The sequence below is a fragment of the Pseudomonas abietaniphila genome, assembly GCF_039697315.1.
Taxonomy (GTDB): Bacteria; Pseudomonadota; Gammaproteobacteria; order Pseudomonadales; family Pseudomonadaceae; genus Aquipseudomonas; species Aquipseudomonas abietaniphila_B.
On sequence record NZ_CP155619.1, the window covers coordinates 2,071,072 to 2,128,742 of the forward strand.

Below are 57,671 nucleotides of genomic sequence, written 5' to 3' on the forward strand. Positions count from 1 at the left end.
ATCAAGCGCGCTTTCTCGGAGAACAGGGACGTTGGGTAATGATGAAGAATCAGTTCTGACATGCTTCGGTCCATCCGCAGGGATAAACCAGCAGCTTAGCTGCCTGGGCGCGCGTGGCCTACCCGCTCAGGCTGATGGCGCCGCATCACCGCTGTGGATAAAGCTCGCCGCCAGCGCTTCTTTGGCCTGTTTGCGCAGTTTCTTGATCAGGCGTTCCTGGCGCAGCGCTTCGCCTTTGTCACGGCACGCTTCGACATACACCAGTGCCACGGCGGGGCTTGAAAAGAAAAAGCGTGCGCCCTTGCCGCTCTGATGTTTCTGGAATCGGCGATGAGGGTCGTCACTGATGCCGCAGTACAGAGACCCGTTGGCGGCGCGCACCAGGTAGACGAACCATGGCTTCGGTGTAGAAGACTCCGGTAGTGAATCGACGGCGGCGGCAGTGTCAGGCATTTGAGATTGAGCGGCAAAGACGAAGTGGGCCGATTCTAACAGAGCCTCAGCGCCCTGCCTGAAACGCCTTCAGGCCTTTTTGCGCTTGCGCACGGATGGCGTTCTGCACGAATGGCGTCCAGCCCAGCAAGGCCCCTTTGGCCCCGAGTGCCTGACGCGACCAGCGCCACAGATCGAAATGGTCGTGATGCTCACAGATTTTGCCGTCGCGAAAGACGAACCTCGCCTGGATGTCGTTGATCACCGTACGACCGGTCTGGCTGAACAGGTAGGTCGCGACCCAGTGCGCGCCGCCGGAGCGTTCGTCAGCTCGGACCTGATCGAAACGGACAGAAAAATCCCTCGCCCTTGACGTCAGCATGCGCCACATATCACCGGCCTCGCGACCGCGTAGCTCGCCGAAGACGGGGTCGCTGAACAACACATCCTCCGTGTAGCAGGACGCCATGGCTTCGGCATCCAGGCGATTGAAGGCATCGTAGAACCGGTAGATCAGGTCGGTGTTGGATTGACTCTGATTGAGGTCGCTCATGCGTGGGGCATCCATGGGAAGAGATGACTGCACGATAAGCGCCAATCGACTCTTTTGCCATGGACATTCGTGGCCCGAATAGCGGCTTCAGACTTTCTCGCTGGTGACGTCCACGTACAGCGCGCGCCCGGCGCCCATGCCCGCCAGGATCGCGGCCACGCCGATGATGCCGAAAATCCAGCCCACGGCGCTCCAGTTGCCGGTCCAGTCATGCACCACGCCAACGGCGAACGGGCCCAGCGACGCCAGCGTATAACCCACGCCTTGCGCCATGCTCGACAGGTTGGCAGCGACATGAGAATCACGCGAGCGCAGCACGATCAGGGTCAGTGCCAGACTGAACGTGCCGCCCTGCCCCAGCCCAAGAACCACGCCCCAGACCCACAACTGATTCAGCGGCGCATAGAGGCAGCCGTAGAGGCCAGCCAAGGTCAGCAGCATCACCAGCAGAATCGCCAGTCGCTGATCCTTGCCCCGCGTCGCCAACCATGGCGCGGTCAGCGAGCTGAGCAATTGAACCATGATCGAGCCCGATAACAGCAGCCCGGCTTCGGTCGGGGTCAGCCCTCGACCGATGAGAATCGACGGCAACCAGCCAAACACGATGTACGCCAGCGACGATTGCAGGCCCATGTACAGCGTCACCTGACGAGCCAGGCGATCACGGAACAAGCCACGTACGCGATAGGCCGCTTGATGCTGGCCGTGGCGCTGGCGCGTCTGCGGCCACCAGAAGAGTGCTGCGAGAACGGCCGGTACGATCCAGAACCCCAGGCCGACGTTCCAGCTGCCTCCAAAATAATGGCTGAGCGGCACGGTAGAGCCGGCGGCCACTGCGGCGCCCAGGCACAACGCCATGGTGTAGACACCGGTCATGGTCCCTGCCTGTTTGGCGAAATCGCGTTTGACGATCCCTGGCAACAGCACGCCGATAATGCCGATGCTCGCGCCAGACAGAATGCTGCCGGCGAACAGCCCCACTTCACCGAAAGAACTGCGCAGCAGAATTCCGCACGTCAGGGTCAGCAGGATGCCCAGGACGACGCGCTCACTGCCAAAACGCCGCGCCAGAACCGGCGCCAGCGGCGCGAACAACCCCAGGCACAGCACGGGCAACGTCGTGAGCAAACCGGCCTTTGCCGCCGACAGCCCCAAGCTTTTTGAGACCTCGCTTAACAAGGGCGCCATGCTCGATAACGCCGGACGCAGGTTCAGCGCAACCAACACTAGCCCCAACAGCAGAAACCATGGACGCTTCAATACGGGGTGATGCTGCTGAACCTGTTCGTCATCAGCTTCGGCATCGATCAGCAGCTCGTCGATTTCATGATGTTTTCGGGAACGGGATAGCGTGTCGCTCGCCAAAGGCGCCTTGGTCGTCATGGGATTCTCGTGGGGGCAGGATGTGTAACAGCGCATTGCGCAAAGACGTAATCCTGTTGGAGTTCGGCAAAGAACACAAGTTTTGCGGGGATTGGGTACAGTTTGCTCGGCCCGATTTCAGGCAATGAATCTGCGTCGAGCATTAGAACTGCGGGGCGGGCCTGCTTGAGAATGCGGTGGGTCAGCGGCATCCATGATAAATGACACACCGCGTTCGCCACCGTCGTAACCTCCGGCAGCTCCCACAGGATCTGTGCCGGATGCCTCCACAAGTTGCCGGGCAGGACCGATGGCACCACGCGGTCTCTGTAGGAGCAATCCGAGGTTACGAGGGTCGCGAAGAGGCCGGTACAGTCATGAACTGGCCTAATGATCTCGGACACTTCTTAAGGGCGATATGATTCGCCTATTCAGGAGGTTCCATGCAAGAACGAAAGACCTATACCCGCGAGTTCAAGCAACGTGCTGCAAGCATGGTTCTTGACGATAACTGTTCGGTTCCCGATGTCTGCGCATCAATGGACGTCGGTCCTACGGCTCTGCGCCGCTGGGTTGATCAGGTTCGTAAAGAACGCCAAAAAGGACAGCCCGTTGCAGGCACCAAGGCGATCAGCGATGAGCAGCGAGAACTCCAGCAGTTACGCGCCAAGATCAAACGCCTTGAGACCGAGGCCGAAATCCTAAAAAAGGCTACCGCTCTCTTAATGTCGGATCCCGATCGTTTTTCCTGATCGAGGAGCTGAGAGAGTCAGGCTCGTATCCGACCTGCCAGCTTTGTGACGCGCTGGGCGTTTCTCGCAGCGCGTTCTATGACTGGCTTCATCGTCGTTCAGCGCCGGATGCCAAGCGTGACGTGCTCCGGGCAAAGGTCGTGCAATTGCATGCTGAAAGCAGAGAAAGTGCGGGGGCGAGAATGATTTCTCAGTGTTTGAAGGCCCAGCAGCTCAGGGTTGGAAGGTATCTGGCTGGAAAACTCATGGCAGAGGCAAACCTGACCAGCAGGCAGCGCCGTCGCCACCCGTATCGCTCCAGAGGGGTTGAGGCATTTGTGGCCAAGAATCTGCTTGAACGTAATTTTCAGCCAGCAGCCATCAATCAGGTCTGGTGCGGCGACGTTACCAGTCTGATGGTCGGGAAACGTTGGTACCACTTGGCCGTGGTCATCGACCTGTTCGCCCGACGAGTCGTTGGGTGGGCATTTTCTCTGATCAATGACGCCAACCTGGTCACCAAAGCGCTCAGGATGGCGGTAGAAGTACGAGGCAGGCATGCAGGTCTGATGTTTCATTCGGATCAAGGCTGCCAGTACCAGCCAACGCTTCCAGGCTGGACTGCTTGAGCATGGCATCACCCAAAGCATGAGCCGCAGAGGCCAGTGCTGGGACAATGCGCCGACGGAGCGATTCTTTGGCACGCTCAAATCAGAATGGGTACCCGCCAAGGGCTATACAGAGATCGAAGAAGCCAGACGGGACATGACCAGCTTCTTCATGCGATACAACCGAACCAGGCTCCACAGCTACAACAACTACCTGTCGCCAATAACCATGGAGCAGCAGGCAGCTTGATTACCGTAACCGGTGTCCGGGATTACTTGACCAGAACATCAACGCACCTCTGCCGGCCGAAAACCGCATTCGCCACCGTCGTAACCTCCGGCAGCTCCCACAAGGTCTGCGCCGGATGCGACCACAGAGCTTGTGCCGGATGCTTCCACAGGTTCTGTGCCGGGCAGCCACAACAGGCTGGGTGTCGATGGCGAATACGCGGTCTCTGTGGGAGCAATCCGAGGTTACGAGGGTCGCGAAGAGGCCCTTACAGTCAACAAACCTCTGGCGGCCGAAAAACCGCGTTCGCCACCGTCGTAACCTCCAGCAGCTCCTACAAGGTCTGTGCCGGATGCGCCCACAGGTTCTGTGCCGGGCAGCCCCAACAGGCTGGGTGTCGATGGCGAACACGCGGTCTCTGTAGGAGCAATCCGAGGTTACGAGGGTCGCGAAGAGGCCGGTACAGTCAACGCACCTCTGCCGGCCGAAAACCGCATTCGCCACCGTCGTAACCTCCGGCAGCTCCCACAAGGTCTGCGCCGGATGCGACCACAGAGCTTGTGCCGGATGCTTCCACAGGTTCTGTGCCGGGCGGCCCCAACAGGCTAAGTGTCGATGGCGAACACGCGGTCTCTGTGGGCGCAATCCGAGGTTACGAGGGTCGCGAAGAGGCCGGGGTAGTCAACACACCTCTGCCGGCCGAAAAACCGCGTTCGCCACCGTCGTAACCTCCGGCAGCTCCCACAGGGCTTGTGCCGGATGCCTCCACAGGTTCTGTGCCGGGCAGCCACAACAGGCTGGGTGTCGATGGCGAATACGCGGTCTCTGTGGGAGCAATCCGAGGTTACGAGGGTCGCGAAGAGGCCCTTACAGTCAACAAACCTCTGGCGGCCGAAAAACCGCGTTCGCCACCGTCGTAACCTCCAGCAGCTCCTACAAGGTCTGTGCCGGATGCGCCCACAGGTTCTGTGCCGGGCAGCCCCAACAGGCTGGGTGTCGATGGCGAACACGCGGTCTCTGTAGGAGCAATCCGAGGTTACGAGGGTCGCGAAGAGGCCGGTACAGTCAACGCACCTCTGCCGGCCGAAAACCGCATTCGCCACCGTCGTAACCTCCGGCAGCTCCCACAAGGTCTGCGCCGGATGCGACCACAGAGCTTGTGCCGGATGCTTCCACAGGTTCTGTGCCGGGCGGCCCCAACAGGCTAAGTGTCGATGGCGAACACGCGGTCTCTGTGGGCGCAATCCGAGGTTACGAGGGTCGCGAAGAGGCCGGGGCAGTCAACACACCTCTGCCGGCCGAAAAACCGCGTTCGCCACCGTCGTAACCTCCGGCAGCTCCCACAGGGCTTGTGCCGGATGCCTCCACAGGTTCTGTGCCGGGCGGCCCCAACAGGCTGGGTGTCGATGGCGAACACGCGGTCTCTGTGGGAGCAATCCGAGGTTACGAGGGTCGCGAAGAGGCCGGTAAAGTCAACACACCTCTGCCGGCTGAAAGACCGCATTCGCCACCGTCATAACCTCCAGCAGCTCCTACAAGGTCTGTGCCGGATGCGCCCACAGGGTTGTGCCGGGCGGCCCCAACAGGCTAAGTGTCGATGGCGAACACCCGGTCTCTGTAGGAGCAATCTGAGGTTACGAGGGTCGCGAAGAGGCCGGGGCAGTCAACACACCTCTGCCGGCCGAAAAACCGCGTTCGCCACCGTCGTAACCTCCGGCAGCTCCCACAGAGAACGCCTTCGATGCACAAACCTGTGTCCGAATCCGGATCCGTGTCGAGCGGCAACCTGCAGGCGCTCACTCCGAAACAAAAAACCCGGACACAAGGTCCGGGTTCTGAGGGTGTTACTGCTGTCGACTCAGTGCAGGATCTGGCTGAGGAACAGTTTGGTGCGGTCGCTTTGCGGGTTGTCAAAGAAGTCGTTCGGGGCGGCTTGTTCGACGATTTCGCCTTTGTCCATGAAGATCACGCGGTTGGCCACGGTGCGGGCGAAGCCCATTTCGTGGGTCACGCAGAGCATGGTCATGCCTTCTTCAGCCAGACCGACCATGGTGTCCAGAACCTCTTTCACCATTTCCGGGTCGAGGGCCGAGGTTGGCTCGTCGAACAGCATGATTTTCGGCTTCATGCACAGGGCGCGGGCGATGGCTACACGCTGTTGCTGACCACCGGACAGCTGACCCGGGTACTTGTGCGCCTGCTCCGGAATGCGTACGCGTTCCAGGTAGTGCATGGCGATTTCTTCCGCCTTTTTCTTCGGCATCTTGCGCACCCACATCGGCGCCAGCGTGCAGTTCTGCAGGATGGTCAGGTGCGGGAACAGGTTGAAATGCTGGAACACCATGCCGACTTCCCGGCGAATGGTTTCGATCTGCTTCAGGTCAGACGTCAGTTCGGTGCCATCAACAATGATGCGACCTTGCTGGTGTTCTTCCAGACGGTTCAGGCAGCGAATGGTGGTCGATTTGCCCGAGCCCGACGGGCCGCACAATACGATACGTTCGCCCTGACGCACATTCAGGTTGATGTCTTTCAATACATGGAACTGGCCGTACCATTTGTGTACGCCTTCCATCCGGATCATGCCTTCGGCGCCCAGAGGCTTGCTGATAGCTTCACTCATCACATAACTCCTAACGCTTGTGGCCTGTGTCCAACTTACGCTCCAAATGCATGGAGTAGCGGGACATACCGAAACAGAAGATCCAGAACACCAGGGCCGCGAATACGTAGCCCTCGGTCGCCATGCCGAGCCAGTTCGGGTCGGCGGCAGCTTGCTTGACGCTGTTGAGCAGGTCGAACAGGCCGATGATGATGACAAGGCTGGTGTCCTTGAACAGCGCAATAACCGTGTTCACCAGACCCGGAATCACCAGCTTCAGAGCTTGCGGCAGAATCACCAGGCCCATCCGGCGCCAGTAACCCAGGCCCATGGCCGCAGCCGCTTCGTACTGCCCTTTGGGAATCGCCTGCATGCCACCACGCACCACTTCAGCCACATAGGCCGACTGGAACATGATCACGCCGATCAGGGCGCGCAGCAGTTTGTCGAAGTTCATGCCTTCCGGCAGGAACAGCGGCAGCATTACCGAGGACATGAACAGCACGGTGATCAACGGAACGCCACGCCAGAACTCGATGAACGTCACGCACAGCACGCGGATGGCCGGCATGTCCGAGCGACGACCCAACGCCAGCACCACGCCCAATGGCAAAGCACCGGCGATACCCACAGTGGCGATGACCAGTGTCAGCATCAGGCCGCCCCATTGGCTGGTCGCTACGTTAACCATGCCGAAGATGCCGCCATGCAGCAGGAAGTAGGCAACGATCGGATAAATGACCAGGAACGACAGACCGTAGATGGCCTTGCGCGGCATCATCTTGATGAACAGCGGTGCAGCACCGATGATCGCCAGCCAGACGGTCAGGTCGACCCTCCAGCGCAGTGCCTGCGGGTAATACCCGTACATGAACTGGCCGAAACGCTGCTCGATGAACACCCAGCAGGCGCCAGCCTTGGTGCAGTCGGCGCGTGTGGTGCCGACCCAGTTGGCGTCGAAAATTGACCAGCTCAGCAGGGGCGGAACGATCAGCCAGATCAGGTAGATCGCGAACAGGGTCAACAGGGAGTTGATCCAGCTCGAGAACAGGTTCTGGCGCATCCATGCCACCGGGCCGAAGACTTTGCTCGGCGGCGGCATGTCAGGTTTGAAAGTATGGGATGTCATGCGCGTTTCCTCACCGCTCGATCAGCGCAATGCGCTTGTTGTACCAGTTCATCAGCAGGGAAATGCTGATACTGATCGCCAGGTACACGCTCATGGTGATGGCAATGACTTCGATGGCCTGGCCGGTCTGGTTGAGAACGGTGCCGGCGAACAGCGAAACCATTTCCGGGTAACCGATACCCGCTGCCAGCGAGGAGTTTTTCGCCAGGTTCAGGTATTGGCTGGTCAATGGCGGAATGATCACCCGCAGTGCTTGCGGGATGATGACCTTGCGCAGCGTAGGACCTGGGCGCAGGCCCAACGAACGTGCGGCTTCGGTCTGGCCGTGGCTGACCGACTTGATGCCCGAGCGCACGATTTCAGCAATAAATGCCGCCGTGTAAACCGTCAGGGCCAAGGTCAGCGCCAGCAACTCCGGGATCAATACCCAGCCGCCTACGAAGTTGAAGCCTTTGAGTTCAGGGACTTCCCAATGCACAGGCGCACCGAAGATCAGCGTACACAACGCAGGGATGACGATGAACAGGGCCAGGCCCGCCCAGAATTTGTGAAACGGAACGCCTGTCGCGTCGAACCGCTTATTGGCCCATTTGGCCATAAAGACGATAGCGACGATTGCCAGAATCACACTGATCACGAACGGCCATGCAGCGTCGGTGGCGATCGCTCCAGGCATGTTCAAGCCACGACTGCTGACGAAGAACGAGCCGAAGAAGCCGTGAGCGGCGCGAGGTCCCGGCAGCGTCAGGAACACCGCGAAATACCAGAAGAGGATCTGCAGCAGCGGCGGAATGTTGCGGAAGACTTCGACGTAGATCGTCGCCAGTTTGTTGATGATCCAGTTGTTGGACAGCCGCGCCACACCGACGATGAAGCCGAGCAAGGTCGCGAGAATCACGCCAATGAATGTGACCAGCAGCGTGTTGAGCAAACCGATAAGGAAAACCCTCGCGTAACTATCCGATTCCGTGAACGGAATCAGGTGTTGCGCGATGCCGAAACCGGCGCTGTTTTCGAGGAAACCGAAACCTGAGTTGATACCCCGGTGTTGCAGGTTGGTTTGGGTGTTATCGAACAGATACCAACCCATCGCGACTACTGCGATAACCGTGATTATCTGAAATAGCCACGCACGCACTTTGGGATCGCTGAGGGATAGCCTCTGCTTTGGTGCGCTGATTTGATTTTGCATGAAGTGCCCCAGAAAAAATGGAACGAAGTACCCGGCTGCGCCTTACGCAGCCGGGTACAGGTCAATCAACGCACAGGTGGTGCGTATTGAATGCCGCCAGCGTTCCACAGAGCGTTCTGACCACGGTCAATAGCCAGAGGCGTGCTTTTGCCCAGGTTTTTCTCGAAGATCTCGCCGTAGTTACCTACTTGCTTGACGATCTGAACGACCCAGTCTTTCTTCAGTTTCAGCTGCGGACCGTAGTCGCCGTCAGCACCCAGCAGACGTGCAACGTCAGGGTTTTTGGTGGATTTGGCTTCGGCTTCGACGTTCTTGGAAGTGATGCCTGCTTCTTCAGTGTTCAACAAGGCGAAGCCTACCCAGCGAACCAGGGTGGTCCACTCTTCGTCACCGCGAGCGACGACTGGGCCCAGTGGTTCTTTGGAAATGGTTTCAGGCAGAACGACGTAGTCGGTCGGTTTAGCCAGCTTCGAACGCTGTGCGTACAGCTGCGACTTGTCGGAAGTCAGCACGTCGCAACGGCCGGATTCCAGCGACTTGGCGCTTTCGTCGGAGGTGTCGAAGGTGATCGGGGTGTATTTCAGGTTGTTGGCGCGGAAGTAGTCGGAGACGTTCAGCTCGGTGGTGGTACCGGCTTGAATACAGATGGTCGCACCGTCCAGTTCCTTGGCACTCTTCACGCCCAGCTTGCTGTTGGCCAGGAAGCCAACGCCGTCGTAGTACGTCACGAAACCCGGGAACATCAGGCCCATGCTCGCGTCGCGAGAACTGGTCCAGGTGGTGTTACGCGACAGGATGTCGATTTCGCCCGATTGCAGCGCGGTGAAACGCTCCTTGGCGTTCAGCTGGCTGAACTTGACCTTGGTGGCATCACCGAAAACAGCGGCAGCAACAGCGCGGCAGAAGTCGGCGTCGATCCCCTTGATAGTACCGCTTGCGTCTGGGACCGAGAAACCTGGCAGACCGTCACTCACACCGCACTGGATGAAGCCTTTTTTCTGAATCGCATCCAGCTTAGCGCCCGCTTGAGCGAAACCAGTGATGCCCAGTGCTGCTGCGGCGGCCACTACAGCCAGGGTGGATTTCAACATCTTCATTCAAACCTCCAGTTTGCTCTTTGTTGTGTAGGAGCTTTAGCCCCGCCGCACCCTTGTGAGGCATTAATGACCCGTGCTGGCTTGTTTTTGGGTCATGCGACGTAAGACCCGAACCCGAAACCGGTATCTTGCGTTTCGTCCACCGCATTTGCGGGTTCGATTGGTCAAGCGGACTGAAGCCCCATGATGTCCTTGAACCCCGAGGTTCAAAGCGAATCGTGCCTGGAATCCCGATCGATGGACTCCGTGCTGCCCCGACGTAACAATAGACCGAATGATTAATGGCCCATTAGTGTTACCGCCTGAGGTGAGCGCCTTCACTCCGGGGGATGTGTAGCAAAGCCCGTACCACCATGCTGGCAAAGTCGAATTAGCGACAGGTCAAGATCAAAACTTGTAACCTTGCGACATCTTCTTTCATATCTGAATACGGCCACGCACCGCGTTAAAGCGCCGCGCCAGAGCCATCGCACACAAATGGAGCACACATGAGCGAACCCCTGATCATCGAGCCGGAAAAAACCGCCGATGCCTGCGTCATCTGGCTACATGGCCTGGGTGCCGACCGTTACGACTTCATGCCCGTTGCAGAGGCGCTGCAGCAGACCTTGCTGACCACCCGTTTCGTCTTGCCGCAAGCCCCGACCCGCGCAGTCACGGTGAACGGCGGTTATGAAATGCCGAGCTGGTATGACATCAAGGCCATGAGCCCGGCGCGCGCGATCGATCGCGATCAGCTGGAGGGCTCGGCGCAGCGCGTCCTGACCCTGATCGAAGCCCAGCGAGACAGCGGAATCGACCCTGCACGCATCTTCCTCGCCGGATTCTCTCAAGGCGGCGCCGTCGTGCTGCACACCGCGTTCTTGCGCTGGGAAGGCCCGCTGGGCGGGGTTCTGGCGCTCTCCACCTATGCGCCAACGTTCAGCGATGAAATGGTCCTGTCGGCCAGCCAGCAGCGCATTCCGGTGTATTGCTTGCATGGCATCTACGATGAAGTCGTTCAAAACGCCATGGGCCGAACCGCCTATGAGCAATTGAAAGCCAAAGACGTCACCGCGACATGGCAGGAATACCCAATGGGCCATGAAGTGTTACCGCAGGAAATTTCCGACATAGGCGTCTGGCTCGGGGATCGGCTGCGTTAAAACGCCAATTGTTCCTTTCATTTGTCTTGCGGATTTGGTATGGCACTACGCCGCGCCGGGTTCTTGCTTTACACTGCCCGGCGTATATTCCTTAATCAATCGACGAGATGACCGTGCTCAAAGCACTTAAAAAAATGTTCGGTAAAAGCGAGGCTGAGCAGCTCGCACCCGCTGCTCCCCTCCCCGTTTCCAAAAGCCCGACCGAAGGCTCGTACCGGGAAACAGCCTCGCCCGTCGCGCCCACCGCGCAAACAGAGGCTTCGAGTCAACCTGCCGCTCCACGTCCCAAGGCTGAACGCCCGCGTCGTGAGCGCGCGCCCAAACCTGTCGTCGCACCGTGGAAAGTCGAAGACTTCGTGGTCGAACCGCAGGAAGGCAAAACCCGCTTTCATGATTTCCCGCTAGCCCCCGAGCTCATGCACGCCATTCAGGATCTGGGATTCCCCTACTGCACGCCGATTCAGGCCGGTGTCCTGGGCTACACGCTCAAGGGCAAGGATGCGATCGGTCGCGCGCAGACCGGCACGGGCAAGACGGCCGCATTCCTGATCTCGATCATCACGCAACTGACCCAGACCCCGCCGCCGAAAGAACGCTACATGGGTGAACCCCGTGCGCTGATCATCGCGCCGACCCGCGAGCTCGTGGTGCAGATTGCCAAGGACGCTGAGGCACTGACCAAGTACACCAATCTCAACGTCATGACGTTCGTTGGCGGCATGGACTTCGACAAACAGCTCAAGCAACTCGAAGCGCGTCACTGCGACATCCTCGTGGCGACCCCGGGCCGCTTGCTGGACTTCAACCAGCGCGGTGAAGTGCATCTGGACATGGTCGAAGTGATGGTGCTGGACGAAGCCGACCGCATGCTCGACATGGGCTTCATCCCTCAGGTGCGCTCGATCATCCGCCAGACCCCGCACAAAGGTGAGCGCCAGACGCTGCTGTTCTCGGCGACGTTCACCGAAGACGTCATGAACCTGGCCAAGCAATGGACCACTGACCCGGCGATCGTCGAAATCGAATCGCTGAACGTCGCCAGCGACACCGTCGAACAACACATCTATGCCGTCGCTGCAGCGGACAAATACAAGCTGCTGTTCAACCTGATCAACGACAACGGTTGGGAACGCGTGATGGTCTTCGCCAACCGCAAGGACGAAGTGCGTCGCATCGAAGAACGTCTGGTGCGGGACGGCGTCAACGCCGCGCAGCTGTCGGGCGACGTCCCGCAACACAAGCGGATCAAGACGCTGGAAGGGTTCCGTGAAGGCAAGATTCGCGTCCTGGTGGCCACCGACGTGGCAGGTCGCGGGATTCACATCGACGGCATCAGCCACGTGATCAACTTCACGCTGCCGGAAGTGCCGGACGACTATGTACACCGCATCGGCCGGACCGGCCGCGCGGGCGCCGACGGCGTCTCTATCAGCTTCGCCGGTGAAGACGATTCGTACCAGTTGCCGTCAATCGAAGAGAAGCTGGGCCGCAAGATCAGTTGCGAGATGCCGCCGACCGAGTTGCTGCGGGCGGTGGTGCGCAAACCTCGGGCACAGCCTGCGGCGGAATCCGAATAAGGCCTCTGCCCTTGTAGGAGCGCGCTTGCCCGCGATGAGATCGTGCCAGCGATATTTATTTGGCTGACACACCGCAATCGCGGGCAAGCGCGCTCCTACAAATACGAGCTAAAGCTCGGCTTTTTTCCAGCGCTGCGCGGCGGCATGATCACTGTCGCGGCCTTCTACCCAGCGCGGGCCTTCTGAGGTGTTCTCTTTCTTCCAGAACGGCGCGCGGGTTTTCAGATAATCCATGACGAAATCGCAGGCCTCGAACGCGGCCTGCCGATGAGCACTGGCGACCCCGACAAAGACAATCGGCTCACCCGGCTCAAGCGCGCCGATGCGATGCAGCACCTCGATCTTGAGCAACGGCCAGCGCTGCTGCGCTTGCTCGACTATCTTGCCCAGCGCCTTTTCGGTCATGCCCGGATAGTGTTCGAGCAACATCCCGGCCACTTCTCGCCCGTCGTTGAAATCCCGCACGTAACCGACAAAGCTCACCACCGCGCCAACACCGACGTTGGCATCGTGCATCGCGTTGACTTCTGCGCCCGGATCGAACGCGGTTGCCTGCACTCGAACGGCCATGATCAGCCTCCGGTCACGGTGGGAAAGAACGCCACTTCGTCGCCCGCTTCGACGGGTTCATTCAGCGAGCACAGTTCCTGATTGCGGGCGCACATGATGTTCTGCTCCGCCAGCACGTCCCAAACGCCTCCGCGAGCGAGTAGATGCTCACGAATCGCGCCGACCGTCGCGAAGCCGCCCTCCAGATTCTCGCTTTCGGTTCCCAGCGTCTCGCGGAACCGGGCGAAGAACTGAACCTGAACGTGAATAGTCATTGCGCCTCCACCTTTTCATCGGCCACGAAGTGCCCGCTTTTGCCGCCGAGCTTTTCCAGCAGGCGAACATGCTCGATAACCATGCCGCGATCAACGGCCTTGCACATGTCATAGATCGTCAGCGCCGCAACACTGGCAGCGGTCAGCGCTTCCATTTCCACACCGGTCTGCCCGGACAGTTTGCAGCGGGCGACGATGTGGACGGTGTCGTCGCCTTCGGCACTGAGCTCGACCTTGACGCTGGTCAGCATCAACGGATGGCACAAAGGAATCAGGTCGCTGGTTTTCTTCGCTGCCTGAATCCCGGCGATGCGCGCCACGGCGAACACATCCCCTTTCGGATGACCACCGGCGACAATCATTTGCAGGGTTTCAGGCAGCATGCGCACGCGGGCTTCGGCCACGGCTTCACGGGACGTCACCGCTTTTTCAGTGACGTCGACCATATTGGCGCGACCTTGGGAATCGAGATGAGTAAGCACGGGATGACTCCTGGACAGGAGCGAGGATTGTAAACCCTGAGACGCGGAAACTGTAGGAGCGTGGCTTGTCCCGCGATTGCGGTGGGTCAGCCAACGATGATGCAGATGATCCAACGCAATCGCGGGACAAGCCACGCGCCTACAAGGAATCTCCATCCAGGTGCTCGTAATGGGGGTGGTCCGCGAAATAAAGGGGCGCCGAAACGTCGGCGCCCACTGATTCAAGCAGCAGTTTAAAGATGACTCTCCGCGTACTCAGCCAGGATCGAGCGTGGAACCCCTTGCAGGGTGATGTGCACGCCGTTGGGGAAATCCTTGAAGCGCTCCGTCAGGTAAGTCAGGCCGGAACTGGTGGCCGACAGGTATGGGGTGTCGATCTGCGCCAGGTTACCCAGGCAGACCACCTTGGAACCGGCACCGGCACGGGTGATGATGGTTTTCATCTGGTGCGGGGTGAGGTTCTGGCATTCGTCGATCAGGATCAGGCTTTGCTGGAAACTGCGGCCTCGAATGTAGTTAAGGGATTTGAACTGCAACGGCACTTTGCTCAGGATGTAGTCGACACTGCCATGGGTGTTTTCATCGTCCATGTGCAGCGCTTCCAGGTTGTCGGTGATCGCACCGAGCCAAGGCTCCATCTTCTCGGCTTCGGTGCCCGGCAGGAACCCGATCTCCTGGTCCAGACCCTGCACGCTACGAGTTGCGATGATGCGGCGATAACGTTTGCTGACCATGGTCTGCTCAATGGCAGCGGCCAGCGCCAGAATGGTCTTGCCCGAGCCTGCAGCGCCCGACAGGTTGACCAGATGAATATCCGGATCCAGCAACGCGAACAGCGCCAGGCCCTGGTAGATGTCACGCGGTTTCAGGCCCCAGGCTTCCTGGTGCAACAGCGGCTCCTGGTGCATGTCCAGCAACAGCAACTCATCCGGTTTGACGCCTTTGATCCAGCCGACGAAGCCCTGCTCGTCGATGATGAACTCGTTGATGTGAACGGCCGGGATCTGCTCGGCCATCTGCACTTTGTGCCAGGTGCGGCCATGGTCCTGGCGCGTGTCGACCTTGCTGACGCGGTCCCAGAAGGAACCGGTCATGGTGTGATAACCGCGCGACAGCATCGACACGTCATCGACCAACTGGTCGGTGCTGTAGTCTTCAGCCGCAATACCGCAGGCGCGCGCCTTCAGGCGCATGTTGATGTCTTTGGTGACCAGCACGATGCGCATGTCCTTTTTGCGCGCATGCAGATCGATCAGTTGATTGATGATGATGTTGTCGTTCAGATGCTCGGGCAGAAGGCTGTTGGGCTCTTCGCGCTTGCTCATCAGGATGGACAGATAACCCTTGAAAACGCCTGTACCGCGATCAATCGGTACGCCTCGTTCGACCTCCTCCGGGGTCGCTTCGCCAAGTGTCTTGTCGATCAACCGAATGGCCTGGCGGCATTCCGCAGCGACCGAGTGTTTGCCCGCCTTGAGCTTGTCCAGTTCTTCGAGGACCGTCATGGGGAGTGCGACGTGGTGTTCTTCGAAATTCAGCAGCGCGTTTGGATCATGAATCAATACATTGGTATCGAGCACATAGAGGATTGGCTGGTTAGAGGAAGGGGTGCGTCCGTGGTCATCCATACTCGCTCACCTTTGTAGTAGCCAGGTAACGCGACACACAGTCGATGTCGCGCTACGAAAAGGCCGCCGGGCTCTCTCCTTCAGGCAGGAGAGAAATGCGCAAAGTGGGGTCTGGGGGGACGCCACCTGTGTTGCAGGGTTCGGCGGTCTGTTGTCGTAATACCGCAAAACCGATGACATAAAAAAGCGTTTTGAGAGGAATTTGAAGTTTATTTCACAGCGTGACGAATAGCCCTTGGCGGATGGTTCGCACGCGTTTACAGTCGGAAGTCCGGTCGGGGGGAAATCCTCGAAAAAATCCGACCGATCCTACCTGCTTGTCTCCCTACTCCCCTTGTTTTCCGGGCTCTTCAGCCTGATTAGCCGACGGCTGAGTGGCATCTGGCGTTTGATCCTCTGGTTGTTCGTCCGCAGGCTCGTCAGCGTCTTGATCGTCGGGCTCCGCCTGATCGGTTTCGTCCGACAGTTGCTGCGGATAAATATGACAGTCTTCCCACACCACACCGCTCTGCGCAGTATTGGCCATCAGCCATGGCACGGCCTGTTGAGGTTTGTCCGTGCTGTCGTGAAACACGATGTTTCCGTGGCGCCACAAGAGCATCAACGTCAGCACACGGTGCGCGGCCTGTTCGGCGCTGATGCGGCCGGTCGCGTCCTGGGAATCAATGTTCCACAGCGACACGCGCAACTGCTGATCGCGGAAAAACTGCCCGCTGTCAGCCCGTCGATGGCCGTACGGCGGCCGGAACAGCGGCACGAAATTGTCTGGCAGGGCCTGTTGCACCAACGCGGCGCTGCGCTCGACTGAATCCTGCCAGTCATTCCAGTGGGCGTGCGAACGGTACTCCCAGCCTTGGATCCCCACACACTGCTGGCGATACACCGTCTGCAGCGCTTGAGGAGAACTGGCGTCCAGCCGGGTTTGCAGGTTTTTACCGAGCACGAAGAAGGTGGCGTTGATCTTCTGCTGACGCATGAAATCCGCCAGCCAGTCGGTGGCGCCGTCTGCAACTGTAGGACCGCTCTCGAAATTGAGAAGGAACGTGCGGTCGGGCATTTCTTCGCCGCTTAACTCGTCCGAGTTGTAGCGCTCGACTTCGCTGCTGGTCTGCGGAAACAGCGCCGCCATGCGCAGCAGTTCGTTCAGGTAACGCTGATTGAAGGCATCGGCTGGCGCGGCCCAGCGGGCATAAAACGAATCGTCCGCAACTTTGTACTCAGCCGCCCGCTGACGCAGCATCGGCACGTCGTCGACCAGCACGCAGAACGAGGCATCGGCTTCGCAGGACTTCTCGGCGGCTTTCCAGTTGTCGAACAGTCGTGTCCACAGGCGATTGCGTATCAGGTTGACCGTGGCCACGTTGATCTGCCGCAACCCGAGACGCTCGGCCAGTTGGACATCGCTGATGTTTTCACTCTCAAGCAGTTGATGAGCAAAACTCAGGATCTCGGCCCGCGAGGCCACATCGAACAGCTGCGGGGTCTCCAGGACCTCCGGCCAGACACTGCGATCCATCGTCGCAATCTCTCCAGTCGCCGCCTGCGCGTTGAACGCGAGCAGACAGGCACCGATCAATAACGGCATGCGCAAAACGACGTGCTCCCAATCCTTGAACAAAGAGGCCGAAACCGGCGAGGCACTATAGCGGATTTGGGTTGGCCCAGAATCAGCGTTCAGCGACCTCTGCGCATCCCTGTGGGAGCGAATTCATTCGCGATTCGCCAGCAAGAACGACGCATTTCCATCGCCCGGAATATTTTCGCGAATGAATTAGCTCCCACAGGAGCCTCATACACGTCTGCCTCGCACAAGGCGCCCTACCTATCATCACCATAGCTGGAGTCATCCGGGCACAACCCCTAGAATCGCGGCCACGATTAAAGGAGACGACCGCATGCTGATGGTGATATCCCCAGCGAAGACCCTCGATTTCGAGACACCGCCCACCACCGAGCGCTTTACCCAGCCTCAATACCTGGACCACTCCCAGGAACTCATCACCCAACTGCGCGAGCTCACCCCGTCGCAGATCAGCGAGTTGATGCACCTGTCGGACAACCTGGCCGGCCTCAACGCTGCACGCTTCGGCAGTTGGACGCCCGCCTTTACGCCGAGCAACGCCAAACAGGCGCTGCTGGCCTTCAAAGGTGACGTGTACACCGGCCTCGCTGCCGACACCCTCAGCGAAACCGAACTCGACTACGCCCAGCAACACCTGCGCATGCTCTCCGGCCTTTACGGCCTGCTGCGCCCGCTCGACCTGATGCAACCGTATCGCCTGGAAATGGGCACCAAACTCGCCAACGCGCGCGGCAAAGACCTGTACGCGTTCTGGGGCAACCGCATCAGCGAATGGCTCAACGAGGCCCTCGCCGAACAAGGCGATGACGTGCTGCTCAACCTGGCCTCAAACGAGTACTTCTCTGCCGTCAAACGCACTGCGCTCAACGCCCGCGTCATCGACACCGAATTTCGCGACCAGAAGAACGGCCAGTACAAGATCATCAGCTTCTACGCCAAAAAAGCGCGCGGCATGATGAGCCGCTTCGTCATCTCTGAACGCATCAACAACCCGGACGACCTGAAGCAGTTCGATGTGCAGGGGTATCGGTACGCGAAAGAATTGTCCAAGGCGGACAAGCTGGTGTTTTTGCGGGATGAATCCGACGTGTGAATGAACTGAAAAAGGGCTCTCGAAGCCTTTTTTCTATCATCATGAAGCGCCATGCCACCTTCCGCCCCTCCCCGCCCCTCCCGCTCACACTGTTCTCCATTCAAATAACCCGGCTAAAAACCATCCACTCAGATGCATCGCAAAGTTCCGAAACTGCCTTCTGAGCAGACGAACGGCAGCATTGACAATGCTTTGGCGCCAATAAAAAGACGAAGAAAAAGTTCTCGCATTTTTTCTCGAAAATTTAACAACCTTTTTGAGTGATGGCGCTTCGCTTTCTTGCACTAGTGGCACCTTTACATACACACCGCGCAAGCCCTTTATAACTAGGGGTTGCGCAGAAAGTGCTATCAGAGTGCAACCATCTAGATGGTGAAAGGTATTTCAAAAAATCTCAAAAAGAGGACGAGCGGCCAGGAACTTATGGGGAAGCCCTATGCTCCTACATCCCGTAACAATTCTCGCCCACCTTGTGAGACATCTCTTACATACGGGCAAGACGGATCTCTAAGTTGCTTATCAAACAGTTATGACTAAAGGGTCATTGTGGTTCGTACAAGGAGAGAACGCACCAAACTAGTTTCGGTAAATCGAGCAAGCACCAACGGGGTGCCTGCAGTCACTGACGAGCAAGACAAGACTGAATCATGGCCAAAAGCCTTGAGCCAGAGGCGCGGCAGCGACTCGCAACCATCCGCCGGAGTGCTATGCCATATCCCAGATCGGGAGTTCATATACATATATATGGATTACTCGACGCTTTAGATCTGTAACATCCGGGCCCGCCTCGGGAACAGGGCGCCCAACTTTAAATTCTGCCTGTGCTTGTTACACGACATTAACTTGCCGTGCGAACGAGTGCGCAAAAGTTGTAAGACAATTTTATATCCAGCCAACTAATGGCGTGAAAATCGAGGAGATTACGATGCATATCAGCATCTTTGGTTTGGGCTATGTCGGTGCAGTATGTGCTGGTTGCCTCTCGGCGCGTGGTCATGATGTTGTCGGTGTGGATATCTCCAGCGCCAAGATCGACCTGATCAACCAGGGCAAGTCTCCAATTGTGGAACCGGGTCTGGGCGAACTGCTCGAAACCGGTATCAAAACCGGTAAACTGCGCGGCACGACGGACTTTTCCGAGGCCATTCGGGCCACCGATCTGTCGATGATCTGCGTCGGCACGCCAAGCAAGAAAAACGGTGATCTGGAACTGGACTTCATCGAGTCCGTCTGCCGCGAAATCGGCTTCGTACTGCGTGAAAAAACCTCGCGTCACACCATCGTCGTGCGCAGCACCGTTCTGCCGGGCACGGTCGCAAACGTTGTCATCCCGATCCTGGAAGACTGCTCGGGCAAGAAAGCCGGCGTCGACTTCGGCGTTGCGGTGAACCCTGAGTTCCTGCGTGAAAGCACCGCGATCGCTGACTACGACCATCCTCCGATGACCGTGATCGGCGAATTCGACAAGGCGTCCGGTGACGTTCTGCAATCGCTGTACGAAGAGCTCGACGCACCGATCATCCGCAAGGACATCGCTGTCGCCGAAATGATCAAGTACACCTGCAACGTCTGGCACGCGACCAAAGTCACCTTCGCCAACGAAATCGGCAACATCGCCAAGGCCGTCGGCGTCGATGGCCGTGAAGTGATGGAAGTGGTCTGCCAGGACAAGGCCCTGAACCTGTCGCAGTACTACATGCGCCCAGGCTTCGCATTCGGCGGTTCGTGCCTGCCGAAGGACGTGCGCGCCCTCACCTACCGCGCCAGCTCTCTGGACGTCGAAGCGCCGCTGCTCAACTCCCTGATGCGCAGCAACGTCTCCCAGGTCCAGAACGCTTTCGACATCGTTGCGGCAAGCGACACCCGCAAGGTTGCCCTGCTGGGTCTGAGCTTCAAGGCCGGCACCGATGACCTGCGTGAAAGCCCACTGGTCGAGCTGGCTGAAATGCTGATCGGCAAGGGTTTCGACCTGAGCATCTACGACAAGAACGTTGAATACGCTCGCGTCCACGGTGCGAACAAAGAGTACATCGAGTCCAAGATCCCGCACGTTTCCTCCCTGCTCAACTCGGATTTCGACGCTGTGATCGAAAATTCCGACGTGATCATCCTCGGTAACCGCGACGAGCGTTTCCGTGCGCTGGCCAACCAGGCGCCAGCCGGCAAACGCGTCATCGATCTGGTGGGCTTCATGAAAGGCACCACCACCGAAGACGGTCAGACCGAAGGTATTTGCTGGTAAGAAGCAGCGGCACGCGGCAAGCCACAAGCTGCAAGTTTCAAGTTCATGTCCCGGGCTTCAGGCGTTCACGCGCCTGTTGCTCGAGGCGTGGGGCTTGCAGCTTGGTTGCAACTGACTCAGGGACCCTCATTATGCTCAGGCTAAAACACGGCTTACTCCAGGCCGCAGGTTGGCTGTTTTATTTAACCGTGCTGGCCGCCATCGCGATGGCGCTGCCGGTTACGCTCTTCGACTCACAGTCGAAAGACTTTATTTTCCTGGTCGGGATCGTCGGTATCTGGCGTTACTCGATGGGCGCAACGCACTTTGTGCGAGGCATGATTTTTCTCTATATCGTCTATCCGCACCTGCGCCGCAAAGTGCGCAAGCTCGGCAAGGCCGCTGATCCATCGCACGTGTTCCTGATGGTCACCAGCTTCCGTATCGACGCGCTGACCACCGCTCAGGTGTACAACTCGGTCATCCAGGAAGCCATCGCCTGTGGCTACCCGACCACCGTCGTGTGCTCGCTGGTCGAGATGTCCGATGAACTGCTGGTCAAGGCGATGTGGGCCAAGCACAACCCGCCTCCACACGTGACCCTGGACTTCGTGCGCATCGCCGGTACCGGCAAGCGTGACGGTCTGGCATTCGGCTTCCGCGCCATCTCGCGCCACATGCCGGATGACCGCGCTGTGGTAGCCGTGATCGATGGCGACACGGTGCTGGCCGAAGGCGTGGTCCGCAAAACCGTTCCGTGGTTCCAGCTGTTCGGCAACGTCGGCGGCCTGACCACCAACGAATTCTGTGAAGTCCGCGGCGGCTACATCATGAGCGAATGGCACAAGCTGCGCTTCGCCCAGCGTCACATCAACATGTGCTCGATGGCCCTGTCCAAGCGCGTGCTGACCATGACCGGTCGCATGTCGGTGTTTCGCGCCACCGTGGTCACCGATCCGGACTTCATCGCAGACGTCGAAAGCGACTCGCTGCAGCACTGGCGCCTCGGCCGCTTCAAGTTCCTGACCGGCGACGACAAGTCCAGCTGGTTCAGCCTGATGCGTCTGGGTTACGACACGTTCTACGTGCCGGACGCCGCGATCAACACGGTGGAACACCCGCCTGAGAAGAGCTTCCTCAAGGCAAGCCGCAAACTGATGTATCGCTGGTACGGCAACAACCTGCGTCAGAACTCCCGCGCTCTGGGCCTTGGCGTTCGCCGCCTCGGTGTCTTCACCAGCATCGTGTTGTTCGACCAGCGCGTGTCGATGTGGACCTCGATTCTCGGTCTGACCGTTGCGATTCTCGCCAGCCTCAAATATGGCGTGAGTTTTCTGCTGGCTTATCTGCTGTGGATCGGTATCACCCGTTTCATTCTCACGTTGTTGCTGTCGTGTTCCGGGCACGCCATCGGGCCGGCTTACCCCGTGATTCTCTATTACAACCAGATCGTCGGCGCGCTGATGAAGATCTACGTCTTCTTCCGCCTCGACCGTCAGTCCTGGACCCGCCAGGACACAAAACTGAGCCGCGACATGGCCAGCTTCCAGGGTTGGTTCAACACCTGGTCGTCTCGAACCATGACTTTCTCGGCTGGCAGCATCTTCGTTGCAGTGTTGCTGACGCTGGTATGAAAGGGTTCTGACGGACTCTGAAAGCACAATGGATCAACTCGATTAATCAGGAATTACCGCCATGAATACAGCCGTGAATGCGAACGTCGTCCATGAATCCGAAGCCCAGCGCCAACACGCCAGGGTCAAGATTCCAGCCAAATTGCGCCTGCTCAATGGCCAGCCAAACGCACCGCTGGTGCGTGTCGAAGACCTCTCTGCCGGCGGCCTGAGCTTCGTCGCACCGAGCGGCATGAAGTTCGCCGACGGCCAGGTCATCAAGGGGCGTCTGCAGTTCCTGATCGATAACCTGGGCCTGGCCATGGACGTCGAACTTCAGGTTCGCGCCATCGACGCAACCACCGGCCGTGTCGGTTGCCAGTTCCAGCACCTTGAAGCTCAGGACATCGCGACCCTGCGCCACCTGATCACCTCCCACCTGTCCGGCGACATCGTCAGCATGGGCGAGGTGCTTGCCACTCTGCAGCGCGACAACTTCACCAAGGCGCGCAAGAAGAAAGACACCGGCAGCGGCCTGAGCGCATTCGGTCGTCTGCGCGCAGTGACCTTCAGCGCCGGCATCTTCGTCGTCGGTCTGGCCGCGTTCGGTTTTGTCGCCAAGTCGGTCTACGGCATGTACTTCGTCAGCCACTCGACATCGGGCCTGGTCAGCGTGCCGACCATGGACGTGACCATGCCGCGTGACGGCACCGTGACCAGCCTCATCGCACCAAACGGCGACGTTGCAAAAGGCGCGCCGCTGGCGTCGTTCAACACCAGCATGCTGGACGTGCTCAAGGGCAACCTGGACCCGGACGAAATGCAGCCGGCGAAGATCGAAGAACTCTTCGGCCGCCAACTCGCCGGTACGCTGACCAGCCCATGTGACTGCGTCGTCGGCAAGCAACTGGTTGCCAATGGTCAGTACGCCGCCAAAGGCGATGTGATCTTCCAGATGGTGCCGCGCAACGTTCCTGCCACCGTCGACGCCCGCTTCACCTACCGCCAGTTCGCCGACGTCCAGCCGGGTGCCCGCGTGAATTTCCAGGTCGCCGGCGAAGAAGGCACACACAGCGGCAAGATCGTCAGCTCCACGGCCTTGAGCCCGGCTGACCTGTCTTCCGACATGCGCGTCCAGATCCAGCCTGACGAATCGCTCAGCAGCACCCTGGCCGGTCGTCCGGTGGAAGTGGTCAGCGATCATGGTCCGTCCCTGAACTGGCTGATCGACAAAGCCACGGCCGCAGGTCTGTAAACATGGCTAGCCCACTACGAAGCTTGTCAGCCCCTACGTTGTTGAGCCTGGCGATCGCGATCGGTCTCGGCGGCTGTGCCGGCCTGCCCGATCAACGCCTGGCCAATGAAGCCCTGAAACGCGGCGACACCGCGACGGCGGAGCAAAACTATCGGCAACTGGCGGACCTGGGTTATAGCGATGCACAGGTAGGTCTCGCGGACATTCAGGTCGGCACACGCGACCCGGAACTGATCAAGCAGGCCGAAGCGACTTATCGCGCAGCCGCACAAACGTCGCCTCGCGCGCAATCGCGTCTGGGCAAGCTGCTGGCCGTCAAGCCCAACTCCACCGAAGCCGAGCAACGCGAAGCCGAGGGCCTGCTGAAGAAAGCCTTCGCCAACGGTGAAGCCGGAACGCTGATCCCGCTGGCGATGCTCTATCTGCAATACCCGCACACGTTCCCCAACGTGAACGCGCAGCAGAAGATCAACGAATGGCGCGCCTCCGGTTATCCGGAAGCAGGCCTTGCACAAGTGCTGCTCTATCGCACCCAAGGCACCTACGACCAGCACCTGGGTGAAGTCGAAAGCATCTGCAAACAGGCCCTGCGTGCCAACGACGTTTGCTACATGGAACTGGCGACGGTCTACCAGAAGCGTGGCGAAGCGGACAAGCAGGCCGCGCTGCTTGAACAGATGCAGAGCGGTTACTCGATGGGCTCCGTCCCGGCAATGCGCGTCGACACCGTCGCTCGCGTACTGGCCGACTCGACCATCGGCAAGCCCGACGAAAAGACCGCCCAGCAGTTGCTGGAAAAAGTCGCCCCGTCCTACCCCGCCTCGTGGGTCAGTCTGGCGCAGTTGCTGTACGACTATCCCGAGCTGGGTGACGTCAACAAGATGATGGAATACCTGGACAACGGCCGTGCCGCGGACCAACCGCGCGCCGAGCTGTTGCTGGGCAAGCTGTATTACGAAGGCAAGCTGGTCCTGCCGGATGCGAAGAAGGCCGAAGAGCACCTGATGAAGGCCGCGCCGACGCAGATCTCCGCGCATTACTACCTGGGCCAGTTGTATCGCCGTGGTTACCTCGGTCACCCCGCCCCCCAGAAAGCCGTCGACGAGTTGCTGACCTCCGCGCGCGGCGGCCAGAACAGCGCCGACTTCGCCCTGGCGCAGTTGTTCTCGCAGGGCAAAGGCATCAAGCCCGATCCGGTCAACGCCTGGGTGTTCGGTCAGCTCGCTCAGGCTCAAGGTACGCCGCAGGCAGCGGACCTTGCGCAACAGCTCAACGATCAATTGCCGCCTGAGAAGCGCGCGCAAGCGCAGAGCCTTCTCCAACGAGAACAGCAGGTCCGTGGCACCACGGCGCAGAACGCGCTGGCCTTGCAGACCCTGCAAGAAGAAAAAGACGGCGAGGACGCACCTCTATGAAGCTTAAGTTGAATCCTCTGATGGCGGCCGGGCTCGGTCTGGGTTTCTCCCTGATGTGGGCCACACCGACATTGGCTGCCTTGACCGAAGACAAGAACTTCGGCATCGAAGTAAAGGCCACCGGCCAGATGGAAGACGACCGTGACCTGGGCACCCGAGGTGGTGGCGACGTCAACGGTATCGGTCTGGACCTTCGCCCATGGATGTACGGTCAGTGGGGCAACTGGAGCGGCTACGCGATGGGCCAGGTGGTCACGGCCACCGATACCATCCAGACCGACCCGCTGGACCAGCAGGCCACCGATGCCAACGGCCAGACGAGCCAGCGTGTCCGCAAAACCTCAAGCAGCCGTGAAGTGGACGACAGCTATGCGGCCCTGCGTGAGTTCTGGGTCGGCTACAGCGGCTTCACGCCCTACCCCGGCGAGATCCTGAAGTTCGGTCGTCAGCGCCTGCGCAATGACGACGGCCAATGGCACGACACCAACATCGAAGCGCTGAACTGGACGTTTGACACCACCCTGCTCAAGGCAGAAGTGGGCGCGGCCGAGCGCTTCAGCGAATACCGCACTGACCTGACCGAGTTGTCGGCTCAGGACAAGGATCGCCAGCACCTGTTCGGCGACGTGGAGTACCAATGGACACCTGGCCAATGGGCGGGCGTTCGTGCTCACCACAGTCACGACGGCGGCAGTCTGAAACATCCGGGCGAAGCCGTGGACGATCTGGACAAGACCTCCCGAGGCGACCTGACCTGGCTGGGCATTCAGGCCAACAGCGATGCGTACAACTATCGCAACCTGAACACCGTCAACTACTGGGGCAGCCTGACCTGGCTGACCGGTGATCGCGATCGCCTGGCCACCACCTACGACCCTGCTGCCGATCAGTATGTCGCGGGCGACAAGAACAACGAAAACGTCAACGGCTGGGCCACCGACCTGGGTCTGCGTTTCCGTCTGGACCCAATGTGGCAAGTAGGCGGCGCCTACTCCCGCGCCAGCAAGAACTACGAACAGAACGGCCTGGAAAGCAACCGCTCGAACTGGACCGGCACCCGCTCGCGCGTGCACCGCTTCGGCGAGGCCTTCCAGGGCGAAATGGCCAACGTGGAATCCGGTTCGCTGTTCGCATCCTGGCAGATGCAGGACGAGTACGACGCCTCGCTGATTTACCACAAGTTCCGTCGTGTGGACGGTCACGCCGGTATCGGCGGCGCAGGCGTCAACCCGGCTCGCGAGAACGTCGATTCCGATGGTGTCAGTACGTTCGACTCCCTGCCGCTGAAAGACGGCCGCAAGGATCTGGGTCAGGAAATGGACCTGGTCGTGACCAAGTACTTCAAGCAGGGCTTGTTGCCTGCTTCGGTGAGCCAGTCCTTCGACGAGCCGTCTGCCCTGATTCGTCTGCGCGCAGGCGTGTTCAAGCCCGGCGATGCTTACCACAGCGGCGTGGACGATTACATGCACCGCGCCATCGTCGACGTTATCTGGCGCTTCTGATGCAAGCCGCGATAGGAGTGCAATGAGATGAACAGCCAAGCAAACAGTTTGCGGCAACGGGCATGGCCCCACGCGCTGCTGGAAAGCGCAGTACTCAGCAGCGCCTTACTGCTGGCAAGCACTGCGGCCATGGCTAGCACCGCGCCGGTCGCGCAGGTAGCCCCCGCTGCCGCCGCGCAATCGGCCGACGGTGAAGAAGTGGTCAAAGGTCTGCATCAGGCGAAAACGTACACCATCTCCAGCCCGCCAACCGGTCCGCTGATGATGGACAAACCCAAGCTGCCAGACCTGTCGGGCTACACCCAACAGGCCATGCAGAAGAAGATCGTGCGAAGCAAGGCGGCGAAGGTTTCGATTCGTCGCATGATGCAGGAAGACGCGCTGAAGGAGTTCATCGGCGGCGATAACAAGATGTCCGAATGGGTGGCCCGTCAGCACGGCATCCCGCAGGCAATCTTCGTCGACGACGGTTACATGAACCTTCAGGAACTCGCGAAAAAGGTGCCTAAACAGTACCTGAGCGAGACTTCGCCAGGCGTTTTCCTGGCGCGTCTGCCGATCGTGGTCGGCAAAAAAGGCATCCTGGAAATTGACAAGAAAACCAGCGAACTGCGCTTGTCGCAGGACGCCGGTGCGTTTCTGGTGAACGACAACCAGTTGTTCGTGATGGACACGAAACTGACCGGCTGGAGCGAGAAAGCCAACGGCCCGTCGACGTTCAAGGCGCCGAAGGAATTCCGTCCGTTTCTACTGTCCTGGGGCGGTACCCAGACCTACATGTACAACACCAAAGTGGCGAGCCTGGGTTACAACAACAGCAAGTCGTACGGCCTCAGCATTTCGCAGTACACACCGAACATGAAGGCGCAGATGAACCGCCCGGACCCGACCGGCTGGATCGTCAACTCCGAGTTCTCGGACATGTGGTACGGCTACTACTGCTATGAAACCCGTGACTTCGTGGTCAAGGGCAATACCTACCACGACAACATCGTCTACGGCATCGACCCGCACGACCGTTCCCACGGTCTGATCATCGCCGAGAACACCGTTTACGGGACCAAGAAGAAGCACGGGATCATCATTTCCCGTGAGGTGAACGACAGCTTCATCATCAACAACAAGAGCTACGAGAATCACCTCTCCGGCATCGTGCTTGACCGTAACAGCGTGAACAATCTGGTGGCGTACAACCAGATCTACCGCAACCACACCGACGGCATCACGCTGTATGAAAGTGCCGACAACCTGCTGTGGGGCAACCGCGTGTTCGCCAACAAACGTCACGGCATCCGGGTCCGCAACAGCACCAACATCAAGCTGTACGAGAACCTGGCGATCGGCAACGGTCTGATGGGCGTCTACGGCCACATCAAGGATCTCTCCGACACTGACCGCGACATCAAGCTCGACCCGTTCGACGCCGAAGTGTCGCTGATCATGGTCGGTGGCGAACTGACCTCCAACGGGTCCGGCCCACTGTCCATCGATTCGCCGCTCAGCGTCGAGTTGTACAAAGTGTCGATGCTCGCGCCGACCAAGAGCAGCGGGATCAGCTTCAACGGCGTACTGGGTGAACGCCAGGACGAAATCCTTGATCTGCTGGTCCGCCAACAGAAAGCCGTGTTGATCGACCCGGTCGAAAGCCAGAAACAACTCCGGGACTGAGGAAGCTATTTCTATGCACGCACACTTGATCAAATTGCTCAGCCTCTCGGGCCTGACCGCTGCACTGTTCGCTGCCAGCAATGCTGCTTATGCCGCCGATGCGGCAGCGCCCAGCTTCACCGCAGAACCTTGCTGCAGCCTGTGCCCGGAAGCGCACGACGAGAAAAACTACGTCACCCGCTACCAGCAAAACTTCACCACGCTGGTGCAGGCTCAGGGCGACTGGCTGTTCCGTACCCGCGAAGACCTGCGCACCGAATTCGATACCACGCCTGAAGGCTACCGTCGCATGCAACAGCTGCACGACGCCTTCAAGAGCAAGGGTGTGGAACTGGTGATCGTGTATCAGCCGACCCGCGGCCTGGTCGATCGCAACAAGCTGTTCCCGGCCGAGCGCGACAAGTTCGACTACAACACCGCACTGCGAAACTACCAGGCGATGCTCGGCCGCTTCGCCAAGATGGGCTACACCGTGCCGGACCTGTCGCCGTTGACCAACGAGCAACAGGCCCACGATTTCTACTTCCGCGGTGACCAGCACTGGACGCCATACGGCGCTCAGCGCACGGCAAAAATCGTCGCCGAATCGGTGAAGAAAATGCCAGCGTTCGCTGACGTTCCCAAGCGCGAATTCGAGACCCATCTGTCAGGTCGCATGGGCAAGAAGGGCACTCTGCACAACATGGCCGGTCAATTGTGCGGCACCAGCTACGCGATCCAGTACATGGATCAGTTCGAGACCGAACCGAAAGGCGAAGCGGGCGATGGCGATCTGTTCGGTGACTCCGGCAACCCGGAAATCACCCTGGTCGGTACCAGTCACAGCGGCAAGAACTACAACTTCGCCGGCTTTCTGCAGGAATACATGGGTGCTGATGTGCTGAACGTCGCCTTCCCCGGCGGCGGCCTTGAAGGTTCGATGCTGCAGTACCTGGGCAGCGAAGACTTCCAGAAACACCCACCGAAAATTCTCATCTGGGAATTCTCGCCTCTGTACCGCCTGGATCAGGAGACCATCTATCGCCAGATGATGTCGCTGCTGGACAACGGTTGTGAGGGCAAACCGGCGCTGATGTCCACCAGCACCACGCTCAAGCCAGGCACCAACGAGCTGTTGGTCAACGGCAAAAACGGCATCAAGGATGTGCGCAACGGCAGTAATCAGATCGACATCAAGTTCGCCGACACCTCGGTGAAAACCCTTCAGGCGCGCCTCTGGTACATGAACGGCCGCCACGAAGACCTGAAGATCGAAAAACCTGAAACATCCGAAACCGACGGGCGCTTCTCCTTCGAACTGCGCGACGACAAGGACTGGGCTGACCAGCAATTGCTCGCACTGGAAGTGCAGGGTCCGGAAGCGGGCGCTGCGCCACAGCAGGTCGAGGCGAAAGTATGCAAACGCAACGTGTTCCCGAATGTCGCGCATCAAACCGCGCAAGCCGGGTTATGAGGCTCTTATGCACACTCCAAAACTGATGCTCCCTACCCTTCTCTCGCTGGCCGTATTGTCCGCAGTGACGTTTGCCACCAGCGCCAGCGCTGCGTCGACCCTCGTGCCGCCGCAGGGCTACTACGAAGGCGTCGAGAAATACAAAAGCGGCGAAAGCAAGTTTAGCTGTGAGGCCACCCCGCAGCCGTACACCGGCTCGCTGCAATTTCGCAGCAAGTACGAAGGCTCGGACAAGGCGCGCGCCACACTGAACGTCGCGTCGGAACAAGCCTTCCGCGACTCGACCAAAGACATTACGACCATGGAACGCAACACCGCCAAGGTGGTGATGCAGTACATGCGCGACGGTCGTCCCGAACAGCTGGACTGCGCGCTCAACATGTTGACCACATGGGCCAAGGCCGATGCGCTGGAGTCCAAGGACTTCAACCACACCGGCAAGTCGATGCGTAAATGGGCACTGGGCAGCATGTCGTCTTCGTACCTGCGCCTGAAGTTCTCGGAGTCGCATCCACTGGCGACCCGTCAGCAGGACGCGCAAGTGATCGAAACCTGGTTCAGCAAGCTGGCCGATCAGGTGGTCAGCGACTGGGACAACCTGCCGCTCGACAAGACCAACAACCACTCGTACTGGGCGGCCTGGTCGGTGATGTCCACTGCCGTGGCCACCAACCGCAAGGACTTGTTCGACTGGTCGGTGAAGGAATTCAAGATCGCCGCCAATCAGGTCGACCCGCAAGGCTTCCTGCCGAACGAGCTCAAGCGCAAACAGCGTGCGCTCGCGTACCACAACTATGCGTTGCCGCCGCTGGCGATGATTGCCAGTTTCGCCCAGGCCAACGGCGTCGATCTGCGCTCTGAAAACAACGGCGCGCTGAAGCGTCTGGGTGATCGGGTGCTGGCTGGCGTCAAGGATTCCGGCGACGAATTCCAGGCGAAGGAAGGTCAGAAGCAGGACATGACGGACCTGAAGACCGACATGAAATTCGCCTGGCTGGAACCGTACTGCTCGCTCTACGACTGCGGCCCGGACGTGCTGGACAAGAAGCACAAGATGCAGCCGTTCAAGAACTTCCGTCTCGGCGGCGATCTGACCCGCACCTATGACCCGAGTCATGAGAAGGGTGAGAAAGGCGGTTCTTGAGCCTGACAACGTTGATCGTACCCGCGCTCTGCGTGGGCACGCATCCTCTGACGCTCTGCGTCGCCTTTGAATGGCGCGGAGCGCCGAGAGATGCATTCCCACGCAGAGCGTGGGAACGATCAAACAGGGGCTTGCATCAGCAGTGAAGTTTTTGTTTCACCCCTCCATTTTTCATGGGGGGTTTGGGGGGGCTTCGGCCCTTGATGTTGGACAAATGGAGAGATAAGGATGGTTTTCTCATCCAACGTGTTCCTGTTCCTGTTCTTGCCGGTGTTTCTCGGCTTGTACTACCTGAGCGGGCAACGCTATCGCAACCTGCTGCTGCTGGTGGCCAGCTACGTGTTCTATGCGTGGTGGCGAGTGGACTTCCTGGCACTGTTCGCAGGTGTGACGCTGTGGAACTACTGGATCGGCCTGCGCGTAGGCGCTGCCGGGGTCAGGACCAAACCCGCCCAGCGCTGGCTGTTGCTCGGTGTGGCGGTCGACCTGTGCATCCTGGGCTATTTCAAATACGCCAACTTCGGTGTGGACAGCATCAACGCGATGATGACCTCTATCGGTCTTGAGCCGTTCATCCTGACCCACGTGCTGTTGCCGATCGGGATCTCGTTCTACATCTTCGAGTCCATCAGCTACATCATCGACGTCTACCGTGGCGACACACCGGCAACGCGCAACCTGATCGACTTTGCAGCGTTCGTGGCGATCTTCCCGCATTTGATCGCAGGTCCTGTACTGCGCTTCCGCGACCTGGTCGACCAGTTCAACAACCGCACCCACACGCTGGACAAGTTCTCCGAAGGCTGCACGCGGTTCATGCAGGGTTTCATCAAGAAGGTCTTCATCGCCGACACCCTGGCGGTGGTTGCCGACCATTGCTTCGCACTGCAACACCCAACCACCGGCGACGCCTGGCTCGGCGCTCTGGCGTACACCGCGCAGTTGTACTTCGACTTCTCCGGCTACAGCGACATGGCCATCGGCCTGGGCCTGATGATGGGTTTCCGCTTCATGGAAAACTTCAAACAGCCTTACGTCAGCCAGTCGATCACCGAGTTCTGGCGTCGCTGGCACATCAGCCTGTCCACTTGGCTGCGTGACTACCTGTACATCACCCTGGGCGGCAACCGTGGCGGCAAGGTCGCGACCTACCGCAACCTGTTCCTGACCATGCTGCTGGGCGGTCTGTGGCACGGCGCCAACATCACTTACATCGTCTGGGGTGCCTGGCACGGTGTCTGGCTGGCGATCGAAAAGGCCCTGGGTCTGAACACCACGCCGCGTACGTTCAACGTTGTTCGCTGGGCCCTCACCTTCCTGCTGGTGGTAATGGGCTGGGTGATCTTTCGCGCAGAAAACCTGCACGTCGCCGCGCGTATGTACGGTGCGATGTTCAGCTTCAGCGAATTGCAGCTGTCGGACCTCAACCGCGCCAGCCTCACCGGGCTGCAGGTCGCGACGCTGATCGTGGCCTACATCACCCTGGCATTCTTCGGCCTGCGCGACTTCTACAGGAACCGCACACCCGCCAAGCCAACCAGTGACGCACCTGTTCAAGCCGACGGCCCTGCCACCGCGCAGCCAGGTCTGATCAAAGCCGTTCCGGGCGACAAGCCGGGCAGCATTCATCAACCGGGCTACATCGTCGGTACCGAAGCGCAGGTTCAGCCTGCCTACTGGACCGCCGACTGGTCGCGCTACGTCATGCGCGCCCTGATCCTGCTGATGTTCGTGGCCTCGATTCTCAAACTCTCGGCGGCCAGCTTCTCGCCGTTCCTTTACTTCCAGTTCTGAGGAGCCTGACATGACCCGTTCATTACGTTTCCTCTACATCTTCCTGTTCCTGGCCATCCTGCTGGCGCTGGGCCTGTGGTCGCTGCGCAGCTTCATCGGTTTCTCGACCTCGAAGGAAACCACGGTGCTTAACGGTCACTGGACCAAAGCCGTGGAAACCCATTACGACGATGAGTTTCCCATCAAGCGTCTGGGCACCAACCTCTGGGCCGCGCTGGACTACAAAGTCTTCAACGAAGGCCGTCCTGGCGTGATCCTGGGCAAGGATCAGTGGCTGTACACCGACGAAGAGTTCGACGCAGTGGCCAACGGCGAGCAGAACGAAGCCGAGAATCTGGCCATCATCGAAGGCGTGCGCGACACCTTGAAGAAACAGGGCACGCAACTGGTGCTGGCGATCGTTCCGGCCAAAACCCGTCTGTACCCGGAACACGTCGGCGACAACAAACCGGCCGCACTCCATACCGACCTGTATCAGCAGTTCCACGCGCAAGTGAGCCAGGCCGGCATCGTTGCCCCTGACCTGCTGGCGCCGCTGCAAAACGCCAAGAACAAAGGCCAGGTGTTCCTGCGGACCGATACCCACTGGACACCGATGGGCGCCGAAGTGGTCGCGCAACAACTGGGTGAAGTGATCGCCAAAGAGACACCGTTGAGCGGCGATCCACAGACCTTCGTCACCGAAGCCAAGTCCACCGCGCCTTACAAAGGCGACCTGACCAACTTCCTGCCGCTGGACCCGTTGTTCAGCAACCTGTTGCCAAAACCGGATGACCTGCAACAACGCAGCACCAACCCGGCGCAGGCAGAAGGTGAGAGTGGCGACGCGCTGTTTGCCGACAACTCGGTGGCGGTCGGTCTGGTCGGCACCAGCTACAGCGCCAACCCCAACTGGAACTTCGCGGGCGCCCTGAAACAGGCCTTGCACAGCGATGTCGTGAATTACGCCGAAGACGGCCATGGCCCGATCCTGCCGATGCTCAAGTATCTGCAGACCGACGCCTTCAAGAGCAGCCCGCCGCAGGTGCTCATCTGGGAATTCCCGGAGCGCTACCTGCCCGCTCACAACGACCTGACCGAGTTCGATCCGCAGTGGATCGCCGAACTCAAAAAGGCTCGTGACCCTCAACAAAATCTGGCTCAGAACGCCAACGATTCCAACTCCGAGTCGCCCAACCGGGCGCAAAACTGAGAGGACTACTCAAAATGACCTTGCAGAACCCAACTCGTATGCCTACTCGTTCGACCAAGTCCGGCCTGCTGAAAACCTGCGTCCTGGCCGCCAGCCTGGGCTTCGTCTCCCTCTCGGCCTTCGCCGGTGGCGACGCCGCCCTGTACGGCCCGACCGCACCAAAAGGTTCGACCTTCGTGCGTGTGTACAACGCCAGCAACGCCGAAATCAGCGCCAGCGTCGGCAACACCAGCCTCAACGAAATCGGCCCGCTGGCCAGCAGCGATTTCAGCTTCATGCCACAAGGCGACTACAGCGCCAAGATCGGCAGCAACACCCTGCCGGTGAAACTGGCGAGCGACCACTACTACACCATCGTCAACAACACCTCGGGTGCGCCGCAGCTGGTTGAAGAGCCACCGTTCAAGAACAAGCAGAAGTCGCTGGTGCGCGTGCAGAACCTCAGCGACAAGCCACTGACCCTCAAGACCGCCGACGGCAAGACCGACGTGGTGAAAGCCGTCTCCGCCAAGGGCACCGGCGAGCGTGAGATCAACCCGGTCAAAGTCAGCTTCGCTCTGTTCGACGGCGACAAGAAAGTCAGCGACCTGAAGCCGGTTGCCCTGGAGCGTGGCGAAGCCGCTGTGCTCTACATCACCGGCAACGGCAGCAACCTGTCGCCAGTCTGGGTCAAGCGCCCGACGGCGACTCAGTAATGAAAGAAACCTCGCCTTCGGCTTTTGATTCTGGCCGAAGGCCGTAGAGGCGCGGTTGCCCGCGATCAGTGGTGTGTCAGGCGACCACCCTGTCGCAGCAAGATCGCAATCGCGGGCAAGCGCGCTCCTACAGAATTCGCGGATGGCGCCGGGTGATGCGGAGCAAGCACACCACGAGGGCGCCGACCGCAGCGGTACAAGAACAAGACAGACGAAACGACAGAACAACCGACGTATAGCCCATTCGAACGCTATTGCTATTTGGAGAATTAAAATGATTCCAGTGATCTTGTCAGGTGGCAGCGGTTCCCGACTCTGGCCTCTTTCGCGCAAACAGTTTCCAAAACAGTTCCTGGCGCTGACCGGCGAACACACCCTTTTCCAGCAGACCCTCGAGCGCCTGGTGTTCGACGGTATGCAGCACCCGATCGTGGTGTGCAACAAGGACCACCGCTTCATCGTCGGCGAGCAGCTTGATGCACTGGGCCTGGAGACTCAGGCCGTGATCATGGAACCGTTCGGTCGCAATACCGCGCCTGCGGTCGCCATCACCGCCATGATGCTGGCCAACGAAGGTCGCGATGAGCTGATGCTGGTGCTGCCAGCTGACCACGTGATCGACGACCAGAAAGCCCTGCAACGCGCACTCGCCCTGGCCACTGTCGCTGCAGAGCGTGGCGAAATGGTGCTTTTCGGCGTACCGGCCACCAAGCCGGAAACCGGCTACGGCTACATCAAGTCCACCGCGGATGTCCTGCTGCCTGAAGGCGTCAGCCGCGTGGCCCAGTTCGTCGAGAAGCCCGACGAGCAGCGCGCCATCGAGTTCGTCGAGGCGGGTGGCTACTACTGGAACAGCGGCATGTTCCTGTTCCGTGCCAGCCGTTACCTGGAAGAGCTGAAAAAGCACGATCCGGACATCTACGACAACTGCCTGCTGACCCTTGAGCGCAGCAAGCACGACGGCGACAACATCGAACTGGACCAAGCCAGCTTCGCCTGCTGCCCGGACAACTCCATCGACTACGCAGTCATGGAAAAAACCCAGCGCGCTTGTGTGGTGCCACTGGATGCAGGCTGGAGCGACGTGGGTTGCTGGTCGTCGCTGTGGGATGTGCATCAGAAGGACGCAAACGGAAACGTCACTAAAGGCGATGTGGTTATCCAGGACAGCCGCAACTGCATGATTCAGGGCAACGGCAAGCTGGTCACTGTCATTGGTCTGGACAACATCGTAGTCGTCGAAACCAAGGACGCCATGATGATCGCCCACAAGGACAAGGTTCAGGGCGTCAAGCAGATGGTCAACACGCTCAATGAGCAAGGCCGCACCGAAACGCAGAACCACCTCGAAGTGTACCGTCCGTGGGGCTCGTACGACTCCGTGGACATGGGCGGCCGCTTCCAGGTCAAACGCATCTCGGTCAAACCGGGCGCCAGCCTGTCGCTGCAGATGCACCACCACCGCGCCGAACACTGGATCGTGGTATCGGGCACCGCTCAGGTGACCTGCGACGAGAACGTGTTCCTGCTGACTGAAAACCAGTCGACCTACATCCCGATCGCCTCGGTTCACCGCCTGCGCAACCCGGGCAAGATCCCGCTGGAAATCATCGAAGTCCAGTCGGGCAGCTACCTGGGCGAAGACGACATCGAGCGCTTCGAAGACGTCTACGGTCGCTCTACACCGGGCATTGAAGCCGGTGTAAGAACCCAGACCATCGCCCGTTGATTGACCTATAAAAACAACCTGCATAACCGGTTGTTGTGCCCCCGCCCGCTCTCTGCGTATCCCCATCCGCAGAGGGTGGGTGGGGGCTTTTTATTTGAATAGCCTGGAAAAACGGCGTGCAGAAGAACGCACCCAGGACTGTTCGCGCGACGGGTTGCGAGAGAAAGCCGTGGGTTGATTTCCCTGATGCCAAGCGATGACCGCGAACGTTGCGACAGAGTCCGCATTGTTCAACAACACATCGAGACGGGCGATGTTATTTTCCCTGAATACACGCTGCCGGCTGTCGCTGCTACGTGGCGACTCACTGAATGCCGACATCACCTTATCGTAATAGGCCACATTCAACGGGTTCATGGTCTTCTCGTCTGGCCCCTCTGAAAGCAATTTCTGTGAGTTGAGTTTAAAAGCTTCAATGTATTTCGTCTGCGCGCTGAACCCTTCTGCTGGCGTCTTGACCTTCAAATCGACATATGCAAAATCCCGTGTGTTGTGGACCGCGTGGCTGGCTTCGTGAATGAGGGTTTTGGCAACATCAAGCGGATGCCCTTTTTTCAGAAACCACTGGGCCAAGGAGATCCCTCTCTCACCAGGCGTGTTGACGCTCGATGCATGTCCTTTGAGATTTTTGGGCAACTCGGCGAGCTCCAACCGTCCCTCCTGATCACTGTCCAGTCTGTCCAGCAACCGACGCATCTCAATAAGTCGGCTGTTCAGTTCGTGGTCAAAATAAGCGGGTCTATCAGACCCAAAACTCGATGTGAGCGCATCATTAATGGCCGCTTGCTGCTCCATTGACGCGGGTCGACTCGTTACGAAGTCCAGTACATCTTTGCTCAGCTGCAAAACTTGTCGCATTTTCATCTGTGCGGGCTGTGGAAAGTTTGAAATACCGATTGCTATTTTTTTTGGTTCCTCTGGTTTAAGGCCGTATGGATCAATATAAAAAAACGGCCGATTGGCGGCGAAAACAAACAGATTTAATCCACCTCTTTCTCTCGCCGGATCCGGATTTATCCACCTCATCAACCACGGCGCGTAATACCTCAGTCCATAGTAATAAAGCCCCGTCGCATCTCGTTCCTTGCCTGAGTAACGCAACGTTTTGTAGCTGACCTCAACGTCGCTTCGTCCGGCAAACCAGGCCGTTTCGCCATACGGGTAATAGATTTCCTGACTGATCAGTTGCGCGTCCGCGCTCAGTTCCAGTGTGCTGGAGCCCAGGTGATCAGAGAGGCTGTAGCGGACCTGATCGTTTTCGAGGGTCTCCGGCTTTCCGGTTTGCCAGTGCAACACGCGCACATCGCTACGGCCCGCGGTGGCGGTGATGACATGCAGCACTTCGCCCGTCGCCGTGTTCGTGCGGATCTCCAGGCCGGGCAAGTAACGCACTTCGTTAAGGTGGGTGACGGTTCTGGCCTGGGTGGTCCTGACTTTACGCACACGCAGGCCCGCCGCGTCGTAGCGATAGACTTCACTGTCATTGATCCCGGACTCTCGCACCACCGGTGCGACCTCACTCAGCTGGTTTCGGCCGTCCCAGGCCAAATCCTGGCCCGCCTGCAGTGCTCGCAGATTACCGTTGGCATCGAAGGCCTCCGCAATCTGTTCTTCGCTCGGCGGTTGATCGGCTGTCTGCAGCACGCTGCGATTGCTGGTACTTGCCGTCGCAAACCGTCGGGTGAAGTGTTGAGCTCCTGTATGAGTAAGGGTTTGCAGATTCCCAGCCGCGTCGTATTCATAACGCTGGGTATAGCTGCCGAGTTCGCCGGCCTGAATGAACGTGCGAAACGCATCGTTGGCAGGACCACGACTCATCGTCTTCGCCTCATACCCCGTGGCCGCGATCAGCTGATACAACGTGTCGTAGGCAAACGTGCGCAGCGGTTCAACCTGCTGATTGGCGAAGTAGCGAACGGGTTGCGCCAGGTCTTCTATCTGCAAGACATTGCCCACCGGGTCGTAGGCGTAATTCAGATCCTGAAGACGGCCGTTGTCGGCGCGCAACCTGATCAAGCGGCCATCGACGGGATCGTAATCGAGGGCCGTCACGACACCGTTACCAGCGGTTTCCGATGCGATGCGACCTTGCGCGTCGTAGGCGATATCGCTGACCAGAGTTTGCGAAGACTGTCCTCGCGACTGCAAACCTGTGGACGTGAGCTGCCCCGCCACGGTGTACGCAAATGCCTGGACATTGCTCATAGCATCGGTCTGGTCGAGTGCATCGTCCAACGGTCCGAATTGCCAAGTGGACTTGGCGCCCTCTCCCGGCTCAAGCAATTCATCTCGCTCAGAGACCAAGACCGGCCAGTCGGGCACCTCAAGATCATCTAAAAACCGACGCACCTGCTCCGTCACTTCTCCCGTCAGGCTGAATGCCGAGTGGGAAACCGAACCCGCCCGATCGTCGTGACGAATCAGCTGACCGCATTGATTGGCGAAGGCGTCGTTGGCGCCACCATATGCCAGACGCTCGGTGCAGCGCTCATTGAGGCCAACGCTTTCAAAAACAGCCTCGGTACGCAACATCGCATCGTATTCGACCCGCTGCACATTCGCCTTGGCATCCCACCGACAACGTCGCTCTCCCGCGCTGCCACAGAACGCCACATCCCATCCGGCATCAACACGCTCACTCAACAACGGCTGAGCCGTCAGCGACAAAATGAACCTCAGGTTGCTCGGCGTACTGGAATCTTGCTCCACGCAGTCCCACAACCGCGGATCCCAGCGCTGGGTCAGCCGACCCGCTGGATCATAGCCGGAGCGGTCCACCCGTTCAGTCACGGACTCGTCGGCACGCGTGCGATGAAAAGACACCGAACGAACAGGCAAACCGCGCGGATCGGTCACCGACAATGTGGGGGTATGAGTGTGCAGTGCGCAGACGCTGACCATGACACATGCATTCCATTGCAATCTTTGATTACAGCCTAGCCGCAACGTGTCCCGCCTGAATGACCTTCAGTCTGGATCCATGGCGATCGCGATCAAAACGCCAATTGGTCTTCCCACACCCTTTAGGTACGATGCCCCCATCTGCATTCGCGAGTCCGAAGACATGATTATCGGCGCTGTACTGATCTTCACCTGGCTGGTCCTCTTGCTGCGTTATCCCTCCAAGGCCTTGCCCGTTTCACTGGCGGCGGCCGTTGGGCTGGGTATTGTGGCGGGTGTGGTGGTCTGGCAGGACAAGCGCGACGCGCACAGGCTGGAGCGCCTGCAGTTGCGCCTGGACTACGCGCCCAATCAATGCCCGACCGGAAAACCGCTGCTGGTGCTGATCGATAACGGCAACGACGTGCCGTTGCAGGAACTGCGCTGGAAAGTAGGCGCCTATGCACCCGGCGATACCGTCAATCTGGCCGACGACACCTACACGGCTCCACGCTACCGTGGCCCCGGCGAGCTGTTGCCGGGCAGCCAATGGCAGGATTGCTTGCCGCTGCCGCCGTTGCGCAATGGTTACCGACCACAAACACTCGAGTTCCGCGCCGAACGGCTACAAGGCACCTTCTCCGACTGACGCCTCACCTTTCAAGGAATGAAACACATGCCCCTCGTCCTGATTACCGGTTGTTCCAGCGGCATCGGCCGCGCCATGGCGGATGCCTTCAAAGCGGCCGGCCACGAGGTCTGGGCCACGGCGCGCAAGACCGCAGACGTGGATGGCCTGATCGGCGCGGGGTTTCGCGCGGTGCACCTGGACGTCAACGACGCGGCGGCACTGGACAGGCTGGCAGCCGAGCTCGGCCGACACGGTAAAGGGCTGGATGTGCTGATCAACAACGCGGGTTACGGCGCCATCGGCCCGTTGCTCGATGGCGGGGTGGAAGCAATACGCAGGCAGTTCGAGACCAACGTGTTTTCCATCGTCGGGGTCACGCGCGCGCTGTTTCCACTGCTGCGCCGCAATAAAGGGTTGGTGGTGAATATCGGCAGCGTGTCCGGTGTTCTGGTAACACCATTCGGCGGTGCCTATTGCGCCTCCAAAGCGGCGGTCCACGCGATGAGCGACGCCTTACGCATGGAACTCGCGCCGTTCGGCGTTCGCGTCATGGAGGTTCAACCGGGCGCCATCGACACCCACTTTGCGAAGAATGCCAGCCATGAGGCCGAACAAGTGATTCACGAGGAATCTGCCTGGTGGCCGTTGCGCGAAGGCATTCGCGCTCGCGCAAACGCATCACAGGGGAATCCGACCCCGGCCGGTGATTTCGCCCACGACGTACTCAACGCCGTGCAGCAACCGAAACCACCGTATCTGCTGAGGTCCGGCAACGGCTCGCGGGCACTGCCACTGCTCGCCCGCTGGCTGCCGGCACGATGGCGGGACCGGATCCTGAGCAGGCGCTTTGGTTTGAACGTGAAACTCTGACGCTTACCCTGGCGCGGCCCGAAAAGCCCGCGCCGCCGGCACGACCCTGCATCAGTCGCGTGTCCTACCAGCTTCTGTGCACGTTCTGTCCCCGAAAAAAGCCAAAAGGTGCCCGACAGCCGAACCCTGGCCTACAGACAGATCTTCCACTCAAAATCAGTATTTCTTGACGCTTCGAGTGAACGAGGCGACGGCACCCATTGCCGCTAAACGTCAAGGAAGACTGTATGAACGACTTACCGCTGTACGAGCAGAATCTTATTTCCTACGACCCGGAAAACGGGCTCCCCATCCCGCAATGGCTGGATCCCGGGATGAAGGCCAGGGACACGCTGGCGCGTGACGTTGCCGAGCAGCTCGGCGAATACATCAAGCCGAATCTGCTGGACCCGATCAAGTTCATCGAAGCTGAAATCGACCGGATCATTGAGCAATCCAGCGCCACTCAAGAGACGAAAAACAGGACCAACGGCAGCAGCCGAATCCTCGTCGAATTCAGCCCCCGCCGGAGTTCCGGTTCAGGGCTGATTGGCAGCGTTGCGCCTCCCAACCGCACCCGCAAACGGTTCGAGCTCCGGGAAATCGTGACCGACCGTTATAGGGCAGAGCTCAAGGGGCAGGACAACATCAAGGTTCGTTGGCCGCTGGATTTTCCCCAGGACCTGATCCACGCGCTTGAAAACGCCAATGTGCAGAAGACCTACAGCGATAAGGTCATTCAACATTTCTCCGATCCGAAAACCGAAGACACTTACCGGCTGCTCGCCGATCAGGCGTTGGTGACTCGGTTGGCGCAGTACGCCGACCTCGAAACCACCAGCGAGAACAGCCGTAACCTGATCGCCGCGTACCTGGCCAGTAAAATCAAACTGAAGACCGTGTATTTTCGAGATCAATACGTGGTCACCCAAGCCGCTTGCCTCGAGGCGCCCGACACGCTCCCAAACGTGACGCCACGCTCGGCACTGCTCGTGTTTCTAGGCGCGCCGCCCGATCAGGCGATCATGGAGCTGCCCGCAGACGGCGCTGCCCGGAGAGCAGCCATCGAGTCGTCAACCTCGCTGGAAGAGCATGTATTCATTCGTCTGTCGATTTACGACCGGCTGAAAATCGGCACGTTCGACATGAACTACACCGGCATCGAAAAACGGGGAAACAATTACCTGCGCGATCCGTCACTGACGTTTTATGAGTCCAACGACATCCTCTCCCATCTGTTTTACACAAATCAGGAACGCCTGCTTTCAGACATCGATACGTTGGTCTCGACCGACGCTGAGCGCATCGTTGACCAGTTGCTGGAGATCGCCAACGCGTTGCTGACCGTCGCCGCCATGGTCGTACTCACACCGACCATCGGGGCCGGGCTCGCTGCGCGACCGCTGGTTTCCTTTCTGTTCAGCATGTGTTCCGTAGGCGTGGAATTCGCGCGAGGAAGTCTGGCCGACCACCCTGCCGATGCTGAAGAGCATTACACCGCCGCCACCATAGCCGCCTTCACCGAGATTATTCCGTTGCTGTTACCCCGGCTGCATGGCGTCGCGATGAGTCGCGCAACGCGACAGGCAATCAACAGCAACGCCCTCAAACGCCTGCGATTCAACGGCGTCACGCCGCCTGTCTATCGGGATATCCCCAAAGTCAGTCGATACATCATGCCGTCGGAACTGGGCGCCATGCATTTGAAGCGTCGGTTGTTGGAGCGATTGAGCAAAGGCCCGACGGCGGCACAGGACATGGTGTACGAATACGCGCGCACCAGGAAAAAGACCATCAAGGGTCATGACGTGGTGATCTACCGCGGCCAGGTGTTCCGGGGTGACATGCGCCCGCCGGAAACCATCTTCGAAAAAGGCTTCGAGCTGCGCACACCTCTGAAAGAAATCGAGGAGGATATTCACCAGATCACGGGAGTAAAGGGTGGCTTCGGTGGCGGTCGTGATGCGCTGGATCCCGACGGCAAGGGCATTTCAACCTCAGCGTTTTATTACCGTGAACACACCGGCGCCTTCGTGTATGGAGGGAAAAAAGGCGGCTATACGTACATCATCGATAACGTGGATATCGACGGCTATCACCTTTATGCCAACGACCATATGGCCAAGCACCCCAACTCCCGCCCGATCAATCACAGCCCGACGGAAATCAACTACGGGGAGAATATTCCCGCAGACATGATTCTGGGCGCCTATGACAAACATCACCGATTCATCCCCAACCCTTTCGGCCTGGAGATGTTCGCCAGACGCCGGGCGAGTGAAATCCAAGTTCAACTGGCAGAAGCCGCAGCGCGCGCCGCAAAAATTCCGGCGCACGTTGAGGGCTGAAGTAGGAGGCCGGGCGTCAGTGCTGCTCGACGCCCGGATTCACAATCACCGTGCACGTGATCCCTGCGGCCAAAACAACGCTGTCCGGCACGTGGTCCAGGTGGATACGTACCGGCACGCGTTGCGCCAGGCGAACCCAGTTGAACGTCGGGTTGACGTCCGCGATGAGCTCGCGGCTTTCCGGGTTATCACGGTCGTAGATGGCGCGGGCGATGCTTTCGACGTGGCCTTTCATCACTTCGCCGCTCATCAACTGCATGTCTGCCGGGTCACCGACTTTGACGTGGGGCAGCTTGGTTTCTTCAAAGAAGCCGTAAACCCAGAACGAGTTCTTGTCGACCACCGCCATCTTCGCCTCGCCGATCCGGGCATAGTCACCGCGATGCACGTTGAGGTTGGTGACGTAGCCGTCCACGGCGGCCAGCACTTTGGTGCGTTGCAGGTTCAGCTGCGCGGCTTCAAGTTGCGCCACGGCCAACTGGTAATCGGCCTGAGCGGAGGTGGCGACGTTGGAGGCGTCTTCACGGTTTTCGGCGGAGATCACCAAGGCATCCAGGTCCTTGCGACGGTTCGCATTGACCTTGCGCATCTCCCAGGTCGCCTTGCGTGACGCCACCATCGCTTCGGCTTGCTTGACCGCCAACTGGTAGTGCTCGGGGTCGATCTGCATCAGCAGGTCGCCCTTCTTCACCGGCTGGTTGTCCTTGACCGGAACGTCGATCACCACGCCGCTGACGTCCGCGGCGACGTTGATCACGTCCGCGCGCACACGCCCGTCACGGGTCCAGGGGGTGTCCATGTAGTGAATCCACAGCAAGCGGCCAATCCAGATGGCCAGTGCCAGAATCAATAATGTCGCGATCAGACTGATGAACTTTTTCATCTCGAATTCACATAGGCCTCAACGGTAAACGGTCAGCGCCATCGCGCCAAAAATGCAGCTGAACAGGCTCAGGCGCAGCAACGCCGGGTGCCAGAAAAAACGGTACAGATCGAGCCCGGACATCAAGCGGTCCAGCGCCCAGGCGAGCACCATGGCGATCAGAAACATCACCGTGATGGTCGGCATGTAAACGCCGTGGAAGGCGATTTCACGTGGCATGGTTAAGTCCTTGCGGCGGCTCGATAGAGGCTAGTGCCGGTGCGTAAGCCGCCAACGGCGATTGCGGGTCCAGCAGGCACGTGCGGATGAAATGCAGGTAGCTCTTCACCCGCCGCAATGCCGAGGTGTCGAAATGCGGGGCGAACGGCTCGTCGGTGTTCTGCACGCAGAAGATTGCATGATCCACCGCATACAGGCTGCGTGCCAGGTTGTGCCGGTCGGGCTGAATGAACAGACGCACCAGTGAGCGGCCCATCGCGCGAATCGCCTGACGCCAAGGCTGCGACTCGGCATAGCTGGGGTGCACCGGCAGAATGGACTGCTCGCGGCGCAGCTCGATGATGGCGTGGCCGATCTCCTGCACCACGAACATCCAGCGCAGCAAGTTGCGCTGCACCACCGGTTGCCCGGCCGCCAGGCCGTAGGCTTGATGCACAAGGTCGCGGGTACGGCTTTCGAAGTTCGAGCGAAGCCCGCGCAACGGCGCGCTGATCGCAAAACTCACCTGTTGACGCAAGTCGTCTTCCAGACGGCGCCACAGCCAGCGACTGTTCGGCGGCAGAATGATCGCGCCCGCCGCCGCACACAGCAGCATGCCGATGACCATCGCGATGTAGTCGTTGATGAAGGTGTATGGGTTGTAGACGGTGAGGTTGTCCGGCACCGACCCGATACTGAAGAAGATCAGCAGGCCGATACCGACACCGGCCCACTGCGGCCGTGTCGTAAGAAAGGCGCCGAAGGCGAATACTGGCGCTAGCACCATGCACAGCAACGGGAAACCGTCGATCTGCGGCAGCACAAAAAACGTCTGAAAGAACCCGAGCACGGCGCCGAGCGCGGTGCCGCAGGCCATCTGGAACGACATCCTTCGCGGGTTGGACGTGGTGGCCGACAGGGCCACGGTGGCGGCCGACACCAAGGTCATCGTCGCCCCGCTCGGCCACGCAGTCGCCACCCAGTACACCGACATCACGGCCATCACCACCAGGGCGCGCACGCCGGAGGCCAACGACAGGGTCCAGTTGGTGGTGTTGACGAACGGTTCGACCCACTTTTCCCTCGCATGGCTGTGATCGGCCAACGAGGCGTGGGTCTGGGCGTAGTCGTGAATATCGTCAACGAAGCGATAGAGCAATTCGTAGGCGGTGTGGAAATCCAGCAGCTCGTCGTCACTCGGCGCGCTGTCGACGAATTCGGCACGCAGGCGTCGCACCTGCTCTGGCAGAGCGGCCTTGAAGTCGCTCAGACGGCTGGCCAGTTGCGCCGCATCGGTGGCGGTCAGGGCACGACCGGCGAAAGGCTCCAACAACTCGGCCAGCTCATTCAGCCCCGGCTCGATGGCGTGCACCGACGGGGTCAGGCCGCGACTACGCATGCGCTCAAGCAACTGGTGCAGGGCGTTGAAACGCGTGGTGATGGTCATGAACTCGCTGTTCAAGCGGTTCAGGCGTCCATTGCGTCGACGCATGTGCGGGTCTTCGAACACGGTGACGGCACGCAACCCTTCCAGGCCCACCGCGTCGGCGAGGAAGCGGACGTTGCTGGCTTCGAAACGCTGAGGATCGCTGTCGCCGCGCAGGCTGTCGATGGCGAAACGGGCGAAGGTCCCAAAGCGCTGGTACAGGGTGTTGCGCATGGCCGCACCGGTGCTCTGCGGCAAAATCGCGGCCGTCACCAGCGTCGAGCAGAGAATACCCAGGGAAATTTCCAGCAGGCGCCAGACCGCTGCCATGAATGAAGTGTCTGGATGCGCCAGCGCCGGCAGACCGGTGAACGCCGCCGTGTAACCCGCCAGCACGAAACCGTACGCACGGAAGTTGCGATAACGCGCGGCCCCGGCACAGCAAAATGCGACCCAAAGCGCCAGAAGCAGAAGAAACGGCGTGCTGTCCTGAGGGAACAGCGCCATCATCACCACCATCACGACCGACCCCGCCAGCGTCCCCAGCAGGCGGTAGAAGCTCTTGGCGAACACATGGCCGCTTTGAGGCTGCATGACGATGAACACGGTGATGACGGCCGTGCGCGGCTGCGGCAATTCAAGCCGCATCGCCACCCAGTAGGTCAGGAATGCCGCGATCAACACTTTGAAGATGTAGATCCACGTCACCCCGTCACTGCGCGCCCAGCCGTTGAGCTCACGGCGCCATTCCAGGGATTTGAACCAGGTCAGGGCAATGTTCATTTCAGTTCAAGACCTGTGTCGACAGGAGGATCGATTCGCGAGCAAGCTCGCTCCCACAGGGTCTGTGCTGGATCGCAGTAATCTCAATCGACGCTAAACCATTGTAGGAGCGTGGCTTGTCCCGCGATCGGCCGGGAACCGGTCGTAAAATAGGGCGACTCGGTTGAGTCAGGCACACCGCGCGCGATGATTGCTGCCGGCTCCCGGCAGATCGTCCGGATGCGGCCCAGACACAAGCCACACTCCTACAGATCCGGGCCTGCTTGATCATTTATCAAACACCGCCAACGACGCCGGCGTCTTCGGCGCAGCGGTCTTGTCGGCCGCTGGCGAATCGTTGCCCGCCATCAAGCCGCCGCCCAACGCCATCACCAGTTCGGCATGCACGGTCAGACGCGCGGCCTGCACCTGCTGCTGGATCTGCTGCTGATGGAACAACAAGGTTTGCGCGTTGAGCACGTTCAGGTAATCGGTCAGGCCACGCTGGTAGGCAATCATGGCGATGTCATACGTTTTCTGCGCGGCAGCGACCGACTGATCGGCGAACACCTGCTGTTTGTCCATCGACTCACGGCGAATCAACTGGTCGGAAATGTTCTTGAGCGCGTTGACCAGCGTCTGGTTGTACTGCGCCACGGCGGCGTCGTAACCGGCAGAGGCGACACCCAGCTCTGAGCGCAGACGCCCGCCGTCAAAGATCGGCAGCGTGATCGCCGGGCCGACGCTGTAGTTGAATTTCTTGCCGGTCAGAAACTCCAGCATGCCGCCGCCCGTAGCCATGTAACCCAGGCTGCCCATCAGGTCGACATTGGGGTAGAAACCGGCGTGAGCGACATCGATGCCACGGGCCTGGGCCGCCACTCGCCAACGGCTGGCGACCACGTCAGGCCGTTGACCCAGTAATTGCGCCGGCAGTGCGGACGGCAGTTTAAGGGCGGCGCTGAGCGACAGGGTCGGACGCTGCAGACTGGCGCCCTCACCCGGGCCTTTGCCAGCCAACGCCGCGATCTGGTTGCGGCTCAAGGCGATGGCTTCATCCAGTGAGTCGATCTGACGATGGGTTTCGGGCAGCGGCGCTTCGGCCTGACTGACCTCGAAATGCGTGCCGATGCCGCCTTTCAGACGACGTTGCGCGAGGTCAACAATCTGCTGTTGCTGCGCCAGTGTCGCTTCGACGATGTCGCGCTGTGCGTAGTTCAGCGACAGCTGGATATAGGCGCGCACAATGTTGTCCTGCAATTCCAGCTGAGCCTGACGCTCTTCGGCGGCGCTCATGTGCGCCATGTCCAGCGCCTCTTCGGTGTTGTTGCTTTCCCGACCCCAGAGGTCAAGGGAGTAACTCAGGCCGATGGAGGCGTTGTTGTCCCAGGTGCTGGTGTTCGACAGCTCGCCTGGGCCGTAGAACTGGTCGGTTGGCCAGTTATGCCGTTTGAGGGTGCTGTCGCCCGTGATGTGCACCGACTCTGCAGACTCGGCGATCCCGGCCATGGCCTTGGCTTGACGCACGCGCGCCGCCGCGATGGCCAGACTCGGGCTGCCGAGTGCGGCGAGCTCGATCCAGTGATTGAGTTGGTCATCGCCATACGCGCGCCACCATTGACCGTCGGGCCAGTGGGCATCTTTTGCGGCGGCTTTGATCGCTTCGTCGGTGGCCAGGTTGTCGGGCGACAACGAGGTGCCTTGAGGGGCAATACCGCCGGTTCCAATGCAGCCGCTGATGAGTAACGTTAAAGCCCAGACACTGAGGGGTTTTAGCCCTCTAAGGATGCGACGCGGCACAGCTGCAATTACCTGAATGAAAGGGGAATGGAACGAGCCGCGATTCTAGGATGCGCCTTGTGCGGCGATAAGCCGGGACTTATGTGAATCTTTGTTACCGAACCGAAGATAATCCTTTGGTATGGCTGACATGGATCAGTAACTTCATGTCACAATTTGCTATCTCACCAGAGAACGGCCAATGGACACTCTGCAAAACATGCGCGCCTTCAGTTGCGTGGCCCAAGCAGGCAGCTTCACGGCTGCCGCAGCTCAGCTGGACACCACCACCGCCAACGTTTCGCGCGCCGTCTCAAATCTCGAAGCACACCTGCAAACCCGACTCCTGAACCGTACGACGCGACGCATTGCCCTGACCGAAGCCGGCAAGCGCTATTTGCTGCGGTGCGAGCAGATTCTGGGTTACGTCGAAGAAGCCGAAGCAGAAGCCAGCGACGCCCACGCGCGCCCGGCGGGCCAGCTCAAGGTGCATTCGATGACAGGCGTCGGACAGCATTACGTGATCGACGCCATTGCGCGCTATCGCCGCAATCACCCGGACGTCTCGTTCGACCTGACCATGACCAACCGCGTGCCCGACCTGCTTGAAGAGGGTTACGACGTGTCGATCGTGCTGGCCAGCGAACTGCCGGACTCGGGATTCGTATCGCAGCGCCTGGGCATCACGTACAGCATCGTTTGCGCCTCACCCGCCTACATCAAGGCGTTCGGCATGGCCTACAAGCCGGCGGACTTGCTCAATCATGCCTGTCTGCGCCTGGTCAGCCCGGTGTTCCCGCTGGAGAAGTGGGCGTTTGACGGCCCCGAAGGCCAGGAAACCGTGACCATCGCCAGTTCGCCGTTCCTCGTCAACTCGGCTGACGCCATGAAAGCGGCGATCAGCAGCGGCATGGGCATCGGCATCCTGCCGATCTATTCGGCCATCGAAGGACTGCGTAATGGCTCACTGGTTCGCGTGCTGCCGCAATACCGTTCCCATGAGCTGAACCTGTACGCGATCTATCCGTCGCGTCAGTACCTGGATGCGAAGATCAAGACGTGGGTCGAATACCTGCGCGGCTCGCTGCCGGAAATCATGGCCGCGCATGAGGCGGATTTGCAGACGCACGTGTTGCCAGAGACGGTGTAGAAAAAAAACGCCGCGCACCTGTAGGAGCGTGGCTTGTGTCTGGGCCGCATCCGGATGATCGGCGCCGAAGTCGTAGTGAAATCAGCAAACGCTGTCTTTCAGATACACCCCGTATTCAGGATTTACTGCCGGTTCCCGGCAGATCGCGGGACAAGCCACGCTCCTACAGACTCAGCCCCCTCGCCAATCAAACAACAAGAATGTTAGCGTGCTACGCACTTCCCATCTGAACCGCCCGAGAGAAGCTATCCGATGAAAAAGACCGTCCTTGCCTTCAGCCGCGTGTCCCCGGAAATGGCCGAGCGCCTGCAGCAAGACTTCAACGTGATCATCCCGGACCCGAAAAAGGGTGATCTGAACGAGCAGTTCAATGAAGCCCTGCCGCACACCCACGGCATGATCGGCGCCGGGCGCAAGCTGGGCCGCGAGCAGCTGGAAAGCGCAAAACAGCTGGAAGTGGTGTCGAGCATCTCGGTCGGTTACGACAACTACGACGTCGGTTACCTCACCGAACGCGGCATCATGCTGACCAACACCCCGGACGTGCTGACCGAAAGCACCGCCGACCTGGGCTTCTCGTTGATCATGAGCAGTGCCCGCCGCGTCGCCGAGCTGGACGCCTACACCAAGGCCGGCAACTGGAAGCGCAGCATCGAAGCGCCGCACTTTGGCACTGACGTCTATGGCAAGACGCTGGGCATCGTCGGCATGGGCAACATCGGCGCGGCCGTTGCGCGTCGTGGTCGTCTGGGTTTCAACATGCCGATCCTGTACAGCGGCAACAGCCGCAAGACGGCCGTGGAGCAGGAACTGGGCGCACAATTCCGCACGCTGGATCAACTGCTGGCCGAGTCCGACTTCGTGTGTCTGGTGGTGCCGCTCAGCGAGAAAACCAAGCACCTGATCAGCACCCGCGAACTGTCGCTGATGAAGAAAAGCGCAATTCTGGTGAACATCGCCCGTGGCCCGATCGTCGACGAACCGGCCCTGATCGAAGCGCTGCAAAACGGCACCATTCGGGGTGCGGGTCTGGACGTTTACGAGAAAGAGCCGCTGCCTGAATCGCCGCTGTTCAAACTGAGCAACGCGGTCACCCTGCCGCACATCGGTTCCGCGACCCACGAAACCCGCCAGGCCATGGCCGATCGCGCCTACGACAACCTGCGTGCCGCCCTGTTGGGCGAGAAACCGCAGGATCTGGTGAATGCACAGGTGTGGAAAGGCTGAAGACTTTCAGCGCCTGATCCGGCGATTCGCGGGCAAGCGCGCTCCTGCACGGGAGCGCGTTGATGATGATCGTTCACACGGTCCCCGTGGGCGCGATCAACGACGTGATCCTCAAGCCAGTTTCGCCGTCACCGGCACCACCGCCTTTGGCTTCCTGAACACCAGCACATTCCCCACCATCACCAACACCAGGCCCATCAACGCGGGCACGGTCCATTGGTAGCCTTCGGCGTATGCCGACACGTTCAGCGCCACCACCGGGAACAGCACCGTGCAGTACGCCGCGCGCTCCGGGCCCATACGCCCGACCAGCGTCAGGTAGGCCGTGAAGCCGATCACCGAACCCGGAATCACCAGATACAGCAGCGAGCCGATGTAGCGCGTGTTCCATTCAAAGCCAAACGGCGTGCCGCTGATCAGGCAATACACGCTGAGCATCGCTGCGCCATACAGCATGCCGTAGGCATTGGTGGTCAGCGGACGCAGGCCCGCCTTCTGTTGCAGACTGGAGAGCATGTTGCCCGCCGAGAAGCACAGCGTGCCGAGCAACGCCAGCCCAAGGCCGATCAGCGTTTCATGGCTGGCGCTGTGCCCGGACAGCTCGGGCCAGAACAGGCATGCAAGACCGATCAGGCCCAGGGCACCTCCCGCCAGCACGTTGCGCGCGATCCTTTGTTTGAAGAACACCCGCGCATTGAGCGCATTCCACAGCGTCGCGGTGGAAAACACCACGGCCACCAGACCGCTGGGAATCCACCGACTGGCCGTGTAGAAGCACATGAAATTCACGCAGAACAGACACACGCCCTGCGCCAGGCAGATCAACTGTCCACGGCGGTTGACCTTTTGCAGTTTGCCGCTGACCAGCAGCATCGCGAACAGAATCAACGCAGCCAAGCCGAAGCGGTAAACGATCGACACCGGAATCGCCACCTCGCCCAGTTGCAGTTTCAAGGCGATCCAGGTCGTGCCCCAGATCAACACAGTCAGCAGATACAGCGAGATGTTCATGGCAGGCTCCTCATTGAGACCCCAGTCTGCGCATCCGCCACGGTCGCCACTTGCAAAAACTTGCGCATTTGATCGTCGGACGGCTGGCAGAAGCCCGATGGGGGAGTAGGATTCGGGGCATGGACGATGTACCTGACGCAACGCTAAATGGCTGATGACAAAATGCCCTGTGGGAGCGAGCTTGCTCGCGAATGCTGACGCATGACCGACAGAGGTATTGCTGCTTCACCTGACACTTCGTGGGCAAGCTCAGTCCCACGGGTTATCTGTCCGCCGACCCAACACCGCCAACCTGTATTTCACGAGATGCCCATGTCGTCACTGGACACCATCCAGGTCTTTCAATGCCTGAACAGCTCGCCTCACGCGCAGCTGGAGCAGAGTGCGTCGCTGGGTGACGGTGTGGTCGCGGCGTTGTGGAATAACCGGCACGATGCGCAGGATTATCACGGCCCCAGCCATCACACCCTGTCCTGCTACATCTCGGGCGGCACCCAGACCTATCGCCGCGACCAGCCCGACAGGAAAGGCGCGCCAGGCAAGCTCTGCGTTCTGCCCGCCGGGCACCAGTCGTCCTGGGTGGTCAACGGTGACCTGCGGCTCGCGCATCTCTATATCAGTCCGGAGCAGTTCGCCGTGAACTGCGTCAGCCTGCTTGACCGTGAGCCTCGGGAAATGATGCTGCGGGAGAACACCTTCATCGATGATCCCCTGCAAGCCGAGCGCTTCGATCGACTGATACGCATGAACTGGAACGAACCCGGCGAGCGTCTTTTGACCAGCAGCCTGGCCCATGAGCTGCTCGATCACATGATCCTGAGTCAGGTCGGCCTGCGTGACGGTCTGCGCTTGAAGGGCGGACTGGCGCCGCATTTGCGCCGGCAACTGGTGGAGTTCATCGAACAGAATCTGGCGGAGCCGCTGAGCCTGGGGCAACTGGCCGGAATGTGCGCGCTGTCGGAGTACCACTTTGCGCGCATGTTCCGCGAAAGCTTCGGTCTGCCGCCCCATCAATACCTGCTCGCCCGCCGCCTGAACCGCGCCCGTGAACTGCTGCGCAGCACCCGCCTGCCGTTCGGACACATTGCCCTGGAGTGCGGATTCGCCAGCGCCAGCCATTTCTGCAACCGTTTCAGACACGCGATGGGCGCGACGGCCGGGGAATATCGGTTGGCGTTTCAGTCATGAATGTCATGGACTGACGCGGTCCATCCTGTGGGAGCGAATTCATTCGCGATGAGGGGGTCAGTCGGCACATCTCTATCGTCTGGAAAGTTTTCGCGAATGAATTCGCTCCCACAGAGGTCGTGCTCAGCCCGCTACACCTTCAAACTCCCAAGAGTAAGCGTCAGGCAGCAGAACGTTTAAAACTCCAGCGTCGTTGCCACGATCACCTGCCTCGAATCCCCCACCGACACAAAATACCGGCTCACCGCCGAGCTGTAGTACGTGCGATCAAACAGGTTCTTCACGTTGAGCTGAACCTTCACGTTCTGGCCGTCCAGCTTCGTTTCATACGTCGCGAAGGCATCGGCGACGGTGTAACCCGGCAGGTCGAAATCGTTGTCCGGGTCGCCCGCGCGCTCACCCACATAGTGAGCGCCCGCCCCCGCGCGCAATCGGTCCGAACCCAAGACCGCGCCGAAGTCGTACACCGCAGACAGCGAACCGCTGTGCCTGGGCACATTCTGCAGCCGATTGCCCTTGAGCGTCGGGTCTTCCATCACCCAGGCATCGGTAAAGGCGTAACCGCCGATAAGGCTCCAGCGTTCTGACAACTGACCGCTCAGGTCCAGCTCTGCACCGCGCGAACGCACTTCACCGGCGGTCGTGTACACCGTATTGGCTGTGAGCGAATCGAAGTTGGCGACCAGCACGTTGCGCTTTTTGATGTCGAACACCGCCAGCGTCCCGCTGATGCGGTCGTCCACATCCCACTTGGCGCCGAGCTCCCAGGCTTTCGACTCTTCCGGCAAGGTGGCCGAATCCAGCACCGTGCCACCCGCCAGCGCGGCAATGGTGGAGTTGGGTTTGAACGACTCGGTGTAGCTGCCGTAGAACGACAGTTCATCGGTATAGCGGTACACCAGGCCGGCGCGGGGAATCCATTTTTCACCATTAAGGTCTGTGTTGCGCGTGAACGGAATGCCTTTGCCCGCCTGCTGATCGAACATCTCGTAACGCCCACCGGCCACGACGATCCACTGATCGGTCAGGTGAACGGAATCCTGAATGAACAATGAGTCGGTACGCAGGATGTCCAGCTGGTCGCTGTCTGGCGCGCTGACCAGCGTGCCCTCCACTTCCTGACCATACACCGGGTTTACGTAACTGAACGTGGTCAGGCTTTTTTGCCGGATCAGTTCGCCGCGATAGATCTTGCGGTACTCGTCATCAACCCCGACCAGCAGGTCGTGCTGCATCCCCGCTACCCCAACACGACCGGCCAGGGTCAAGGTGGTGAAACGGTCGGTGCTCAGCGAGTCGCGCGTGCCGTCCATGGAACGGGTCAGCGTGCCATCGCCCGGGCTTACGCCGGTCACGCGCACTTGGCTGGCGTCGTAGGTTTCACGGTTGTAGCTGTAGCCCAGATGGCCTTTCCAGTTGTCGTCGAACGCGTGATCGGCCTCGATCCGGTAAAGGTCCGAGCGACCTTCCATGTTGTTGAAGGGCTCGTCCAGGCGACGGGTCGCGGGAATGTTCAACGGGTGGTTGGTACGCGGATCGATGGCTGTTCCACGGTCGAAAGGCGACAGGAACTCCCGATGCTCATAGGCCGCCAGCACCTGCGTGCTGTCGCCGTCCCAGGACAGCGAAGGCGCCACCAGTGTCTCGCGGTGCACGCCGTAGTTACGCCAGTAATCTTCGTCCTCGTGATCGAGAATCATGCGATATGCAAAGGGTGAATCGCCGAGCGCGCCAGTGCTGTCCAGCGTTGCGCCACTGCCATTCTTACCCGATCCGTAGCTGGAGCCACGCGTGGTCAGGGCGCTGTAGGGCTGCCATTCGGGACGTTTACTGACGACGTTGATCACGCCGCCCGGATCCTGAATGCCATACAGCACCGATGCCGGCCCCTTGAGCACTTCAACCCGCTCAGCCGTGGCATTGAGGTTGCGCCCCTGCACCACCGGCATTCCGTCACGCATGATCGAACCGTCGCGGTTGTCGCCGAAACCGCGCTTCATCAGGGTGTCCTGCGTGCTGCCCAGCGTGTTGCCCTGGGTCACGCCGCTGATGGTGCTCAGGGCATCGTCGAGATTGCGCGGCGCCTGATCACGCAACACCTGAGCCGGCACAACGCTGACCGCTTGCGGGTTTTCCAGTCGAGGTGTGGACGAGCGCATCACCGACGTCGTGACCGGCGGCAGGTACGTCTCCGGCGCCGTGCGGGGCGAGTCGATCTGCGTCACTCCCAACGTGATCGCCCCTTCGCTCGACGCGGGCTCAAGGGTGAACGTGGTGTCGGTGGCGCGTCGAAACCTCAGACCGGAAGTGCCCAACAGCCGCTTCAATGCCTGTTCGGCGGTCAGCGATCCACTCACCGCCGGTGCTTCGATGCTGTAGGGCGTGTCCTGGGTGTAAATCACACTTTGCCCGGTCACCCGACTGAAATCGCTGAGTGCCTGCGGCAGAGGTTGGGCAGGGATGGAAAAGTCATAGGCAGGCTCCGCCCCCTGAGCGCACGCGCTCCAGACAGTGAGCATGGAAATGCCGAACCAGACCTTCAATCTGAAAAACCTCGATACTCGACCCGGAACATCTGTCCGCACACTCGATACCTGCGGGAGTGAGCTTGCTCGCGAAGACGTCAGATCAGTCCCCTTCATGTTGCTGACACAACGCCCTCGCGAGCAAGCTCGCTCCCACAGGGCATGTGCTGTTGCTCGGTCAGCGGATCACGATCACCCGCCCCAACGCCTCGTACTGCTCGAACCCGACCACTGACTTCAACGCGGCCAGCACCGCCAGCGGGTCTTTGCTGGGGAAGCTGCCGCTGACGGTCTTCGCGGCCAACCGGTCGTTGAGCACGACGATGCGCCCGGGGTAATACCGGCTTAGATCGTCGATCACCTGCGCCAGCGGCGTGCGGTAGTAATTGAGCCAACCCTGACGCCAGGCCAGTTGCTTTTCACTGTCGACAATGCTCGGATCGCTGGTATGGGTGAGGTCGTAACTGACCCGCTGTCCCGCCGTCAGGATCTGCTGCGGCTCGCCCACGTCCGCCTTGACCCCTACGCGCCCGGAGAGCACGGTCACCTGCGCCCCGTTCGGCTGTAGGCGCACTTCGAACTGTGTACCCAGCACTCGCGTTTCACCTTTTCCACCCTCGACCACAAAAGGCTCGCCGGTGTGCGTGACCTGGAAGAAAGCGGCCCCCCGACGCAATTCGACGTGGCGCTCGCCCTGAGTGAAATGCACTGCAATCGCGCTGTCGGCATCCAGCGTGACCTGCGACCCATCGGCCAGCATCACGCTGCGGACCTGCCCCGGCGCGGCGACGTAATCCGCACCGAGATCATCGATCCAGCGCTGCGGCTGAAAGCCCAGGCCGACCCCGATCATCAGCACCAGACAGGCCGCCATCGCCAGACCGGCGCTCCAGCGCATCAGCGTGTGGCGGCGAACCGCAGTACGCGGGGCATCCATTGCCTTGAGCAACGCGGCAAGCGCGACGGCGTCTTCACCGGCCAGCTTCGCCGCAGGTTCCTCGGTCATCTCCCACATCACTTGCGCCTGGGCATAGGCCTCGGCATGGGCGGGATCGGCCTGCAACCAGCGGCTGAAACGCGTTTGTTCGGCCACTGTCGGCTGATCGTGCAGCACGCTCAACCAGCTGAGGGCGGCTTCGTGATGTTCAGGCGTAATGACCAAGGTTGGGTCCGAAGGCGCTTTCATCGACGAGCGTCCCCGGACTTCGCACCGAGCGGGATCACCCGCCCGGGCCCCTGCTCCAGACTCGCCTTGCAGGCCTGCAAGGCGCGCATCATGTGTTTTTCCACCGCGCTCTGCGAAAGGCCCATGACGGTGGCGATCTCGCCGTATTTGCGACCGTGAATGCGGTTGAGCAGGAAGATCTGCCGCGTTTTGTCGGGCAGTCCGCGCAGTGCCGCTTCGATGTGTCGCAAATCGTTACTGGCTTCCAGCGCGGCCTGCGGCGCGTCGCTGCACAGTTCCTGCTCGTCAGATATCAGCGCTTCATGAAGCCGGGCGCGGGTGCCTTCGTTGCGCAGATGGTCGATGGCAATGTTGCCCGCGCAACGCATCAAGTAGGTGTTGAGCTCCTCCACCTGCACCAGCGGACGTCGCCAGAACCGGACGAACAGGTCCTGCACCAGATCGGCTGCCGTCGCACGGCACCCGACACGCCGACTCACCAGCGCTTCCATTTGCGGGCGCTGGGACAGGAACACCTTGAGAAAGCGTGCGCGAGCAGCTTTCGGGGCGTCTTGATCGATCTCGGAGGGGACCGAGTCGAGGGCGGGTGGAGGGAGATCAATCATCGCGCGATATTAATGATAAATATTCTCATGCGCAAAAGAATATGACGGCAAACCCCCGTTTTTACGAGGTGATCCCCCAGTGACGTGATCCTGGGTATCACCCATGAGCCGTGTTCCAGACCGCTGAGGATTCTGGCCTGGAAATATTTTCTCGCATCTGGGGGTTGAATTGTTTCTTCATCGGCGCCAACACTGTGACTGAGGGCAGACGAAAACTTCAGTGTCGTCGAGACTCTCCCGAGCAAGCCAAAGTAAGGGAAGAACTATGCAAATCCAGGTCAATAGCGATAACCACATCGAAAGCAGCATCCGACTGGAGGAGTGGGTACGAACCACCGTTGAAAGCACGCTCGAACGCTACGAAGAAGATCTCACCCGCGTCGAAGTCCACATCCGCGATGAGAATGGCGATAAGCCCGGCCCGCATGACATCCGCTGCCAGATGGAAGCCCGGCCAAAAGGACACCAACCTATTTCCGTGACCCACAAGGCCGACTCACTGGATCAGGCCGTGGACGGCGCTGCCGTGAAACTCGATCACGCGCTGGAACACTTGTTCGGCAAACTGCGCAGCAAACGCGGCGGTGTCACCACGCTGAGCAGTGTTCGGGGCAACGAATCGGACAATCCCGACGCCCTGCTACAGGAAGAATTTCTGGAAAAAGACGACGCCCTGCACGGTTAAACCGGCGGCTTGAAACAGTCAATCATTCAATAAACAAGGGCGGGCCTGTGGAGACAGGCCCGCCCTTTTTATTTCAATTGAAACGCGCACACAAACCATGCAGACAGCGCCCTAATGGTGCCTGCGTGCAACTGGAGCAGCATTTCGCTACTACTTAATCATTAATCTAAAAGAGTAAACCTGATCACACTTTCAGCGCTGAAAGGATTCATGATCACTTTAAAAGCCCCGCCGGTCCCGCATGGCCCGAACCCTGCAAGTGTCAGAACGTCGAGCCTCCAACCTCTGCAAACCTCGCCCCTTCCGGCCCGATGGGCAGCTGACTCGCCAACACAGACGCAGTTTTATTTATACCGTTGATCCTGCGTCGAGAACTAAAAGGACAAACGTT

45 protein-coding genes and 2 pseudogenes (1 of these 47 running past the window's edge) are annotated in these 57,671 nt (G+C 59.7%); 25 read left to right on the forward strand and 22 right to left on the reverse strand.

Annotated elements, in window-relative coordinates; genetic code table 11:
• From ABDX87_RS09145 to ABDX87_RS09160, 4 genes are all read right to left on the reverse strand, one after another.
• On the reverse strand, window positions 1–62 hold the start of the coding sequence (locus ABDX87_RS09145) for a glutathione S-transferase family protein (RefSeq protein WP_346832571.1). Its footprint begins 871 nt before the window's first position; 62 of the gene's 933 nt are visible here — the first part of the coding sequence; the start codon lies at window positions 60–62; its stop codon lies beyond the left edge, outside the window.
• Window positions 63–126: 64 nt separating this feature from the next.
• Window positions 127–453 (reverse strand): GIY-YIG nuclease family protein, encoded by a 327-nt coding sequence (locus ABDX87_RS09150; RefSeq protein ID WP_346832572.1) that lies wholly within the window; start codon window positions 451–453, stop codon window positions 127–129.
• A 46-nt stretch (window positions 454–499) separates the two neighbouring features.
• Window positions 500–985 (reverse strand): nuclear transport factor 2 family protein, encoded by a 486-nt coding sequence (locus ABDX87_RS09155; protein WP_346832573.1) that lies wholly within the window; start codon window positions 983–985, stop codon window positions 500–502.
• Window positions 986–1,072: 87 nt separating this feature from the next.
• Entirely contained in the window at window positions 1,073–2,368 is a 1,296-nt protein-coding gene (locus ABDX87_RS09160; protein WP_346832575.1) for a CynX/NimT family MFS transporter, read from the reverse strand.
• A 422-nt stretch (window positions 2,369–2,790) separates the two neighbouring features.
• On the opposite strand from ABDX87_RS09160, the gene ABDX87_RS09165 reads away from it, so the two are divergent.
• The 3 genes from ABDX87_RS09165 to ABDX87_RS09175 are packed head-to-tail and all read left to right on the forward strand — an operon-like array spanning window position 2,791 to window position 3,936.
• Window positions 2,791–3,099 (forward strand): transposase, encoded by a 309-nt coding sequence (locus ABDX87_RS09165; protein ID WP_004376391.1) that lies wholly within the window; start codon window positions 2,791–2,793, stop codon window positions 3,097–3,099.
• A gap of 8 nt (window positions 3,100–3,107) precedes the next feature.
• Complete coding sequence (locus ABDX87_RS09170; protein ID WP_346833473.1) at window positions 3,108–3,707, forward strand: IS3 family transposase; 600 nt, start codon at window positions 3,108–3,110, stop codon at window positions 3,705–3,707.
• Window positions 3,708–3,714: 7 nt separating this feature from the next.
• Window positions 3,715–3,936, forward strand: a complete 222-nt coding sequence (locus ABDX87_RS09175; protein WP_346833474.1) for an integrase core domain-containing protein — start codon at window positions 3,715–3,717, stop codon at window positions 3,934–3,936.
• A 1,837-nt stretch (window positions 3,937–5,773) separates the two neighbouring features.
• Here ABDX87_RS09175 and ABDX87_RS09180 read toward each other — a convergent pair.
• The 4 genes from ABDX87_RS09180 to ABDX87_RS09195 all read right to left on the reverse strand — a co-directional run bounded on the left by ABDX87_RS09180 (window position 5,774) and on the right by ABDX87_RS09195 (window position 9,935).
• On the reverse strand, window positions 5,774–6,538 hold the full coding sequence (locus tag ABDX87_RS09180) for an amino acid ABC transporter ATP-binding protein (RefSeq protein WP_062386562.1): 765 nt from the start codon (window positions 6,536–6,538) through the stop codon (window positions 5,774–5,776).
• A gap of 10 nt (window positions 6,539–6,548) precedes the next feature.
• Window positions 6,549–7,646 carry an amino acid ABC transporter permease gene (locus ABDX87_RS09185; RefSeq protein WP_346832576.1) on the reverse strand — a complete coding sequence of 366 codons (1,098 nt, stop codon included), beginning with the start codon at window positions 7,644–7,646 and terminating at the stop codon, window positions 6,549–6,551.
• Between the two features lie 10 nt (window positions 7,647–7,656).
• The gene (locus ABDX87_RS09190) at window positions 7,657–8,838 is read right to left on the reverse strand and encodes an amino acid ABC transporter permease (protein WP_346832578.1); all 1,182 of its coding nucleotides are present in this window, start codon (window positions 8,836–8,838) and stop codon (window positions 7,657–7,659) included.
• Window positions 8,839–8,903: 65 nt separating this feature from the next.
• Complete coding sequence (locus tag ABDX87_RS09195) at window positions 8,904–9,935, reverse strand: amino acid ABC transporter substrate-binding protein (RefSeq protein WP_346832579.1); 1,032 nt, start codon at window positions 9,933–9,935, stop codon at window positions 8,904–8,906.
• Between the two features lie 488 nt (window positions 9,936–10,423).
• Here ABDX87_RS09195 and ABDX87_RS09200 point away from each other — a divergent pair, with 488 nt between their 5' ends.
• The gene (locus ABDX87_RS09200; protein WP_346832580.1) at window positions 10,424–11,080 is read left to right on the forward strand and encodes an alpha/beta hydrolase; all 657 of its coding nucleotides are present in this window, start codon (window positions 10,424–10,426) and stop codon (window positions 11,078–11,080) included.
• Window positions 11,081–11,355: 275 nt separating this feature from the next.
• A pseudogene (gene rhlB / locus ABDX87_RS09205) lies at window positions 11,356–12,657 on the forward strand (ATP-dependent RNA helicase RhlB); the annotation flags it as partial.
• Between the two features lie 108 nt (window positions 12,658–12,765).
• Here the strand turns inward: rhlB and moaE are convergent.
• The 5 genes and pseudogenes from moaE to ABDX87_RS09230 all read right to left on the reverse strand — a co-directional run.
• Complete coding sequence (moaE, locus tag ABDX87_RS09210; RefSeq protein WP_346832582.1) at window positions 12,766–13,227, reverse strand: molybdopterin synthase catalytic subunit MoaE; 462 nt, start codon at window positions 13,225–13,227, stop codon at window positions 12,766–12,768.
• A 2-nt stretch (window positions 13,228–13,229) separates the two neighbouring features.
• Window positions 13,230–13,481, reverse strand: coding sequence for a MoaD/ThiS family protein (locus ABDX87_RS09215; RefSeq protein ID WP_431061222.1), 252 nt, complete (start codon window positions 13,479–13,481; stop codon window positions 13,230–13,232).
• Window positions 13,478–13,963, reverse strand: a complete 486-nt coding sequence (moaC, locus tag ABDX87_RS09220; RefSeq protein ID WP_346832583.1) for a cyclic pyranopterin monophosphate synthase MoaC — start codon at window positions 13,961–13,963, stop codon at window positions 13,478–13,480. The genes ABDX87_RS09215 and moaC overlap by 4 nt, the downstream gene beginning before the upstream one ends.
• 233 nt (window positions 13,964–14,196) lie before the next feature.
• A complete protein-coding gene (locus ABDX87_RS09225) occupies window positions 14,197–15,591 on the reverse strand; it encodes a PhoH family protein (protein ID WP_346832584.1) in 1,395 nt (464 codons plus the stop codon).
• A 427-nt stretch (window positions 15,592–16,018) separates the two neighbouring features.
• Window positions 16,019–17,182: pseudogene (locus ABDX87_RS09230) on the reverse strand (polysaccharide deacetylase family protein); the annotation flags it as partial.
• 304 nt (window positions 17,183–17,486) lie between these two features.
• Here ABDX87_RS09230 and yaaA point away from each other — a divergent pair.
• The 13 genes from yaaA to ABDX87_RS09295 all read left to right on the forward strand — a co-directional run bounded on the left by yaaA (window position 17,487) and on the right by ABDX87_RS09295 (window position 35,947).
• The gene (yaaA, locus tag ABDX87_RS09235; RefSeq protein ID WP_346832585.1) at window positions 17,487–18,266 is read left to right on the forward strand and encodes a peroxide stress protein YaaA; all 780 of its coding nucleotides are present in this window, start codon (window positions 17,487–17,489) and stop codon (window positions 18,264–18,266) included.
• 925 nt (window positions 18,267–19,191) lie between these two features.
• Window positions 19,192–20,508 (forward strand): nucleotide sugar dehydrogenase, encoded by a 1,317-nt coding sequence (locus ABDX87_RS09240; RefSeq protein ID WP_346832586.1) that lies wholly within the window; start codon window positions 19,192–19,194, stop codon window positions 20,506–20,508.
• Between the two features lie 131 nt (window positions 20,509–20,639).
• On the forward strand, window positions 20,640–22,121 hold the full coding sequence (gene alg8 / locus ABDX87_RS09245; RefSeq protein WP_431061223.1) for a mannuronan synthase: 1,482 nt from the start codon (window positions 20,640–20,642) through the stop codon (window positions 22,119–22,121).
• Between the two features lie 61 nt (window positions 22,122–22,182).
• Window positions 22,183–23,355: a PilZ domain-containing protein gene (locus ABDX87_RS09250; RefSeq protein WP_346832587.1), complete on the forward strand. Its 1,173-nt coding sequence runs from the start codon at window positions 22,183–22,185 to the stop codon at window positions 23,353–23,355.
• A 2-nt stretch (window positions 23,356–23,357) separates the two neighbouring features.
• Window positions 23,358–24,770: an alginate biosynthesis TPR repeat lipoprotein AlgK gene (algK, locus tag ABDX87_RS09255; protein WP_346832588.1), complete on the forward strand. Its 1,413-nt coding sequence runs from the start codon at window positions 23,358–23,360 to the stop codon at window positions 24,768–24,770.
• Window positions 24,767–26,272, forward strand: coding sequence for an alginate export family protein (locus ABDX87_RS09260; protein WP_346832589.1), 1,506 nt, complete (start codon window positions 24,767–24,769; stop codon window positions 26,270–26,272). The genes algK and ABDX87_RS09260 overlap by 4 nt, the downstream gene beginning before the upstream one ends.
• A gap of 27 nt (window positions 26,273–26,299) precedes the next feature.
• A complete protein-coding gene (gene algG / locus ABDX87_RS09265) occupies window positions 26,300–27,940 on the forward strand; it encodes a mannuronan 5-epimerase AlgG (protein ID WP_346832590.1) in 1,641 nt (546 codons plus the stop codon).
• Between the two features lie 13 nt (window positions 27,941–27,953).
• Window positions 27,954–29,393, forward strand: coding sequence for an alginate O-acetyltransferase (locus tag ABDX87_RS09270; RefSeq protein WP_346832591.1), 1,440 nt, complete (start codon window positions 27,954–27,956; stop codon window positions 29,391–29,393).
• Window positions 29,394–29,400: 7 nt separating this feature from the next.
• Window positions 29,401–30,537, forward strand: coding sequence for a mannuronate-specific alginate lyase (locus tag ABDX87_RS09275; RefSeq protein ID WP_346832592.1), 1,137 nt, complete (start codon window positions 29,401–29,403; stop codon window positions 30,535–30,537).
• A gap of 228 nt (window positions 30,538–30,765) precedes the next feature.
• Window positions 30,766–32,331, forward strand: coding sequence for an MBOAT family O-acyltransferase (locus ABDX87_RS09280; RefSeq protein ID WP_346832593.1), 1,566 nt, complete (start codon window positions 30,766–30,768; stop codon window positions 32,329–32,331).
• Window positions 32,332–32,341: 10 nt separating this feature from the next.
• Entirely contained in the window at window positions 32,342–33,523 is a 1,182-nt protein-coding gene (locus ABDX87_RS09285) for an alginate O-acetyltransferase (RefSeq protein ID WP_346832594.1), read from the forward strand.
• Between the two features lie 38 nt (window positions 33,524–33,561).
• Window positions 33,562–34,218 (forward strand): alginate O-acetyltransferase AlgF, encoded by a 657-nt coding sequence (locus ABDX87_RS09290; protein WP_346832595.1) that lies wholly within the window; start codon window positions 33,562–33,564, stop codon window positions 34,216–34,218.
• A gap of 274 nt (window positions 34,219–34,492) precedes the next feature.
• Complete coding sequence (locus ABDX87_RS09295) at window positions 34,493–35,947, forward strand: mannose-1-phosphate guanylyltransferase/mannose-6-phosphate isomerase (protein ID WP_346832596.1); 1,455 nt, start codon at window positions 34,493–34,495, stop codon at window positions 35,945–35,947.
• A gap of 90 nt (window positions 35,948–36,037) precedes the next feature.
• Here the strand turns inward: ABDX87_RS09295 and ABDX87_RS09300 are convergent, their stop codons facing one another.
• On the reverse strand, window positions 36,038–38,848 hold the full coding sequence (locus ABDX87_RS09300; protein ID WP_346832597.1) for an RHS repeat domain-containing protein: 2,811 nt from the start codon (window positions 38,846–38,848) through the stop codon (window positions 36,038–36,040).
• Between the two features lie 163 nt (window positions 38,849–39,011).
• Between ABDX87_RS09300 and ABDX87_RS09305 the strand changes: the two genes are divergently transcribed.
• From ABDX87_RS09305 to ABDX87_RS09315, 3 genes are all read left to right on the forward strand, one after another.
• Window positions 39,012–39,476 (forward strand): multidrug transporter, encoded by a 465-nt coding sequence (locus ABDX87_RS09305; RefSeq protein WP_346832598.1) that lies wholly within the window; start codon window positions 39,012–39,014, stop codon window positions 39,474–39,476.
• A gap of 27 nt (window positions 39,477–39,503) precedes the next feature.
• Window positions 39,504–40,328 carry an SDR family oxidoreductase gene (locus ABDX87_RS09310; protein ID WP_346832599.1) on the forward strand — a complete coding sequence of 275 codons (825 nt, stop codon included), beginning with the start codon at window positions 39,504–39,506 and terminating at the stop codon, window positions 40,326–40,328.
• Window positions 40,329–40,555: 227 nt separating this feature from the next.
• Window positions 40,556–42,655: a hypothetical protein gene (locus ABDX87_RS09315; RefSeq protein ID WP_346832600.1), complete on the forward strand. Its 2,100-nt coding sequence runs from the start codon at window positions 40,556–40,558 to the stop codon at window positions 42,653–42,655.
• A gap of 16 nt (window positions 42,656–42,671) precedes the next feature.
• Here the strand turns inward: ABDX87_RS09315 and ABDX87_RS09320 are convergent, their stop codons facing one another.
• From ABDX87_RS09320 to ABDX87_RS09335, 4 genes are all read right to left on the reverse strand, one after another.
• Entirely contained in the window at window positions 42,672–43,538 is an 867-nt protein-coding gene (locus ABDX87_RS09320; RefSeq protein ID WP_346832601.1) for an HlyD family secretion protein, read from the reverse strand.
• Window positions 43,539–43,556: 18 nt separating this feature from the next.
• Window positions 43,557–43,757 carry a DUF1656 domain-containing protein gene (locus tag ABDX87_RS09325; protein WP_346832602.1) on the reverse strand — a complete coding sequence of 67 codons (201 nt, stop codon included), beginning with the start codon at window positions 43,755–43,757 and terminating at the stop codon, window positions 43,557–43,559.
• Entirely contained in the window at window positions 43,747–45,945 is a 2,199-nt protein-coding gene (locus ABDX87_RS09330; protein ID WP_346832603.1) for an FUSC family protein, read from the reverse strand. The genes ABDX87_RS09325 and ABDX87_RS09330 overlap by 11 nt, the downstream gene beginning before the upstream one ends.
• Before the next feature lie 267 nt (window positions 45,946–46,212).
• A complete protein-coding gene (locus tag ABDX87_RS09335; protein ID WP_346832604.1) occupies window positions 46,213–47,724 on the reverse strand; it encodes an efflux transporter outer membrane subunit in 1,512 nt (503 codons plus the stop codon).
• Between the two features lie 181 nt (window positions 47,725–47,905).
• Between ABDX87_RS09335 and ABDX87_RS09340 the strand changes: the two genes are divergently transcribed.
• Window positions 47,906–48,853, forward strand: coding sequence for a LysR family transcriptional regulator (locus ABDX87_RS09340; protein ID WP_074753667.1), 948 nt, complete (start codon window positions 47,906–47,908; stop codon window positions 48,851–48,853).
• A gap of 252 nt (window positions 48,854–49,105) precedes the next feature.
• A complete protein-coding gene (locus tag ABDX87_RS09345) occupies window positions 49,106–50,080 on the forward strand; it encodes a 2-hydroxyacid dehydrogenase (protein ID WP_346832605.1) in 975 nt (324 codons plus the stop codon).
• A gap of 111 nt (window positions 50,081–50,191) precedes the next feature.
• Here the strand turns inward: ABDX87_RS09345 and ABDX87_RS09350 are convergent, their stop codons facing one another.
• Window positions 50,192–51,091 carry a DMT family transporter gene (locus tag ABDX87_RS09350; protein WP_346832606.1) on the reverse strand — a complete coding sequence of 300 codons (900 nt, stop codon included), beginning with the start codon at window positions 51,089–51,091 and terminating at the stop codon, window positions 50,192–50,194.
• 312 nt (window positions 51,092–51,403) lie between these two features.
• On the opposite strand from ABDX87_RS09350, the gene ABDX87_RS09355 reads away from it, so the two are divergent.
• Entirely contained in the window at window positions 51,404–52,279 is an 876-nt protein-coding gene (locus tag ABDX87_RS09355) for an AraC family transcriptional regulator (RefSeq protein WP_346832607.1), read from the forward strand.
• Window positions 52,280–52,455: 176 nt separating this feature from the next.
• Here the strand turns inward: ABDX87_RS09355 and ABDX87_RS09360 are convergent, their stop codons facing one another.
• The 3 genes from ABDX87_RS09360 to ABDX87_RS09370 form a co-directional block, all read right to left on the reverse strand.
• Window positions 52,456–54,798, reverse strand: a complete 2,343-nt coding sequence (locus tag ABDX87_RS09360) for a TonB-dependent siderophore receptor (protein WP_346833477.1) — start codon at window positions 54,796–54,798, stop codon at window positions 52,456–52,458.
• A 184-nt stretch (window positions 54,799–54,982) separates the two neighbouring features.
• The gene (locus tag ABDX87_RS09365; protein WP_346832608.1) at window positions 54,983–55,990 is read right to left on the reverse strand and encodes a FecR family protein; all 1,008 of its coding nucleotides are present in this window, start codon (window positions 55,988–55,990) and stop codon (window positions 54,983–54,985) included.
• On the reverse strand, window positions 55,987–56,595 hold the full coding sequence (locus ABDX87_RS09370; protein WP_346832609.1) for an RNA polymerase sigma factor: 609 nt from the start codon (window positions 56,593–56,595) through the stop codon (window positions 55,987–55,989). Before ABDX87_RS09370 ends, ABDX87_RS09365 begins: the two co-directional genes overlap by 4 nt.
• A 265-nt stretch (window positions 56,596–56,860) precedes the next feature.
• Between ABDX87_RS09370 and ABDX87_RS09375 the strand changes: the two genes are divergently transcribed.
• Entirely contained in the window at window positions 56,861–57,280 is a 420-nt protein-coding gene (locus ABDX87_RS09375; protein ID WP_346832610.1) for an HPF/RaiA family ribosome-associated protein, read from the forward strand.
• Window positions 57,281–57,671: the final 391 nt, after the last annotated feature.

Excerpts from the sequence above, each read along its gene's own strand:
- ABDX87_RS09290 (WP_346832595.1), top strand. The coding sequence starts at position 33,562 with ATGCCTACTCGTTCGACCAAGTCCGGCCTGCTGAAAACCTGCGTCCTG.
- ABDX87_RS09260 (WP_346832589.1), top strand. The coding sequence starts at position 24,767 with ATGAAGCTTAAGTTGAATCCTCTGATGGCGGCCGGGCTCGGTCTGGGT.
- ABDX87_RS09240 (WP_346832586.1), top strand. The coding sequence starts at position 19,192 with ATGCATATCAGCATCTTTGGTTTGGGCTATGTCGGTGCAGTATGTGCT.
- ABDX87_RS09365 (WP_346832608.1), bottom strand. The coding sequence starts at position 55,990 with ATGAAAGCGCCTTCGGACCCAACCTTGGTCATTACGCCTGAACATCAC.
- ABDX87_RS09375 (WP_346832610.1), top strand. The coding sequence starts at position 56,861 with ATGCAAATCCAGGTCAATAGCGATAACCACATCGAAAGCAGCATCCGA.
- moaE (WP_346832582.1), bottom strand. The coding sequence starts at position 13,227 with ATGGCCGTTCGAGTGCAGGCAACCGCGTTCGATCCGGGCGCAGAAGTC.
- ABDX87_RS09285 (WP_346832594.1), top strand. The coding sequence starts at position 32,342 with ATGACCCGTTCATTACGTTTCCTCTACATCTTCCTGTTCCTGGCCATC.
- ABDX87_RS09190 (WP_346832578.1), bottom strand. The coding sequence starts at position 8,838 with ATGCAAAATCAAATCAGCGCACCAAAGCAGAGGCTATCCCTCAGCGAT.
- ABDX87_RS09155 (WP_346832573.1), bottom strand. The coding sequence starts at position 985 with ATGAGCGACCTCAATCAGAGTCAATCCAACACCGACCTGATCTACCGG.
- ABDX87_RS09350 (WP_346832606.1), bottom strand. The coding sequence starts at position 51,091 with ATGAACATCTCGCTGTATCTGCTGACTGTGTTGATCTGGGGCACGACC.
- ABDX87_RS09305 (WP_346832598.1), top strand. The coding sequence starts at position 39,012 with ATGATTATCGGCGCTGTACTGATCTTCACCTGGCTGGTCCTCTTGCTG.
- ABDX87_RS09225 (WP_346832584.1), bottom strand. The coding sequence starts at position 15,591 with ATGGATGACCACGGACGCACCCCTTCCTCTAACCAGCCAATCCTCTAT.
- ABDX87_RS09295 (WP_346832596.1), top strand. The coding sequence starts at position 34,493 with ATGATTCCAGTGATCTTGTCAGGTGGCAGCGGTTCCCGACTCTGGCCT.
- ABDX87_RS09185 (WP_346832576.1), bottom strand. The coding sequence starts at position 7,646 with ATGACATCCCATACTTTCAAACCTGACATGCCGCCGCCGAGCAAAGTC.
- ABDX87_RS09355 (WP_346832607.1), top strand. The coding sequence starts at position 51,404 with ATGTCGTCACTGGACACCATCCAGGTCTTTCAATGCCTGAACAGCTCG.
- ABDX87_RS09160 (WP_346832575.1), bottom strand. The coding sequence starts at position 2,368 with ATGACGACCAAGGCGCCTTTGGCGAGCGACACGCTATCCCGTTCCCGA.
- ABDX87_RS09345 (WP_346832605.1), top strand. The coding sequence starts at position 49,106 with ATGAAAAAGACCGTCCTTGCCTTCAGCCGCGTGTCCCCGGAAATGGCC.
- ABDX87_RS09165 (WP_004376391.1), top strand. The coding sequence starts at position 2,791 with ATGCAAGAACGAAAGACCTATACCCGCGAGTTCAAGCAACGTGCTGCA.
- ABDX87_RS09315 (WP_346832600.1), top strand. The coding sequence starts at position 40,556 with ATGAACGACTTACCGCTGTACGAGCAGAATCTTATTTCCTACGACCCG.
- ABDX87_RS09275 (WP_346832592.1), top strand. The coding sequence starts at position 29,401 with ATGCACACTCCAAAACTGATGCTCCCTACCCTTCTCTCGCTGGCCGTA.
- ABDX87_RS09250 (WP_346832587.1), top strand. The coding sequence starts at position 22,183 with ATGAATACAGCCGTGAATGCGAACGTCGTCCATGAATCCGAAGCCCAG.
- algG (WP_346832590.1), top strand. The coding sequence starts at position 26,300 with ATGAACAGCCAAGCAAACAGTTTGCGGCAACGGGCATGGCCCCACGCG.
- ABDX87_RS09300 (WP_346832597.1), bottom strand. The coding sequence starts at position 38,848 with ATGGTCAGCGTCTGCGCACTGCACACTCATACCCCCACATTGTCGGTG.
- ABDX87_RS09215 (WP_431061222.1), bottom strand. The coding sequence starts at position 13,481 with ATGACTATTCACGTTCAGGTTCAGTTCTTCGCCCGGTTCCGCGAGACG.
- ABDX87_RS09370 (WP_346832609.1), bottom strand. The coding sequence starts at position 56,595 with ATGATTGATCTCCCTCCACCCGCCCTCGACTCGGTCCCCTCCGAGATC.
- ABDX87_RS09320 (WP_346832601.1), bottom strand. The coding sequence starts at position 43,538 with ATGAAAAAGTTCATCAGTCTGATCGCGACATTATTGATTCTGGCACTG.
- ABDX87_RS09270 (WP_346832591.1), top strand. The coding sequence starts at position 27,954 with ATGCACGCACACTTGATCAAATTGCTCAGCCTCTCGGGCCTGACCGCT.
- ABDX87_RS09310 (WP_346832599.1), top strand. The coding sequence starts at position 39,504 with ATGCCCCTCGTCCTGATTACCGGTTGTTCCAGCGGCATCGGCCGCGCC.
- yaaA (WP_346832585.1), top strand. The coding sequence starts at position 17,487 with ATGCTGATGGTGATATCCCCAGCGAAGACCCTCGATTTCGAGACACCG.
- algK (WP_346832588.1), top strand. The coding sequence starts at position 23,358 with ATGGCTAGCCCACTACGAAGCTTGTCAGCCCCTACGTTGTTGAGCCTG.
- ABDX87_RS09360 (WP_346833477.1), bottom strand. The coding sequence starts at position 54,798 with ATGCTCACTGTCTGGAGCGCGTGCGCTCAGGGGGCGGAGCCTGCCTAT.
- ABDX87_RS09280 (WP_346832593.1), top strand. The coding sequence starts at position 30,766 with ATGGTTTTCTCATCCAACGTGTTCCTGTTCCTGTTCTTGCCGGTGTTT.
- alg8 (WP_431061223.1), top strand. The coding sequence starts at position 20,640 with ATGCTCAGGCTAAAACACGGCTTACTCCAGGCCGCAGGTTGGCTGTTT.
- ABDX87_RS09325 (WP_346832602.1), bottom strand. The coding sequence starts at position 43,757 with ATGCCACGTGAAATCGCCTTCCACGGCGTTTACATGCCGACCATCACG.
- ABDX87_RS09180 (WP_062386562.1), bottom strand. The coding sequence starts at position 6,538 with ATGAGTGAAGCTATCAGCAAGCCTCTGGGCGCCGAAGGCATGATCCGG.
- ABDX87_RS09200 (WP_346832580.1), top strand. The coding sequence starts at position 10,424 with ATGAGCGAACCCCTGATCATCGAGCCGGAAAAAACCGCCGATGCCTGC.
- ABDX87_RS09330 (WP_346832603.1), bottom strand. The coding sequence starts at position 45,945 with ATGAACATTGCCCTGACCTGGTTCAAATCCCTGGAATGGCGCCGTGAG.
- ABDX87_RS09150 (WP_346832572.1), bottom strand. The coding sequence starts at position 453 with ATGCCTGACACTGCCGCCGCCGTCGATTCACTACCGGAGTCTTCTACA.
- ABDX87_RS09340 (WP_074753667.1), top strand. The coding sequence starts at position 47,906 with ATGGACACTCTGCAAAACATGCGCGCCTTCAGTTGCGTGGCCCAAGCA.
- ABDX87_RS09195 (WP_346832579.1), bottom strand. The coding sequence starts at position 9,935 with ATGAAGATGTTGAAATCCACCCTGGCTGTAGTGGCCGCCGCAGCAGCA.